Origin of the sequence: Shewanella colwelliana ATCC 39565 (assembly GCF_000518705.1) — a bacterium.
GTDB classification, from domain to species: Bacteria; Pseudomonadota; Gammaproteobacteria; order Enterobacterales; family Shewanellaceae; genus Shewanella; species Shewanella colwelliana.
The window spans coordinates 77,746-123,738 of record NZ_KI912482.1 but is presented as its reverse complement, the minus strand read 5'-3'; the positions used below and the strand labels follow the sequence as shown (position 1 = coordinate 123,738).

Sequence of the window (45,993 nt, the reverse complement as noted above, 5' to 3'; positions counted from 1 at the left end):
AGGCCGTTACGGTCGAGCTTAACCGTGCTCCATGAGTGGGACGCTATCAGTTGAGCAAAGTAGCGCTTCAAATCGTCGGTGCTCAGGTTATCAGGGCAACAGTCAAAGTAAGCAGCAATACGCCGAACTGCTCGGCTATAGGCATCGATGGTAGCGGGTCGCTTGCCTTGCAGTGTTAAGTTGGTAAGATGTTGTTCATAAAGAGAATCAAAGCGTTGCTGTTCAAATGTGTTCATGACAATACTCCTAGGGTTACGACCAAGGCTGGTCGCCTCTAGAAAGTATTTAGGATGAGTGAGCAAAGAGGCTTGTTATCTCTTCTGCCGCACAGTGGCTTCGTTCAACAAGGGTTTTCAAGTCGGACAAATTACAGTTGGTTAGGTTCCGCTTCGCTTCACATTTTAACCAACAATTAAAAGCCTCTTAATGGGGCGTTATGCGCTAGGAAAATAAGATGGAAAGTGAAGAGTATTTGAAGTTAGCTGCTCAGAGTGCATTATGCATGCATGTGGTGCCTTGCTTGCGTGCAGTAACAGCTTCTTTAAATGATCATCACATTACTTGGCGCTGTATATTTGATGAAAGTGCTACTGAAGATGATATCGATTTACTGAGCCAAGCAGCTACAGAGCTAATCGCTGATTACAATACGGCTCGTTTCACATTTGAAGAAAAATACGAGGTGATTGCTTTTCCAGAAGAGATGAACTTGGAAAGGCACATTGTATATTACCGACATGAGCACAATTATTTTGAGTAATCGCATAACAAGGCGCAGCAATCCGACCTCCGGCAACTGTCACCTTTTGTGCATAAAACCCGCACAAAAGGCGCCATTTACCTCCGGCGGTTGTGCGCGGCGTTATATGCCAAGGAAAGTATGAATATATCGAGGGAACAATTAGCTAAAGTTAGAACTCCATTCAGAGTGCTATCAGGCTTTATTTTTGTATTGTCACTTTTGCTTGTCCCAATGATCATCTTTATTGCTTTTACAGAGCCGTATGACCATTTTATTTGGGTTTTCACGGCAGTTATTTTTTCAATGGGCTATATCTCTGGTCATGTAACAATTACGGGATATGCCCCAAAGCTTTTACTGTTTACGCACGGTTCTAAAAATGGCTTATAACAAGTTTGTTAATAATCGCCCTTCGGGCTGGACCGCTAAATACGCTGCTTCGCAGCAACGCGGCCCATTACAAAAGCGTTATACCACTTTATGAATATGAGATTTACGTTACTTTTTGTGGCACTAATTATTAGCGCTTATGCGACTTCAGGAGAATGGACTTTTAGTGGTTCAAATGAGGCGTCTACTGCGCAAAGTGTTTCAGATTTTATTAAAGATGAAAATGGAGTTTCACATATTCCTAGTTACGTCATAGTAGCTAAAATTGACGCCTTCGAATGCGACAATCCATATTTGAAACTTTGTGTAAAACAGGAATTAGATATTCTTAATTATTCCTGTTTAGGTACAACTCTAGATGGTCTAAATAGAAAAGAAATTGAGTTAAAGGGTAGTAATATTCCTGAATTCAATTGTTCGGAGAAGGCGTGGTATAACAAATAAGGATAGGCCGCGCGTAGCCGCGTCCTTATTCCGAGTGTTGAACAAGCCCGGGTTTGTAGGAAGTGATACCTTTATATAGTAAATAGCGGCGTGAGAGCTCACGCTGGTTTAGGTCGGGGAGCTTAATTTACACTTTTGGCTAGCCATAGCTATCCCTTAGCACTGACAGCCAATAAGTAAGTCTATATTTTCAAAAGCTTAATCACCTCCTGCGTTTCACTTCTAGCGATCTAAAATTTCAAAATCCTGTTATCTTACCGCTTAAACAGTGGCGTTAGATTGCTAAGTGCTCTGGCTATGAAAGCTTGTCAGTCGCCCCTGCTTTTTTCCATGTACGCCCATAAATGTCATCGGCTGCTGGCAGCAAGGACAAGGCCGTATTGCCGCAATGCGTTTTGCCTCTTCGACTAGGGGACTTCCTACTACTTGAGGCCGTGAACTCGCTTCTTTATTCTTAATATACCAAATATCAGTCTCGGCCAATGAAGTTGCCCAAACGAGGCTTAAAACTTGTTGTCTGACAGGTCAATCAACCGTTTGCGTAGGCCTTGATAATCTCTTCAGCAATAATGGCGATGCCGTCACGCATTTGTGATTCATCTTGCACATAGTTCATTCGCAGGCATTGATGTGCATGTTGCCATGAGGCTTTTTGACCAAAAAAGAAGTATTCCCCAGGGACAATAAGTACCCCCCGAGCCTTTAGCCTGCTGTAAAGCGCCATGGTGCTAATTGGCAGTTGATCAAACCACAGCCAAAGAAACATAGCGCCCTCAGGCTTATGGATCCTAAATCGGCTATCAGTTATTGATTGCTGTAATAATGACACTGCAAATTGCGCTTTTTGCTGATAAAACGGTTTGATGACTGTTTCGCTTAGGCGTAATAAATCGCCTGTGCCTATCATATGGTTAGCAATTGCTGGGCCGACGCCACCAGGGGCGAGGCTGACAATGGCATTTAAGTTGGCCAGTGCTGTTGTGATGGTTTCATTGGCAATAACGATGCCGCAGCGCACGCCGGGTAAGCCAAGTTTTGACAAACTCATGCACAATACTGTGTTGGAGTTCCAAGAAGGCGTCACCTCTTCAAAGATGATATTGGGAAATGGTGTGCCATAGGCGTTGTCGATGATGAGCGGAATACCGTTTTCTTGGGCTAATTTGTCCAATTTAGCTATTTCATCGTCGGTCAGTACATTGCCAGTGGGATTGGTTGGGCGTGACACACAAATAGCCGCTATCGATTCATCGATATTTAGCTGGTCAAAGTCAACATGGTACTTAAACATGCGGTTATCTAGCATCTCGATATCAGGGCGATAGGAGACAAAAATATCATCATCGAGCCCTGCGTCACTGTAACCGATATATTCAGGCGCTAACGGTAGCAGAATTTTCTTATGGCTTCCGTCAGGTTGGGTGCCTGCCAGCAGATTAAAAAGGTAGAAAAACGCACTTTGGCTGCCATTGGTGAGGCTAATGTTTTTCTCGGTGATCTCCCAGCCGTAGGTATCGCGCAGCAAAGCTGCTAAGGATTTTAACAAGCCATCTTTACCTTGTGGGCCATCGTAATTACCCAAGGCGGCAATGAGCTCACCACTTTTCAACATTTCTGCGCTAACTTGGTGAAAGTAGTCCTGCATGGCTGGGATGGCCGCGGGATTCCCGCCGCCCAGCATAATGGCCCCTGGCGTTTGTAGGCCATCATTGAGATCATCCATTAAACGAGTAATGCCAGAGTACCGATTAAACTTCTCACCAAACTTTGAAAATTGCATTACGCCCAACACCTTGAAACTAAAATTTGCCATCAATGCTGTCTGTAGTAACAATATTTTGCTGCAAACGCACATGTTTTCTGATTTTTCGTTGGCCTATTTGGGCTACATCATGTTTTGCCGTTGCAATTGATTACTTTGGCGGCGTTCAGCTAGCGATTATTTGGCTGAGATCGAGATTAGCGTAGCGCGTTATTAGCCCGCGCTCATTCTTACTAGTCGTCAGTCATGAGTGTTCAAACTCAAACAAAAAGTTGCTTTATCCTGTTGGCGATCTGTTTTCTTATCACTTAAAAGCTCGCCATGTGCCAACTGCGGTGAATAACATTAACTGAGCGACTTAACGTCATTGCCTATTGAAGCGACATTTCTTACTATAACTGTCATTAGATACGCTCGTATCCTCCTCATTTTTAAACGAGAACTGATGAAATTTATCCATACCTCGGACTGGCATATCGGTCGTCAACTACACAATCAAAGTTTGCTTGACGATCAGCGTCATGTGCTATCTCAAATTGTCGCTTTAGCCAAGACCCATGAAGTGGACGCGTTAGTGGTGGCAGGCGATATCTACGACCGCTCTGTTCCGCCAGCTAACGCGGTTGCCTTGCTCGATGAGATACTCAATCAAGTGGTTAAGGAGCTAGGCATCAAAACTATTTTAATTGCAGGTAACCATGATGGTCATGAACGTTTAGGCTTTGCGTCGCGACAGATGCAAGAGAGTGGTTTACATATTACAGGCCCGCTGACGGCTAAGATCAGCCCGATTAAAATCAATAGTCCCAGTGGTGAAGCGCTGTTTTATCCCTTGCCTTATGCTGAGCCTGCGACGGTACGAACGGTTTTTGATTGTGATGCAGCTAGCCATGAAGCCGCGATGGCCACTCTATTAGCCCAAGTATCAGATGATGACAGCCAAGGTTTACCTAAAGTGGTGGTAAGTCACTGCTTTCTTGATGGTGGGAGCGAGTCGGACTCAGAGCGCCCTTTGAGCATTGGCGGCGCCGATAAGATATCCCCAAGCTTGTTCAACGACTTTAGCTATACCGCGCTGGGGCATCTTCATGGACCACAATATAAGGGAGCTGAACATATTCGCTACTCAGGCTCTATCTTAAAGTACTCCTTTAGCGAACAGCACCAAAACAAGTCGGTGACCTTAGTTGACATCGATGCGGCGGGAAAGGCAAGTATTGAGCTATTGCCGCTGACGCCACTGCGTGATGTGCGCATCATTGAGGGAGAGTTATCTAAGCTATTAGCCGATGGCATCAAAGACCCACAGCGAGAAGACTATTTGATGGTACGCCTGTCTGATAAGAACGCCATTCTAGATGCCATGGGCAAGTTACGCGCTGTGTACCCCAATGTGTTGCACCTGGAACGTACCGGATTAATGGCTCAAAGTGAACAATTGGCGATACGTGCCGACCATATTAAAAAGGGCGAGCTGGAGATGTTCAGTGACTTTTTTAGCCAAGTCGCCGGTGACGCCATGACGGATGAGCAACAGGCGTTGATGGTTGATATTCTCGACACCCTGCACAAGTCGGAGGATAACCAATGAGACCCTTAAGCCTAACCATGGTGGCATTTGGGCCATTTTCCACTAAGCAAGTCATCGACTTTAAAGCGCTGGGCACAAACCCTCTGTTTTTGATTAACGGCCCTACCGGAGCAGGCAAAACCACTATTCTTGATGCCATCTGTTTTGCGCTCTATGGCAAAACCACAGGAGATGAGCGAGAAGGCGCGCAGATGCGCTGTGATATGGCAAGCGATGAGCTGCTAACTGAGGTGAACTTTAGCTTTCAATTGGGTGAGCGTCACTATCATATCCGTCGCGTCCCCGAGCAGCCTCGAGCGAAAAAAAGTGGAGACGGTTACACCTTACAGAAACCCGAAGCGCAATTAACCTGTATCGAGGCCGATGGCAGCGAAAATTTATTGGTGGCGGCAAAAGTCTCTGAAGCCACTACGCAAATAGAGCAGCTAACGGGGTTAGATGTCGATCAGTTTCGACAGGTAATGGTTCTGCCGCAAGGTAAGTTTCGTGAACTCTTGATGGCGGATTCTAAAGCGCGAGAAAAGATTTTTAGTCAGCTATTTCAAACGCATATCTACCGTCAGATTGAAGACAAATTGAAACAGCAAGCCTTAGGTATTAAAAAAGATGTGGAGGCGATGCGTAACCGCCGCGATGGGGTTCTACAAGGGGCGGAACTTGAAAGTGATGAAGCGTTGGCCAATGAGCTTGAGACATTAGCACCTGAGCTTGACAGTGCCACGGCGAAAAAGGCTGAGATAGATAAACAAGTTCAACAGGTGAATCAACAGCTGGAGCAGGCAAAACAATTAAGCGATGAGTTTGCTTCGCTAGCGCAACTTAATGTATTGGCTCGGCAACTCGATGAGCAAAAAACACAAAACGATCAGCAAGAAGCGCAGTTACTCGCAGGGCGTAATGCCAAACTGCTGCAGCCTGTTTTTCAAGCTGTTGAGTCGCGAAAACTTGAGTTAACTCAGGCCTCTGAGCTGCAGCAAAAGTTGCAACGCCATCAACAGCATAGCCAAGACTCGCTGAATCAAAGTTTAGCTGCCATAGCAAAGCTCCCTGATTTAGAAGCTCAGCAGCAACAGATATTGAACACTGCCCAGCAGCGCCGAGCATTATTGCCACAATTGCAACAGCTTGAGCAACTGAACGTCCATGTGAGTGATTGTCAGCAACAGATGGCTAAGGCCGAGCTGCAAGGAAAACAGACAAAAACAACACTGGCAAAGTTAAATGATGACAAGCTCACCGCTCAAGCGCGCGTCCCACAACTAAAAGCCGATAGTCAGCAGTTACTGGTGTTGCAACAACAGATAAGCGATACCAAACATCATGCTCAGCTTTATGCTCAGTGGTTACGCGGTCGCACTGAGATTGAGCAAATTCATGCTCGCTTGCTAGCGGCAAAAGCGCGGGGCGCACAATTAAATACGCACCATGAACAATGCGAAATTTATAGCCAAACCTTGACGCTGCGCTGGCATCAGGGCCAAGCGGCTATCTTAGCCGCACAGTTATCAAAGGGAGAGGCTTGTCCTGTTTGCGGCAGTCTTGAGCACCCACAGTTGGCACAAAGTGAACAGGTGGTGCCGACCGATGAGGAGCGCGAAGCGGCGCAAGCCAATGAGCAGAGGGCATTGACTGAGCTGACCAATGCGCGATCCGATTATCGCCAGTTAAAAGAGAAACTTAAAGAAGTCGAGCAAAGAAATAGTGAGTTAGACGAGCAGTTACCCGGTATCGACAGGCTTACACAGGCTAGCTTAGAGTCTGCCTTAGCCCAGCTTGAGCAACAATTTGCGGAGGCGACAAAAGCGCAGCAACAACTGGCGGAGATAGAAAACAGTCTTTCGGCCATGCAACAGCAAGAGTTGCAACTTAATCAGCAACTTGATCAAGAGCGTGAACACTTTCGCCAACGAGAAAAACAGTTTAATGAAAGCGCAGGCCAGCTTAAACAGTTGCAGGCGGCAATACCGCCAGAGCTGGTAAATTTAGCCGCGCTAGAGCAAGAGATCACTAAGCTAGAGCAAACAGCTACGCAGTTAAAGGTACAAATCTCATCTTTGCGTGAACAACATACACAAGTTGAGCAGCAATCTGCCAGCGCTGCGGCGCAGCTGCAATCGGCCAATGAAACATTGGCCAGAGCCAATGAGCAATATCAGCTCGCGCTCAGTGAGTTTGAACGACAGTTGCAAACCTCAAAGTTTGACTCTTTATCGGCTTTCCAACTGGCCTTGGTAACTGACGATGAGATGGCGACCTTGGCGCAGCAGATTAAGCAATATGAGCAGCAATGTATCACCAATCAAGCCAATATTGCCCAGTTAACGGCTAAGCTCGCCGACTGTACCTTGCCCGATATCGCTGCCATCACTGAGTGTAAGACTCAACGAGAGACGCAGCAGCAAGGCGCCCTTGATGCGTGGCAGCAATTGAGTGGGCGTATGCGTCAGCTCGCGCAAACCGCGGAGCAGCTCAAGAACCTTGATAGGCAATCTGAAAAGCTTGAAGCCCAATATGCCGTTGTTGGTACACTGTCTGATGTCGCCAATGGTAATACTGGCAATAAGATCAGTTTACAGCGATTTGTACTCAGTGTGCTGTTAGATGACGTGTTGCTTGAGGCGAGTCAACGCTTGCAACTAATGAGCAAAGGGCGCTATCGCTTGTTACGTAAAGAGGACCGAGCGAAAGGCAATAAGGCGTCTGGTTTAGAGCTTGAGGTGGAAGATGCATACACTGCCAAGGTGCGCTCAGTCGCGACGCTCAGTGGTGGTGAGAGCTTTATGGCTGCGTTGTCGATGGCTCTTGGGTTATCTGACGTAGTGCAGGCTTATGCTGGCGGCATTAAACTCGACACCCTGTTCATCGATGAGGGATTTGGCAGTTTGGATCAAGATTCTCTGGAGTTAGCCATTCGTACCTTAATGGATCTGCAATCTGCCGGACGTATGGTTGGCGTGATCTCCCATGTGACCGAGATGAAAGAGCAGATTGCCAGCCGTATTGATATTGTTAAATCGGCCACAGGCAGTGAGGTTGAGCTGGTTCTGCCTTAAAGCTTATTTCAGACGATTGACCAGAGCTGATAAGTGAAACGTGCTGTAATGGCACGTTTTTTATGCCGTGTTATCGAGCATTTGTTGAGAGATTCAGTTGAGGCAGATTTTTATACTGACAATATGTGCGCTGGATCTGTTTGTAAAATGCATTATTTTTGATATAAATGGAGCTCAACCCTCTGGCCATAGGCTTTTTAGGGGCAAATGATAACCATAATAATGAAAGTTGAGGCATAGGTTGCGCGCAGGTAAATTTTCTATTTTTAAACTGTCTCCAGCTCGTTTAATGGCATTACCATCCCCCCATAAAAAGATATTAATGGGGGCGAGTTTAATCGTCGGTATCGCACTGCTTTGGCCATCGCAAAAGCAAGTCATACCGCAACGTATTCCCGTGGCGTTAGATATTGAGTCATTGGTAGCGGCTATAGCCCAGCCAGATGAGGCCACATTGGTTGAAAGTACTCCCGATTTTGTTAAGACGATTGTCTCAGGCGACACCTTAAGTGGCCTGTTTATGGAAGCGAATGTCGATCAGCAGACCATGTATAAAGTGCTTGAGGCCGATTTAAATGTACTGGCCTTAGACACGCTACTACCAGGTAACAGCATCCGTTTTTGGCTCGATGATAGCGGTCAGTTAGATAAGCTTGAGTTGTACTTCAATGCCGCGCGGCAAGTGGTGTTTAGCCGCTACGAAGAGGGTGGCTTTAAAGTTGATGAGATTAATATCGATGGAATTTGGCAAAATCGTGCGCTAAGCGGCGATATTCAAGGTTCCTTCTATCTTTCGGCGCAGCGCATTGGGTTAAATGCTGGTGAGATCCAACGTATCGAGTCGTTGCTTAAAGAGAAGCTTAATTTTGCCCGCGATCTCCGTGCTGGCGATGCTTTTTCAGTGTTGATGAGTGAGCAGTTCATTGATGGCGAAGCCACGGGGAACAGTGACATCTTAGGGGTACATATTCAGCGTGGGCGCAGTAGCATTGATGCCTACCAAAACAGTGATGGTAACTTTTATGATGCACAGGGACGTAGCTTAGCCAGAGCGTTTCAGCGTATTCCCTTACAGAGGAAGTATCGCATTAGTTCGCGCTACAATCCCCATCGCCATCATCCTGTGACAGGCCGCACAGCGCCCCATAACGGCACTGACTTTGCCACCCCTATTGGGACGAAAATTGTCGCGCCAGGGGATGGGATTGTCTCTTTGGTGACCGACCATCGTTTTGCGGGCAAATATGTGGTGATTGAACACGGCAATAAGTACCGCACTCGTTATTTGCATCTGTCAAAAGCACTCGTGCATAAGGGACAGCGTGTTTCTCGTGGTCAAGTTATCGCATTGTCAGGCAATACCGGCCGTATCACAGGCCCACATCTGCATTATGAGTTTCATGTCAATGGTCGCCCTGTAGACCCGATGAAAGCCAATATTCCTATGGCGAGCAAGTTATCTAAAAAGCAGATGAATGAGTTTGAACAGTTGGTAAGAGTTCGGCAGATGATCATGGGTCAAAGCTGAGGCCATTTTGCCCTGGTAAATGCCACATTATGTGGCATTTTTTATGCCTGAGCTTCAAGCTCCAACATGGTTAGCCATAAGCGAAGATCAAATTCTAACTGGTGATAATCACCTTCCATATGGCAGCAGAGCTGATAAAAGGCTTTGTTATGATCTTTCTCTTTTAGGTGAGCGAGTTCATGTACCACCACCATTCTTAACAGCGGCTCTGGCACATACCTAAGCTTCGACGAAATGCGTATTTCATTTTTTGATTTGGTCTTGCCACCATGGTTTTTAGCAATATAACTGTGTAGCCCCAACGCTTGCTTCTTCAAGGTGATCTTGTCGTCATAGAGCACTTTATTCAGTGGTTGAGATTTTTTTAAGTAACGATTTTTCAGTGCGATGGTGTAGTCGTACAGCGCTTTGTCGCTGCGTATATCGTGGATCTGTGGATAGCGTTTTTCAAGTGCCGCACGCAGCCTGTTTTCTGCAATAAGAGTGTCAATCTGTGCGAGCAGTTGTGGGCTGTAACCCTGAAGGTAGTTTAGAGTGGTCATAATTATTGAGATGATCCGGGCAGTGTCTTGCCCGGATCGACAGAGGGCTAGGCCTCTTTGGCGAAGATGCGTTGATTGTGGTAAGCGTACGCTACTTCGAAAGACACTTTTTGAAAGCGCTTAAGATCCAATCCATCAAAATCAACCATAGGCGGGTTACGCTTAAGCTGCTCTTTGATGGTCACGGGTGACATTAACGCTACAGGTAATCCACAAAGCTGGATGGCGGCTTCCATTTTAAAGCTGGTGGCACTACCTGCTAGCTTACCTTTTTGTTCGCGCTCGATAATCACCACTTCGTTGACTTTGTAGTCTTCCATTAGTTTAGAAAAGGCGAAGTGAAACTCTTTGATTGATTCGGTCGCGGCCGAATTTGATACCGTTAATGAACGAGAACGGCATTCTGGCACGTTAAAGGTTTCACCTTCATAACTTAATAAACTGATGATGGCTTCGCCACCTTTTAACTCAACGCCACAAACTCTCATGATAAACCTAATAAAAAAACCATAATGACGCTTATTGTAACCTTTATACCAGTCAGTATAAAGATCTGTTCGCTCAGGGAAGGGTAAGCGCTTTAGCACCAAGGTCTTTAATTGCTCCTGCTTTAAAGACGTTCACAACGTCCTTGTTGTTTGCTATGAGTGATGAAGATACTTGTTCTAGGTTTAAGCTTGTTAACACTGCATCGGATACCGCTGCCTACTCCTGCGTTGGCTGGCCTCACAATGGAGCAAGTCTCCTGTCATCCATTCGCCTTGATTTAGTTGTCAAAAAACAGGCAGAGTCGATGATATGCTTCTACTGGTATTATTCGCTAATACGGCTGTGGTTGCCGACTGAGGTTCAGCGAGAAAATGATCTTTTAAGATATTGACGAGGGAAGGATAGGGACAACCTAGTGGCTATGATGCAAACAGGTGGCTATTAACCACCTGCTCCGAGTGCGATATTTACTCTTCAGGAGTGTCTTGTAGTTTAGATTTAGGCTTGCGTAACATGGGCGCATCACCAACATCTATACCAGTAATAAAGCGTTTGTCGCGGTTGTCCTTCGCTTTGGCCTGAGGTTTAGACTTGTTTGATTTAGCGTTGGATTTGGCCACTTTTTTAGTTGCGGTTTTACTATTTTTAGCTTGTTCTTTTAAGCCACTGAATTTGGGTTTTAGTCCTTCTACTTCGCTAAGCTCAAACTTTTTGCGCAGGAACAGTTGCACTTGCTTAAAGTTGTCCCAATCTTTGGGGCCCACTAAGGATATCGCGTCGCCTTTGGCACCCGCGCGGCCAGTACGCCCGATTCGGTGAATATACTCTTCGGCAAACTTTGGCATATCAAAGTTGATCACTAAGGAGACATTAAGAAGATCAAGGCCGCGTGAAGCCACATCTGTGGTGACTAATATCTGTTGCTGACCACGGCTGAATTTATCCATGATCTGATTACGTGCCGTTTGTTTTAATTCGCCACTGAGTGAGGCGGTGGTAAAACCTTGCTCAGCCAGTTTGGTTGCGAGTCTATCCGTGTCGCCACGGGTTGCGGTGAAGATGATCACCTGTTTTTGTTGATCTTGCTTGAGCAGTGCAATCAGTAGCTGTTCTTTATGATCTAAGTGATCACATAGATAGATTTTTTGGCTGATATCTTGGTTTTCCACATGGGATGCACCAATAGAGACATGTTCAGGTTCTTTTAGTAGCTCACCAGCAATTTCGTTAATGTCACCATGATCTAAAGTGGCAGAGAACATCAACGTTTGGCGGCGCTTATGGTCCGCCGCTTTGTTGATGGCACGCAGTTGATCGGCAAAACCAAGGTCAAGCATTCTGTCTGCTTCGTCTAGAATCAATAGCTCTAGACCATTGAGATGCAAATGGTTTTGTTTGAGGTGATCGGCTAAACGACCAGGGGTGGCGACCACAAAGTGTGGATCGCGCGCCAAACCTTTGGCTTGATCATTGAAGTTTTCCCCGCCGAGGATCTTCATCGCTTTATATTGGGTGTTTGCGACAAGTAGACGCAGCTGACTATAGACTTGAGTGGCTAACTCTCGTGTCGGCAGCAAAATCAACACGCGCGGGTCGCGTTTACTCAAGGCCTTCTTTGAGATAACTCTTTGCATGGCTGGTAGCAAGAAGGCTAAGGTTTTCCCTGAGCCTGTTTTTGACGACGCCATTAGATCTCTTCCCGATAGGCCTACAGGTATCGATTGCACTTGGATCTCGGTCGGCTTTTCGATGCCCATATGTTCAAGGCTTGTTAGTAGGCGTTTATCGAGTGAAAAATCTGAAAATTGCAAAGGTGTGCTCCAAAATAACAGTAAGCGCGCATTATACATTGAGTTATCGGTTTGAGCCATTAGCTTAAGGGGGCGCAAAGAATTTAGTCTGTGATCTGACTGTCAGATTGAGTCGGCATTTATTTAGTCTGCCCCACACAATGGTGTTAAAAGGGGCTCAAGGTTAGTGTTATGCTAGCGTCAGGCACTGGGTGTTTTAGCCTTCTTTGGAGTAATCATGGCAAAAATTGGTATTGCGCTCGGTAGTGGCGCTGCAAAAGGGTGGGCGCACATAGGTGTGCTGAATGAGCTTGCTAAGTTAGGGATTAAACCGGATAAGGTGGCAGGTTGCTCTATTGGAGCGGTAGTCGGCGCAGCCTATGCGCAAAACGCGCTGCCCGAACTTGAGCATTGGGTGCGCAGCTTCTCAAGTTGGGATGTGCTGGGGCTGATGGATTTAAGCTGGCGTAAAGGCGGGTTAATCGGTGGCGAGCGCGTCTTTGATGTCATGCAGCAACACATTGGTGAAATCGATATTGAGCAGATGAACTTGCCTTATGCGGCGGTTGCCACTGACCTTTATAGTGGCCAAGAGGTATGGTTTCAACGAGGAAACCTTCGTCATGCGGTACGTGCCTCCTGTTCAATGCCGGGAATTTTATCGCCAGCAAAAATGGGTGACCGTTGGTTAATCGACGGCGCGGTGGTCAACCCTGTACCTGTGTCGGTGAGCCGAGCCATGGGCGTTGATTTTGTGATAGCCGTAGATCTTCATGGTCATCGAAAAGCTCGCTTGAAAGAGTTACCTGTGTCCATCTCCTCCACGATTGATGCGCAAACTGACACGGCATCTGAGCATCAAGGGCAAGAGGTTGGCTTTATGGATCTGCTGGCCAGAGGGCGCGATTATGTTTCTGGTTTGACCGATAAGTTCTCGTTAGGTAATCGCAGTGAACCGGGAATGCTCGCGGTGATGTCGCAATCTATGGATATTTTAGAGCAGCGCCATAAACGGGTGCGGTTAATGGGAGATCCGCCAGATATTCTTATCACGCCGAATGTGGTTGAGATTGGTACCATGGAGTTTCATCGCGCGGATGAAGCGATAGAGGCTGGTGCACAAGCAGTGAGACAGGTTGCGCACATTATTGAGGCGGCACTGGCGCAAGACTAATACCAATCAGGATAAAGATATCAGTGCTAAGCAAGATTGTAGCGAGGCGAGGCCCTTAATAACTCATCGGCGCGAGCATTCTGCTTAGCTTGAACTTTTATATCCATTTCGTTGTGCATTGAGGCCATTGATAACACCGGATCTGCACAGATGAAGAGATGCGTTAAGTATGAGGGGGAGCGTCAAGACCATCTTAATGGCTACGAGTGAGGCACATCGTCTACTTAGGTTTAAGCCCATTAATAAGGCATCGGGTGCACAAAAACTCACTGAGTAGATCAAATGTTTATATTGATGGGTATCTGGGCAAGGTATTGATGAGGAGTGGAGGTATGATTCATTTACTCCTTTGCCTACTCAAAGCTTAAGAAGATCTTACTTTTTAGGCTTCATTATTGGGGTTAATTACTTTTGGCGATGAAAACGGCGCACTTTTTGCTTTAATGCTTTCATTCATCAGCAGTCGTCGAATTTTTGACAATGAATCCAATTAGTCAGGTAGCAACACCACCAAGTAGTAATGTTTTGTTGACAGAGGCTTATGGCGCGTCAGTGCCGGCAGAGTCGAAAACGCAAACCAGCCAGAGCGCTGATAAAGTGAGCTTGTCTGGTCAAGCGGCTAAGGCGAAACCTGAAGATGCGTCGATAAAACAGGAAGAAGTGTCATTTTCACCTCGGGCGGTTAGGGCGCAAAAGATTGAGGCGATGGCGAAAGACTTTTTTGCTGATGGCCAGTTCAGTACTGCCGATATCCCAAAATTGATCCAACGCTTACATCAAGATGGCATTTTATCTGATGGGCAGTTAAATCGGTTAAGTGCAGCCGGTTTTGAGATCCCTCAAGGTAACCAAACGCCTGAAAGCTTGATGCAATTTATTGATAGACAGAAAGAGCAATTGGGCAAAGCTGAACCTGATAATGTGTTACTTAAGGTGCTTGACGATGCCAAGCATGTGCTTGAGCAGATGGACACCGCTGATGGCAAAGAAACTAGCCAATTAGCTGCGAGAGTTTCGGCGCAATTGTCGGTGTTTGTTAATGGCGATGTGGCGATGAGCGAGGCTGACAAACAGCAGTGGCAAGGATTGAAATCGACCATGCAATTGGCTGCTTCAATGGGAAATTCACAACAATCTAGTGGCCAATTAAGCAGCTATCTAGCCTTATCTAAACGAATTACGTAATTTATCCACAGCTTGTCCCGATTTTTTACATTATCTAGCTCTCTTTTCTCCTTCGGTCAAGGTCACTTTGATAGATAAGTGGCCTAGTTGGCAGTAATCTTTTGTCGCAAAATTCCATCGGTAAAATCATGATCTGGATCAAGGTACTCTAGGCCGCTTTGTAGCTTAATACGCTACATCTTGTGCCGTAATGGTTGGTTGGCACTATATATGGTGTTATTTTGGCCATTACTTGAGGAGATATTAAACAATGCCAGTAGTTATTAAGCGGGATGGTTACCGCACGCCTTTTGACGAAACAAGGATTAGAGATGCTGTGATTGCAGCGGCAAACTCGGCAGGTATTGATGATGTTATCTATGCGACGCAAGTCGCGACTCAAGTTGCCAGCGCCATGGCTGATGTCGAGGAAGTCGATATCCATGATCTGCAAGATGTGGTCGAAAATCATTTGATGGAAGGGCCGTATAAATCTTTGGCCCGTGTTTATATTGAATACCGCCACGATCGTGATGTTCACCGTGAAGTGAGCAGCCGTCTTAATCGCGAGATCCGTGGTCTTGTGGAACAGAGCAATGCGGCGCTGCTCAATGAAAATGCCAACAAAGATGCAAAAGTGATCCCGACCCAACGAGATCTGTTGGCAGGCATTGTGGCCAAACACTATGCTACACGTCATATTTTGCCTAAAGATATTGTGTCGGCCCATGAAGCCGGTGAGATCCACTATCACGATCTCGATTATGCGCCATTTTTCCCAATGTTTAACTGCATGCTTATCGATTTAGCCGGTATGTTGACCCATGGCTTTAAGATGGGGAATGCAGAAATTGAAACGCCTAAGTCAATCTCAACCGCGACAGCAGTGACGGCGCAGATTATTGCCCAAGTTGCGAGCCATATTTATGGCGGTACGACTATCAATCGTATCGATGAGGTGCTGGCACCGTTTGTCGCAAAAAGCTATGACAAGCATTATGAAGTCGCCCTCAAATGGGGGATCACCGATGCAAAAGCCTTTGCAACAGCCCAGACTGAAAAAGAGTGCCATGATGCGTTTCAATCGCTAGAGTATGAGGTCAATACACTGCATACCGCCAATGGTCAAACTCCCTTTGTGACCTTTGGTTTTGGTCTTGGTACTTCATGGGAGTCGCGCCTAATTCAAGCGTCTATGATGAAAGTGCGCATGACAGGTTTAGGTAAAAACCGTAAGACTGCGGTTTTCCCTAAGTTGGTCTTTGCGATTCGAGATGGCATTAACCATAAAACGGGTGATTGTAACTACGATATCAAACAGCTTGCGCTGAAGTGTGCCACGATGCGCATGTATCCCGACATCCTTAACTACGAACAGGTAGAAAAGGTAACAGGTTCATTTAAGACCCCAATGGGTTGTCGCAGTTTTTTAGGCACTTATGAGGAAGAGGGCGAGCTTGTCCACGAGGGGCGCAATAACTTAGGTGTCGTGAGCATTAACTTGCCGCGAGTAGCATTAGAAGCGGCAGGTGATGAGCTGCGTTTCTTCGATATTCTCGATGAGCGTTTAGCCATTGCTAGACGTGCACTCGATACCCGTATCGAACGCTTAGAAGGGGTGAAAGCCCGCGTAGCGCCAATCCTTTATATGGAAGGTGCTTGTGGCGTACGTTTGCGTGCCGATGATGAGATCTCCTCCATCTTTAAAAACGGCAGAGCATCTATCTCGTTGGGCTATATCGGCTTGCATGAAACGGTCAATGCACTCTATGGTAGCGATACCCACCTATTTGATAGCGAACAACTTCGCAGTAAAGCGATTGCGATTATTGAACGCATGAAAGCTGCAACTATTCGCTGGCGCGAAGAGTCTGGCTATGCATTTAGCCTCTACAGTACGCCAAGTGAAAACCTCTGTAGTCGATTCTGTAAACTCGATACTAAAGTGTTTGGGGTGGTTAACGGGGTAACGGATAGAGGCTATTACACTAACAGTTTCCATCTCGATGTTGAGAAAAAGGTTGACCCTTACGATAAGTTGGATTTTGAGCAGCCATACCCGGCACTCACCAATGGTGGATTTATCTGCTACGGCGAATACCCTAATATGCAACACAACATCGAAGCGCTTGAGGATGTATGGGATTATAGTTATAGCCGAGTGCCTTATTACGGTACTAACACGCCGATTGATGAGTGCTATGACTGTGGTTTTACTGGTGAGTTTAGCTGCACCAGTAAAGGGTTTACCTGCCCTAAGTGTGGTAACCATGAGCCAAGCCGTGTATCAGTCACTCGACGAGTGTGCGGTTACTTAGGCAGTCCAGATGCAAGACCGTTTAATTTCGGTAAGCAGGAAGAAGTTAAGAGACGAGTGAAGCACCTTTAAGCTTGTTATGTGACAACTCTGATAAAAAGACGCCACAGAGGCGTCTTTTTGGCTCTGCTAAACGTACGTTATTGATGCTGTTTAGCTAATCTGATTAGGTGGCATAATTTAGATGAATTACCAGCAATATTTTCCACTTGATGTGGTCAATGGCCCAGGCACTCGCTGTACTTTGTTTGTGTCAGGCTGTGAGCATCAATGCCGTGGCTGCTATAACCAGAGCACCTGGAACCCCTGTTCAGGCCATGAGTTTGACCGTGATATGGTTGCACAAATCATTAGCGATCTAAAAGATACTCGTGTTAAGCGCAGAGGATTATCGCTGTCTGGTGGCGATCCACTGTTTCCCGCTAATGTACCAGCTATATTGGCGCTGGTTCAGCTGGTCAAACGTGAATGTCCCGACAAAGATATTTGGCTGTGGAGCGGTTATCTGCTTGAGGAACTCAGCGCCGAGCAGAGCCAAGTACTCGACTATATCGACGTGTTAGTCGACGGCAAATTTGAGCAGCAACTTGCCGACCCTAGTCTGCAATTTCGTGGTAGTAGTAATCAGGTTATCCACCATCTCAAGCAATAGTGTATAATGTGCTCCGGAGCGTTAAACACCACCAGAAACGGGTTCTGATCGTGTTTACATTATAGCTATATTTTAAGGCAAGTTAATGAATTTAAAGCAAGAGTTACAGCAACTTAATGATCGTTTAGACAAGTATCGTCGTAAATTGGCCGCAGCCGAAAAGCGTGGTGATCAGGCGGTTATTTTACAGTTTAAACAAGAGATCAATGCGGTAACTAAGCAAATTGCCCATGTAAAAGGTCAGCATACACGCCAATTGAATAAGCAAGGCGGCGATGTAAAAGCACTGCCGTTTAGTCGTGTGCTCACTAAAGCCGAGCAGGCTGATATGGGGAAATTGAAAAAGTCGGTAAAAGGTTTAGTTGTGGTTCATCCTATGACAGCGTTGGGTCGTGAGATGGGACTGACTAAAGTGACTGGTTTTGCACCTAAAGAGTTTTAGTCGGCTGTTTTTTATTCTGCGATTGAGATGGCGTGAGCGGTGTCATATCCCTTTGATGCAGCAAGGCGTATCCTGACAGGCCACCACACACCTTAAAGGTGAAGCAATAGCCGATTAAACGACTCGGCTATTTCACTGATAGGTAAAAACACTTAGAATGCTCGGTCTGAATTTGAGTAACGTCAGTTGCTTATGGGTTAGTTGCTCAAGACGTATCGGAACGAGCGAGTTGTAAAGGTTATTTCATGTCGATTAAGTATGTCGCCACTTCAAAACTACCGACCCCTTGGGGTGTATTTGCTATGCATGGTTTTGAAGATACCGAAACAGGTAAGGAACATGTCGCACTGACATTCGGTGAACTTGATGCCAACGCCCCAATGCTTGGGCGTATTCATTCTGAATGTCTAACCGGTGATGCACTGTTTAGCTTGCGTTGCGATTGTGGCTTTCAGTTGCAGACGGCGATGCAAAATATAGCAGAAGCAGGTCAGGGCTTTATCTTGTATCTACGCCAAGAAGGTCGCGGCATAGGTTTGCTCAATAAGATCAGAGCGTATGAGCTGCAGGATCAAGGCGCTAACACAGTTGAAGCCAATGAGCGTTTAGGTTTTGCTGCCGATATGCGTAAATATGACATGATCAAACCTATGATGGAGATGATAGGTGTGCATCAGGTCAAATTGATGACTAACAATCCGCGAAAAGTAAAAGCGATGCAAGATCTCGGTATCCAAGTGATAGAGCGTGTGCCGTTGCAAGTGGGTAAAAATCGTTATAACGAAGGTTACTTGAAAACCAAGTCGACTGAACTTGGGCATATGATGTCTGAGCATCACTTTGTTGATGAAGACACCAACAAATAAACTTGGCGCTGTAGGCCAGGGGTCTTCGCTGTTAATTATTCTGTTATGGCGGCTAGCTTTTAATTAAGATAGCCGCTATATTTTTGTCTAATTTCTTATAGTTAGGCATGTTGCTTGATGAGTCCTTCAAGATTTTTTCGTTCATTATTGCTCTTTTGTTGTTGCGGGAGTTTAGCCTCTCTTTCTCAAGCTGATGAACGCGAAGACTTTACCCATTACGCATTTGCCAACTACCTAGGTAGTGGCTTGTACCGCACCGCAAATCAAAATACCACCGTCATAAATGTGCCGATAAGCTTTACCTTGTCTGAAGATGAACACTCTAGCTTGAGTCTACGCACACCGATATCACTGGGCTTCTTTAACTTTAAATGGCGCGATCTCCCTGAAGGTGATTTTCCGTCGAGTGTCGGTACCGCAACCTTTACTCCCGGTATTGAGTATCGTACTCGAACCGCAGCCAATCATGAGCTTCAGAGCTATGTCGACTTAGGTTATGGCAATAATTTTTCATCGGGTACCGATGTTGCAATTATGTCTGCCGGTGTTTCAAGTCTATTAGATGTGGACTATAAGCAGGTGCGACCCGTTTGGGTCAATCGTTTGTTTTTTGCCGGTTACAGTAGCTTTGACGGTGGGGTAAGTGAGACCTATTCTGCGATTCAATCTGGCATCGATATCGGCACCAATGTCTATTGGCGTTGGGATTGGCTTGGTGTTGAAGTGGAGCCACGTTTGTTTGCCGCTGGGTATTGGTACTTTGATAAACTTAGGTTTGTGATGCCGATCGGAGAAGATGTCTTGGTGTCACACAGTTTAGAAGTGGGCGCGACGTTGGCTTTTTCTAAGCCGATTTTATGGGAATGGATGGGAATAGATAGAATTGGCTTAAGCTATAGAGCAGGTGATGGGGTTCAGGCATGGCGATTGATATTTGAATTCCCAATATAGCCTTAAAAGTTTAAGGGGCGAACGTCGCCGCCCTAGATCGCTTTATTAGTAGCACCAACTACTCGCTCTTACCCCAAATATTTGCATTGACTGAACTGGCATCCTTGTCACCGCTGTTTACTGCAGAGGTTGCTGGATGTTCCGATTGCGGCTTAATTTTTGGCAGCGGCAACTTATTCATCTTCAAATACAGATATTCAACTTTTTCTCTTGCCCATGGCGTTTTACGTAAAAACTTGAGGCTAGATTTAATGCTGGGATCGTGATTGAAGCAGCGAATATCAATACGCTGGCCTAGCTCTTCCCAACCATAGTGGTCGACGAGATCATTGAGGAGTGTTTCGAGTTTTATACCGTGTAAAGGGTTATTCGCTTGGGTCATTGTACGTATTTTGCCACCAGATAAGTGATGCAATTATAACAGTATTTTATGAGTCGGTGGCAGATAAAAAAAGAGAGCCATATAGGCTCTCTTTTTCATGGTCGCTTGATTATTGGAAGCTTAGCTGCCAAGCATCAATAGTACCAGTATCACGACGTGCACTGTCTACCGCTTTCAGTTTCCATGTGCCTGATGATTCTACACCTGACATATCAACAGTGTAGCTCTTAACGATATCGTTAGCGCTACCGCCACTGTTGTCATGTAACACGGCAATTTGACCCGTCGGGCTGTGTAGCTCAACTTGAAGATCGCCAATGTAAGTGTGAGTGATATTCACCGTCACGCTGACTACGCCAGAGTCGCCTGTGCGTGTTGCTGTGATTGGGCTGGTAATACCCGTTGAGTTGTTATCTGGGATAGCATAACCAGTGCTGTTGGTATAGGTTGCTGCACCGCCAGTGTCACCACCTGTGCTAGGCTCTGTGAAGCTTGCTGTGAGGCTGACACCGCTAAATGCACTGTACCCTTGAAGCATCACATAGTAAGTACCTGCTTGTGCATCAGTCACAGGGCAAGACTCACTATTACCACCTTTCCATGGACGACAGTCGTAGCTGTTAAGTGTCGGCGCAGCGCCGTACTGTACATAAAGGTCCGCATCACCCGAACCACCATTCATGACGAAGCTCAGATCTTTAGCACCTGCTGGTACTTCAAAGCTGAAATGTAACTCATCACTCTTAGCACCCGCTAGGTCAGTTTTAGCTACACCGTTTGCTAATACGTTGTCACCAGTACCGCCACCATTACCTGGATCGGTAGGGCCGTCACATGAAGCATCTAAATACTCTTTTGCAGCAACTGCATCAACAAGGCCGTAACCTGTTTTGTTATCGCGACCTGCTGCATCTAAGTCTTCGGCTGTTGCCGTTAACGCTGCACGCACTTGTGCTGCGCTACATTCTGTGTGGTAACTCCATACCAATGTAGCTACGCCAGAAACATGTGGCGTGGCCATTGATGTACCGTTGTAGTATTCATAGTCTTCGTTGTTGGTATTGGCAACAGTCACATTAGTGCCGATATGAGCACGTAATGCTTGACCCGTTGTACGGTCAACAGATACCGATACAATAGGTGCTTCATTATTGGTATCGACTAGGAATGGATTTTGTAGACCCGGTAACGTGGTGTTACTGAATACAATGGCAGCTTCAGCGCCCGCATTGTCACAGGCTTTAACGGCATCAATCTCAGGATAACTTGCGCCTTGGTTGCCCACACGCTCAACAAGACAAACTTTACCTGTCATGTTGCCACAGTTAAATGTGCTACCTGAAACCGAACATTCAGCTAATTCTGCAGTGACGGATCCCAAGATAGGAGCGCCAACATGGCTAGTGCCTGATTTAACATAGCGATTATGTGGTACTACGCCATTGTTAAAGTAAGATTGGGCACCAGCGGTAATGTTTGCTAGGCGACCTTCACCACGGGTAACGGTAGATAGAATCGCTTCACCTGGCCCCGAGATTTCCACCTGATCGGTATACTGAGAAAAGGCAGCGTGATCTTTGTTGTTGTCGACTGCAGCAACTGACATGACAGAGTCATACGAGGCCGGATAGCTATGAGTGCTATTGCCATCGTTACCAGCGGCTGCGATGAGTAGTACACCATTGTTGGCATGTGTCGCTAAGGCATTGCGTTCGGTTGTGCTTGAACTTGCCCCACCTAAACTCATGGTTACAACGTTAGCTCCATTGCTGACACAGGTATCAACTGCTGAAACCAGCGACGATGAATAACCCCAACCATCAGCATTAAACACTTTAATGACATGGATGTTGGCATTTTGATTTGGCATGACACCAACAACACCATCATTGTTGGCGATGGCGGCGATGGTACCCGCTACGTGGGTACCGTGAGCGTTGCCGGCACCTGGATCAAACCAATTAGCGGTACCTGAATTATTGGTACCAGTAACATTGTTGCCGCTCAAGTCGCTGTGACTACGATCATATCCCGAGTCAATGATACAGATAGTACGGTTGCCCGCGAGGCTGTCACTGAGAGTGGTCGCACCAACATAAGTCTGGCCCCAAGGCGTGGTTTCGCTTAAAAGGCGGCGCGGTGCATCTTCTTCGACAAAGTCGACGTCACTGCGCAGTTTTAATGCCTTAATCGCTTTGGTATCAAGCTGAGCAGTGTAAGCGTTTGAACGACCGATACGCTTCATCTGCTTAGCTTTAACGCTGTTTAGTGCACGATGATGCGAAAACAGTTCATTTACGCGAGGTTCATAATTAGCATCACTTAATTCAACAGAGGCAAGCGCTGCAGCACTCTGTGGATTTTTGAATTTAACGATGTAACGTTTAGGTAGCGGTGATACGTGCGTAAGACGCGCATTGTCCGCTTTAAGTTGAAGTCCTTTTGAAGGTGCTGCGTTAACGTTAGCAGAAATAGCTAAAGCTAGTGCTGATAACGACAAAGCGACCGCAGTTGTTTTTCTAACTGTCATGATTGTCTTCCATTTAAGGTTAGTATTATTAGTTATTATTAGAGTGCTTTACAGCATTACTGCTATAAAACTTGTCACTCGATAGTGAATCTATCTGTTGGTGAAACATTTGTAAATTGTTTGTTAATTATCGAGTTGTTTGTCGTGGTTAGTGGGGCAGGGCAAGTTGAGTGGGTAAGTAAGCTGTAATTGTGACTAAAAAGTCTAAATGTGGTGTTTTGTGTGAATTTCTATTCTAAGTTGGACTCGTGCAGTGAATGTGTCTGATAAGATGGCGATTTTTAGTGTTTTCATCGGCTTATTGTAAGTTGTTGTTTTTTATTTATTTATTTTCACTCTATTTGTAATAAGTTATTCCCAAAGGTGATAAAGGGCCGGTTGTTACATTTAGTTGTAACAGTCGACGATGGCTCACTTACCATCAGTATTGGTCAAAAAAAATGGCATCGTCAACGATGCCATTTGGTATGGATAATGTATTTGTATGACTTTATTGCTTATTATGCGCCGCCAATGATTCCAAGCCGCCACCATTATAGGTACGGCCATAGCCTTGTTCGATAAGACTTTGCTGCGCAATACCACTGCGGCGACCGCTGCGACAATAGACGACAACAGCTTGATCTTTTGCAATACCACGTTGTTTGAACTCATTGCTGATGTTTTCAAATGGGATATTTATCGCATTATCTAGGTGGCCCTGCGCAAACTCTTCCGCGGTCCTGACATCGACAACAAGTGCACCATTGTTAATCATTTCCCAAGCAGTGTGAGCATCTTTTTCTGCTGCTTGTGCCGAGAGAGTGAAAGCCATTAAGGCGATGAGCAAGAGGCTCCATACCGATGCTATTCGATTAACGATTATTTGAGTCTGGTGTCGCACAATGTCTCCTTAGATTATGGTTTAGCGCGAGCTATCTCAGCTTCACTTTTAATGCCGAGCTTTTTCATTATCATCGCAGCAGGGCAGAAGCCAGTAAAGGCGCTTTGAAATAGATTAGCGCCTACGAAGACGGTTAGCCAGATAAAATTTGGGTGAACCCAGTTGGTAAGCGCTAAAGAAAGCAAAACCATGAATCCAGCAAAAGCGAAAATACTACGTTCAACGGACATAATGACTCCTTATAATGCGGTAGGTGCCGCAACTTGTTGGTGTTTGTCGCGCATCACCGCATAGTACAGCACGGGGATAACGACCAAAGTAAGTAGGGTGGAAACTAAGATGCCAAAGATAAGGCTAATGGCTAAACCGTTAAAGATGGGATCGTCTAAGATAAATAGGGCGCCAATCATCGCCGCTAAGCCTGTCAGCATAATGGGTTTCGCTCGCACGGCACCAGAATGAATAACGGCTTGCTCAAACGGCACGCCAGCCGCGGTTTCCTGATTGATAAAGTCCACTAACAAGATAGAGTTTCGAACGATAATCCCTGCCAACGCTATCATGCCTATCATAGACGTTGCAGTGAACTGTGCGCCCAGCAAAGCATGTCCTGGCATGACGCCAATAATGGTGAGCGGAATCGGGGCCATGATAATAAGTGGCACCACATAAGAGCGGAATTGACCAACCACCAAGAGGTAGATGGCAATCATGCCAACGGCATAGGCTATTCCCATATCTCTAAAGGTTTCATAGGTGATTTTCCACTCACCATCCCAAAGTACCGCAATCGTGTCGAGCCTAGAAGGTTGAGAGACAAAGTGCTGATCAAATCCGAGTCCGTTCTCATCGTTGATCGCACCAGCCATATCAAACATTCCATACAGCGGACTATCAAGTGGGCCTGCCATGTCGGCGACCACCATGATCATCGGGATCATATTTTTATGTATGATGGGTGAGTCAATTTGGCTGTGAACTATGGTCACTAGCTCCGAAACGGGCACAGATTGCCCCGTTGCGGTGGTCAATTTCAGATTGAGTACCTGCTCTAGGTCAACTTTTGCGCCTTCTTCTAGCTGTATACGGATTGGAACTGGGCGTTTTTGGTTGGGTTTGTGCAGGTAACTGACATCTTTGCCGCCAATCGAAGTGGCGACTAAATCGACTATGTTCGCATAGGGGACACCGAGCAAACTGGCTTTTGAACGGTCGATATTTACCTGCCATTTCTGCTGCTCTGCAGGCAGGTAGATATCGATGTCGACCACATCTTGAGTTTGATGGAATAGCGCCTGCAGATCTCGCGCTGCTTGCTCACGCAATGCTTCATTGGGGGCGTAAACTTCAGCTAAAATAGGTGACCATACTGGGGGGCCAGGTGGCACTTCAACCACTTTTACGTTTGCGCCATACTCCAGCGCGATAGGTTTTAGTGACTCTCTTACTGCAAGCGCAATTGAGTGGCTATCTCGGCTGCGATCGGACTTGTCTACCAGATTTACTTGAATATCACCAAGCTCCTGAGTCTGCCTTAAAAAGTAATGCCTCACCAACCCATTAAAGTTCATTGGCGCATTTGTGCCTGCATACAGTTGGTAGTTATCCACCTCCGGCACACTATTGAGTTCGGTCCCCAACGCCATGAGTACACGCTGCGTCTGCTCTACGGGAGTGCCTTCAGGCATATCGACCATGATCTGAAATTCAGATTTGTTGTCAAACGGCAGCATCTTTAATACCACCAATTGTGTGATGGGTAATGAGATGGCAATAGCAATGAGTAGTGCTACCGCTGCCGCTAAACCAAGGCGTGCTCGCCCGGCGCTTTTACCACTGACAAAAGGCGTTATTAGCTTAGTAAATAGCTGCATCATGCGCTCATTTCCACCGTGAGGCTTATGTTCTGTATTTGCGCCTTGATGGTTTTTCAGCAGCTTGGTGGCAAGCCATGGGGTGACAACAAAGGCGATAGCCAATGAGATCAGCATCCCCATGCTGGCATTAATTGGAATGGGGCTCATATAAGGTCCCATAAGTCCTGAAACAAATGCCATTGGCATGAGTGCGGCAATAACGGTAAATGTAGCTAAGATGGTGGGGCCGCCTACCTCATCCACCGCAATGGGTATGAGTTCAGTAAAGCTATGTTTACCTAAGGCCATATGCCGATGAATATTTTCGACCACCACAATGGCATCATCGACTAAGATACCAATGGAGAAAATTAGCGCAAATAGCGAGATGCGATTTAGGGTAAAGCCCCAAGCCCATGAGGCAAAAAGGGTGATCGCTAAGGTAATAATAATGGCAATACCGACAACGATCGCTTCTCGCAGTCCCATCGCTAAAAATACGAGTACCACTACCGCTGTGGTAGCAAAAACTAACTTCAAAATGAGGGTATTAGCTTTGTCACCAGCCGTTTTGCCGTAGTTGCGAGAAACCGTGACCTCAACATCATGGGGCAGCAACACGTTATCGACGCTATCGAGTCGTTGTAAAATATTGTTGGCAACATCGACGGCATTCTCACCCGGTTGTTTACCTATTGCGATGGTCACAGCAGGATAGCTCGCTTGCTTATCGCTGTGCCAAGCGCTTTGGTTTGGGATATCGGTATTGAGGCTGATATTGGCAATATCTGCCGGGTACACAGGCGCGCTCTGGCCATAGGCATCTTGGTAGAGGCCTACCACGAGCTGCTCAACTTCCTGTTGGGTTTTTAAGAACTGTCCGGTTTGTACCTTTATCTCCTGGTTATCTTGGGTCAAAGAGACTGGCATCGAAACATGATTATTACTGGATAGGTTTGAAATTATGGCATCATACGTGATGCCATAGAAGCTCATTTTTGCGGGATCAATACGGACATTAAGGCTGACGTCATGAGTGCCAATACTGGTGATCTCACGGGTACCTGGGATCCGTTTAAGTTCAGTTTCTAAGCCTTTGGCGACATGGGTTAACTGCTCTGCTGATTGTGTTTGGGACTTTGACCATAGCGTGAGACTCATGATCGGGACATCGTCGATGCCTCGAGGCTTAATTTGTGGTTCGCCGACGCCAGCAGCGGTCGCCACTTTATCCATGTTGGAATACACTTGATTGTAAAGTTTGACGATCGCTTCATTTCGAGGAATTCCCACCTCAAAGATAGCAATGAGTAGTGCACCATCGGGTTGAGAAAATGAGTAGAGGGTATCAATACCTTTTATCTGCGACAGTACTTGTTCCATCGGTAAAGTGACTATCTGCTCTACTTCGCTAGGAGTCGCACCAGGAAAGGGGATAAAGACATCGGCAAAGGTAACATCGATTTGTGGCTCTTCCTCTTTGGGCGTGACTAACACCGCAAAAAGCCCGAGTAGTAATCCCAAAAGTGCCAGCAGTGGCGTAATGGCGCTTAGTTGAAACATGGCGGCAACACGGCCAGAAAACCCGAGTGCTTTGTGCTTATCAAGATCGTTATTTGTTGGCTGGTTCATAACTGTAAGACTCCTATTAAACGGCCAAATCCATTATTTGTTTAAATTAAGTAGGACTTGATAGGCATCTATAGCGATATTGTCTCCGGGACTTAATCCTGCAAGCACTTCAATATATCCCTCTCGAATAGCACCGAGACGTACTTGATTGAGCACAGGTTCGCCCTGTTTAATCAGATAAACGGCACTGAGTTCATTTTGATTGAGTACCGCAGATTGCGGAATCATCATGGTACTGCGTTGACCCGCAATAAATTGTACTTTTAGCCACATGCCTGGCATAAGCCCCGCATCATTGCTAGGCAAGTTAATACGGGTTTTGTAGCTGTGGCTACTTGGGTCAGCAAAGGAGAAAATGGTGAGTTGATTGGCGTTCATCACGTCACCATTTGGCAAGAAAATTTGCACTTCCGGATGACTACGCAGTGCGTTAATGTAGCGAAATGGCACGTTTGTGACGGCTCGCAACTGATCGGTTGAAAAACCACTGAGTAAAGGCTGACCCGGAGCGACGGTTTCCCCTTCTTCAACATACCGCTGCGTCACGATGCCAGAGAAAGGGGCGCTGACGATGGTGTATTGCAGTGATTCGTTGGCCTGAATAATGCGTGCTTTTGCAGCACTAACCGCTTGGGATGAGGTGCGTGCATTGGCTATCGCCTGGTCCATGTCGCCTTGAGAGATAGCACCTTGAGGAAATAGCTCTTCGTAACGTTTACGTTGCTTCTGTGCTTCTTCATTTTGAGCTTGTGCCCTGGCGAGTTCGGCTTCAGCGGCAGCAAGCTCAGCCCCTTGTGCTTTGCTAGTGATCTCTAATAGTGCTGCGCCTTGTGGGACAATATCGTTGACGTCGTAGTTGACTTTAATGATGCGTCCAGATGTTTGTGCTGAGACGGTTGCTGATTTAACCGCTTCGAGTTGCGCATCTAACGACACCCACTGCGGGCGTTGTTGGGCGTCAACACTAAGGGTTTCTATATCAGCCGAGGCCGCAGTCGTCGAGAGAGTTGTCAGCAGCATGGCTAGTGCGAGTAGTTGTTTATTCATTATCAGACCACCTAAAAAACTTCATAAGAAAATTCTAATGGACTTTTATGAACGATGCAATCATTTATTAGAAAAATGCGATTGACCGTGTTGGTTGTAGTGCGTGTTTCCGCTATGATCGCTTAATCATTGAGGTAGTAGGTCAGTGTTGAAACGACCCGGACCTTCTTAATATTGGGCGTATTACTGTCTCTATCTGAAATGGTAAACTGCCCTTGAGAGGCGGTTTTAATTTTACCTAGTTGTGATGATGAATCCTTGGCAAATTTTTCAGCAGTCAACCGTGCATTTTCGGTCGCAGCTTGTACCATGCCAGGTTTAATACTGTTGAGATCGGTAAACAAGAATTCGGTACGGCTATTATAGTCTTGGCTAGAGATGGCAATGCCTTCTTTAGCGAGTTCTAGCAGATTCCCTTGCATCTCTAATAACAGCGGAACCCGTTTGGTGTAGAGGGAAATGGTAACTTTAGCTGCATAACGGTAACGCACGTTCGGATCGACATATCCTTGTGCTTGTCGATCTTCTATTGAGGGGAGGGAGCTGGATATCTCATCTTGGGTAAAGCCTTGTTTAACCAAGAAAGCGATTACCTTGTCACTCTTTGTTTGTACATTCTGGTACAAACTATTTAAGTCGTTATCTACTTCAGTAAAACGTATCGGCCAGATCGCGGTATCGGCAGTGACCTCTAATTCAGCTAATCCTTTTACTGTCACGGTACGCTCTAGCGCTCTCATCTGGATAAAACTGTTACCGACACTATTGCCAAGTAGGTAAAGCCCAATACAAATAAATGCGCCTAGGAGAGTGGCTGAAAGTGGTTTTTGCATGGGGGATTACCTTAGTCAACGTTAAGATGTGAATCAGCATATTCCTTTTAAATAGAATAATCTAGCTGATTATAGCCTTATACTGATGGGGATTAAGTGCTAGGCTGCCAGAGCTCCACTTTATTCCCATCAGGGTCGATAAACCAACCGAACCGACCAAACTCCGACTCTTCGGTTTCTGCGATGATCTGAGCACCACCATTTTTCACCTGTGCTAAGGCTTCATTGAGGTCGTCAACAATGAGGTTAAACATGAAAGGCTGAGTTGATGGATCAAGATAGTCTGTATCATCTGACATTGGCGTCCAAACACTATAGCTGCTACCAGCAATGGGCTCGAGATTGTTAAGATAGAATGCCGCGCCACCCCATGGTTCAACAGGGAGTTGCAGATGGTTTTTGTACCACTGCGCGAGAGCCTTAGGATCTTTACTTTTAAAGAATATTCCACCTAAACCTATTACTTTGGCCATGTGTATTTGTGTCTTTATGAGCGAGTAGTATTAACTGTAGGAAATATTTTGGATAAGTACAAAAAAGCCGTGCATTGAGCACGGCTTTTTGTTGTTCTAACTGTGAGTTACAAGCTTAGAACTTGTAGTTGTACTGTACTGAGTAATAGGTGGCATTTGAAAGCGTTGTCGCATGTACTGTGCCTAAATCATTACCTAATGCCGGCATTTGCTGCCCAATTAGTTCTAATACTGAGCTGTGCTCGGTTAGCTGCGTTTCTTCACCGCGAATAAATGCGATGCCGAAATCAAGACTGGTATGTTTAGATAGGTTGTACGTCGCACCCATGGTGTACCATTGACGGTCTGAATCTGGGATAGAGATAGAGCTCACTTCACCAACGACACCTTGATCGAACATATAACCTGCACGCAGTGTCCAGCTATCGTTAAGCGTATAAGTACCACCTACACTGAATAACCAAGAGTCATCCCACGCATACTTTTTAAGCTGTGCTTCAGCAGGATCATTGACTGTGATCTCATGGAAATCACCCCAGGTTGTCATTTGCGCCGTGTAATGTAGGGCAAATTTTTCAGTTAGTTGATGAAAACCAGCAACTTGAAAAATATCAGGGATTGGAATGTTGATCTCTTGGAAATCAACCCCACCATATTTTACTGTTCCGTCGGCTTTAAAATCTGGGCTGAAACGGTAGCTTACACCGATACGGTGATCGGCATTGATTTCATATACAGCACCAAGAATTCCACCGAAAGCCACGCCGTCAGCTTCGACATCGACAAGATCAACTGGTACATAAGCACCATCAGGCCCTAATGGCAGTTCACCTGAACGGGTTAGAGTTCCTTCACCATAGATAACATCGACACCAGCACCGATACTGAAGTGGTCGTTGATACGATATGAACCACTGAGGTTGAGGTTAATGGTTGTGACTTCTGTTTTACCTAGTAGATCAACTGGAGCGGGAATTTGCGCGGTACCACCAAGGATTGGTTTTGGCTGTGATAAAGCGCCTGTATCAGTACCTGTACCGAAATTACTGAACATCGCCACGCCGTAGGCAAACTTGTCATTTACTGGGCTAACATAATAAAAGTTAGGGATGATTTTGGCTTCAGCTGCATCATTAACGCTACCGTAATGGAGCTCACCTAAATTTGAGTTGACGTATACATCTTTAACCTGAACTGCAACATCCGCATAGGTTAGGCCCATTGAAAGTTGCTTGGTATCAAATAATGCCATCGCTGCTGGGTTACGAGACAACACAGAAGCGTTATCTGCAATCACGGCATCACCAGCAAAAGCTCGGCCAATCCCTGTTGCTGATTGGCTATTAAGTTGGAAACCAGCTGCCATGGTTTGTGAACTCGCAAGAGTGACGGCAACGGCTAATAGTGTCTTGTTGAAACGCTTCATTATTGTGTTCTCTATTATTATTGGCCCCAATTATGTCGCAAGGTGATTACCATGCAGTGGGGTCCATTTTATAAGTCATGTGCATAGTAGGGATGAGTTGGTGACTCAACAACTCCGACCAGATGTGAAGTTATGTTGGTTATTTGTTACTTTTAGTGGTTGTTATATAAAAGAAAAATGAGATGTGTTTGAATTAGGCTTGCTAAGCGCTACCTAGCGCCAAATCTAACATTTTGCAACATTTCGACTGACGTTAATCGAATGTGAATGTCACATTTTTCAGTAAAAAAAATAAAGTAAAAAAATAGCGTACACATGTACGCTATTTAGGTTTCCAATCAATTTGGAGTGTTAAAGCTTGGCGCTGAATTGGTCAAATTGCTGAGTAATTTCACCAGAGGGTTTAAATAATTTGCTAACGATAACCCCTGCAAGTGTTGCAAACACAAATCCAGGTAATATTTCATAAAGCTCAAATATGCCGCCTTCTGCTTGTTTCCACAGCACCACAGTGACAGCTCCAACGAGCACGGTTGCTACCGCGCCATTACGGCTATAGCTGCGCCAAAAGAGTGACAATAACACCACTGGTCCAAATGCCGCACCAAAACCTGCCCATGCGTAACTGACTAAGCCCAGTACGCTGCTTTCAGGGTTGAGGGCGATGATACCGGAAATGACAGCAATGATGAGTACACCTATACGGCCTACTAACATTAACTCTTTACTACTTGCTTCTGGCCGTAACCATTTTTTATAGAAGTCTTCAGTGATCACACTTGAACAGACCAGTAGTTGCGAATCGATGGTGCTCATGATGGCGGATAAAATAGCCGCGATAAGTAGACCCCTAATCCAAGGATTAAATGCAGCATGGGCGAGGTGGATAAACACAGTTTCAGGGTTAGCCAATGGGTCGTTAGCAAAATAGAGTGTGCCTGCCAGGCCAGTAGCTAGAGCGCCAATCAGGGCAACGACCATCCAACTCATGGCAATACGGCGTGAAACAGGGATATCATCGGCACTACCTATGGCCATAAAGCGTGACAAGATATGTGGTTGGCCAAAATAGCCTAGGCCCCATGCTAGCAGTGAAGCAAGACCGATAAACGTGGTATTGTCGCTGATCATCGATAGCATAGCCGGATCGAGATCGTGCAGGCCATTTTGCGTTGCAGGTTGGCTGAATATCGCCACAGGCACAATGAGTAGAGCAACCAGCATCAAGCAACCTTGAAAGAAATCTGTCCAGCTAACAGCAAAGAAGCCTCCCACAAAGGTATAGGCGACGATAATTGCAGAGCCGATGATGAGCGCGAGGGTGTAATCTAGGCCAAAGACTTTCTCAAACAATATTGCACCACCGACCATACCCGAAGAGGCATAGAAGGTGAAAAAGACTAAAATCATGATCGCAGAAACCAGCTTTAACAGACCATTTTTGTCAGCGAAGCGCTTTTCAAAGAAATCTGGCAGCGTGAGTGCGTTATCGGCAAATTGAGTGTAAATACGGAGTCGTCTCGCAACGAATAGCCAGTTTAGCCAAGCCCCGAATACCAGGCCAATACCAATCCATGCTTCACCTAAGCCGCCAAGGTATACGGCACCTGGCAAACCCAGCAGTAACCAGCCTGACATATCAGAAGCGCCGACACTCAATGCGGTGACGGCGGGGCCCATCGAACGACCGCCTAAGATATAGTCATCGACAGAGTCTGTGGCTTTATATGCCCAAAGGCCAATGCCCATCATAAGGATGAGGTAGCCAAAAAAGGTGATCAAAATAGGTAATTCAATAGTCATGCTTGCGCCGTTTATTGTTATGTTTGATTTGAACTCGCTATGCTAGCAGATGTTTGATGAGGAGCTCAATAAAGTATGGAAATGTGATGAAGATCTGACCTGTGGTGACGGGATGGTCACCACAGGCTGTTGAACATTTAGATGAAAGATTGCTTAATTTCTTCTTTAATGTTGTTGAGGTCGTCGTGGTGTTCACCAACTAACAACATATAGGCATTGTCTGCGGCAAAGCCCATGCCCTGGTAGCGATTGTCGGCAAAAGCTTCATCTAGAATCATTCTATCTTCGACTGGCACAATAAACAGAGTGACTTTACCTTGGGCACCTTGCATAACGAGATGAATACTTTTTACCCCTTGAAAGTCGCAGTAAGTGCTGTATAGCACTTGGCCTGGCTGCTCGGTAAATCTGGCGTTAGCCAACGTGCCCAATGAAGCCAGTTGGGTATTGATGGTATTAAAGCTGACATCGTCATGACTTATCAGCGCCATATCCTCATGATAGACATGTGCTAATGCGTGTTGACCTAGATCCACAGGTCCTAAACGTAACAGAGTAAAACTGATACCAGCCACAAAGGCAACTGACGCGACTAAAGCCATAGTGAAACCGGTTTTTCGTCGCTGAACTTGGTGTTGATGTAGCTGTTGATTGAGCAGCAGCTTGGCTTCAAGTCCTTCTGGCACATCGACTTTTAACGCTGACTCTATCTGGCTATCTAAGCGCTTGAGGTCTTTTACAAATGCTTGTCGCTCATCAGAGCTACGCATGGCTGACAAAAAATCGTCATCATGATTGTTTGGATTTTCATAAGCCTCGCGGCGAAATTTTAGCTCATCCATTAGAGCGCCCTCTTGTATGCTCTTGATCGAGAAGTTCTTTAAGTTGATTCCTAGCTCTAAATAAACGTGTCATCACCGTATTGCGATTGAGCTGCAATATGTCTGCAATCTCTTCACCACTGAACCCGCCGATGACCTGCAAAATAAGGGGTTCACGATACTCTATTTCGAGTCGGGCGATTTGGCGTCTGACTAGATATTGTTCCATATTATCTTCGGTTGATAATGAAACATTGTCGGCCAACTCTGACTGCTCTACATCGGAGTAGTCAAATTGCTTGCGCTCAAAACGGCGGGCATTTTCTCTACGCAAAATGGTAATTAACCAAGCCTTTGCCGCTTTATCGTCTTTTAGTGATTCAAGCGAGCGCCAGGCGCGAAGAAACGTCTCTTGGGTGATATCTTCAGCGATATGCTTATCACCGCATAACCAATAGGCATAGCGGAATAGATCGGCGTGAAGTGCCCTGACAAGGCTATCGTATCGTCGTTGTTTACTTAGCATGTCATTATTGACCGAGGAATCGGCCAAATTATTTCGTTTGAAGCCAAACATTTTTTACTCACTCTATTAATAACTAAGTGATGTGCGCTATCGGGGTAGGGCTCACCCTACCTCGATAGGCTAACATGTGGCAAGTTTGTTAGAGAGGATTTAACGGATTGAGTGCACTTTTTGCCGTCTTTCTGGCAACCATTGGGCAATTTTTAACGGCATCGAGGATCTGCTGACCATCGATATGTTGCGTGGCTGGACTATAAGCCGCTTGTTGTAGCTGTTTAATCGCTGAACCAAGGGCTGGTGTTAAGCCTGCTATTTCAGCAAGGGTCATTTTGTTAGCAAACTGAGCACTGAAATGCTGCTGTAACGCCAGGATGATTGCACCAGCTTGCCTGCTACGGCAGGCAGCTTCAATACCAAGCATTGACGGCGTTTCTGAGTGGCTATGCTTAGTCGTGGTAGGTGGGCTAACGTGATCAAGTTTCAGTTTACGGATGTGACGGCGCCACAGTAGTAGAGTGGAAAGCCATAACAGTGCAAAAATAGCGGTTAGTACTTGCCAATAGCCATGAGATTTCGCTGCCGTCGTATCCACCGTTGAGGGAATAACCTCAGGTGTTGATGATGAACTGCTGACGGTAATGGTGCGGGCTGGAAGCGTGGCGAACTCCTGCTTATTGGTTTGATTATTCCACCAAGGCACCTTAATTTCTGGCAAGGTATAGCTGCCAGCTTGTGTCGGTACGATAGCAGTGATTTGTTTCAGCTGCGCCACGACCTGCTTTTCTCTGACAAAGGTTTGACGTTGGGGTTTTTCAGGATATTGTTTAAAACCTTCAGGCAGATTAATGCTTAGTTCGGGCAGACTCGTTTCATCGGTATTTGACGCCAACAGCGTGATATTACGCGTGAGAGGTACACCGACTTCAAATGTTTGCGAGGCAGGCCAATCCTCTTTTAGCACAACAAGATCACTGACTAACCATTTACCATGATAATCACTGGGAATGGGGTAAATGGTCACTTCGCTTGGTGCTGCTTTGGCTTGCATGGGGCGGCTTTCATTAAAGGAGAACATGCCGCCTCGGCGTGCCGCCTCAACTAAGACATCGCCAGAAAAGCTGGCACCAGAAAGAGTAAGTTTGCCTGGCGTATCGGCAATAATACTGTAGGTACGTTCAATGACTCGGTAACGTCTGCCATCCAAAATCTCGGTGGTATCAATATCTTCACCTAGCTGTTTGAGTTGGGCGCCTTCAACGTTAGGCGCGCTCAGTACGCCACGCTGCAACTCCACTGCGAGATAGAGTTTAACTTTATAGGTAATGAGCTGACCGACATAAGCTTCTTCCGATGAGAGGCTGCTGCGGATGAATAGACTCTTCATCTGCTGCGGTTGGCTACCTGGCGCGCTAACGGTGAGTTTTATTGGCGCTGAGCTCACCCCTTTGATGGTGAGCGCTGGGATCTCTATGATTCCGGCACGCTTGGGGGCGAGCAACACTTGCCAGCGGGTTTCTTTACTGGCGTCAAAGTTCATGATTTGAGTACTTCTGCTCACACTGGTGCGCCCAACAATAAAGTCTTTTAGCAGAATAGAGGTATCTAAGCTGCCGTTATCGACGTCATCATCAGCCTTTATGCTAAGCACCAAATACTCACCTTCTATTGCTGGATTTCGGTCTACAGAGGTTTCCAGCGTAGTGAGCGCATAGGCGGAAGTTGAAAGTGATAGTGCCAAAAGGGCTAAAATAGAAAGCGTGCGTATTACCACTGTTCGGTATCCTTTGAAGTCTGGCCTTGACGGCGACGTTTTTGGTATTCCAATTGCATTTTGTTGCGCAGCAGCACCTGAGGATCATCAATAACCGATGAGAGTGCTCGCTGCATCTCTAGCGGTAAATCATCTGGTGCTGGCGCGTCAGCCGCTTGCAAGGCTTGGGATGCGTCTGATGGGGGCTGCTCTTGTGGAGCCGATTGAGGTTGGGCGTCTGCCATTTGCTGAGCCGATGAGGTATCGTCAGGCTCAGTTTCCTCATCTTGCGGCGAAGAAGCGGTCGTAGGCGTTTTAGTCTCTGGCTCAGCACTCATTGGGGCCTCATTATTGGCAGAGGAGGCCTCATTAGATTGCTGTGAGGAAGCGTCTTGTTGCTGGGCATTATCCTCCTGGCTTTGGCTTTGATCCGATGAGGATTGCTGCTGCTCTGACTGCTGTTGCTCGTCAGTGGGTTGATGGTCTTGCTGGCCCTGATTTTGCGACTCGCCTTGGGAATCATTTTGTTGATTACCTTGTTGATCATCCTGCTGCTGGTTTTGATCATCTTGCTGCTGATTCTGCTGATTCTGCTGATTCTGCTGATTCTGCTGATTCTGCTGTTTTTGCTGTGCGTCGAGTTGTTCCGCTAAGGCTAAATTCTCGCTGGCGGCCGTAAGATCACTCTGTTTCTTGAGTGCCTGTTGGTATTTTTCTATCGCTGCTTGGTAATTCTGCAATTGCATCAGACTGTTGCCTTGATTGTAAAGTCCTGTGGCGGAATTATCTTGTTCAAACTGCGCTAACGCTTCTTCATATTGTCCGTTTCTATACAAGGCTGCGCCTTGCCAGTTCGGGTCGCTAAATAGCGCAGCGGCTTGTTGATAATCTTGTTGCTCATAGGCTTGCATAGCGCGTTGATCATTAGTCTGCCAAGGCGATTGCCAACTATTGGCGTAAACAGGTGTTGGTGGCGTAAACAAGAGTAAACAGGCCAGAGCTGCGACAGCATGCCTAAAATTCATCAGTGCGGGTAACAGTAGTAGCAGGGCAATAAAAGGCCCAGCATCTTGCCAGATTTCGCCTTCTAGATCCGATTTTTTATTGGACGGACTTTGGGTTAACGACTGATAAAGCTGAACTAAGTCTTCACCATCGGCACGATAAGGGAATAGATTGCCACCATTATCAACCGCAATCTCTTTCAATAGCGAGTAGTCTGTTTTAGCGACCACGACTTGATCGACTTTATCTCGCATTAACTGACCATCGGGTGGGCGAATTGCTGCACCTTGGCTGCTACCAAGCGCAATAATTGACAAGCGGTATTGGCTGTTTTCAAATACTTTTTTAGCTTCATTAACCTGCGTTGTTGATACGCCATCGGTTAATAGTATGACGTCACCACGCAGATGCCCACCTTGGCTCAGCAGGGTTTTAGCCTGAGTGAGGGCTACGGGTAAGTTAGAGCCCAAAACCGGCATGATTTGCGGTGATAAGGTGGGTAATAAATTTAGTAGCGTGGCCTTATCTCGTGTCAGTGGGCTAATAGTGAATGCGTCGCCAGCGTACGCGATTAAACCTGTTTCGCCCTCTTTTAGCCCAGTAATCAGATCGGTGGCCTTAAATTTAGCTTGGGTAAGGCGATTAGGAACCAGATCTGTGGCATACATCGACAGCGACATATCCATGACGATCACTCGTCCTTGATTGGCTTCAAATACAGGTAAGCTCTGCTTGGTAAAAGCGGGGCCGGAGAGGGCGATAACTGCTACCAACCAGCAAAAAGCGATGACCTTTAGGTCGTTACGTTTGGCGTTGGATGAGTGCCCGACTAACCGTTTTGCAAGGTGCGGTGCAATGTATTTGTTCCAATTTGATTGTTGTCCTGTACTGCGTCGCGCAACAAAAAGAAGCAGCGCGAGCGGTAGGAGTGCCAATAGCCATTCAGGACGCAGTAGGTGGATCATTATGCCTCCCGTTTTGTTAAATAGGTGAGTGATTGAATCATAGGCAGTCGCCATAGCATCATCAGTGCACTAATTAGGAGTGCTGCGGCCAAGGGATAATAGAATAGCTCTGATTGAGGCCGATAACTTAACTGCTCACTATCGGTCGGTTCAAGGCTATCAATTGCTTGATAAATTTGTGCTAGTTCTTGGGCATTACGCGCACGAAAATAGCGACCGCCGGTGGTGTTGGCAATACTAGTCAATTGGGCTTCATCAAGATCCATCGAGGGATTAACCCGCTCTTTACCAAAAAGGGTACGGCGCTCCATGACTTCTGAACCCACACCTATGGTGTAAATAGTGATACCACGTTTTGCGGCGATCTCTGAGGCTTGTTCTGGGGTAATACTACCAGAGTTATTAGAACCATCAGTCAAGAGGATCAGCACCCGGTTGCTCTCTTGTGCCTTGTCAAAGCGCTTAACTCCAAGTGCAATCGCTTCGCCAATCGCAGTTTGTTTGCCCACTAGACCAATTTGTGCCTCCGATAAAAACTGGGCGACAGAGCGTCTATCTTGTGTCAGTGGCGCTTGTAAATAGGCGTGGTCGGCAAACAGTATCAGTCCAATCTTGTCACCTTGGCGGCGCTCAATAAAGTCACTCATGAGGTGCTGAACCAAGCTGAATCTGTCTACAGGTTTGCCATCTAGTACCATATCTTCAATCTGCATACTGCCAGAGAGATCGACAGCCAGCATAAGATCTCGGCCTTTGCTCGGTAGTTCAATTAGATCGCCAACCCAAAGGGGACGAGCAACGGCAGTGACTAAACATACCCAGATTAGCCAATATGGCAGCAGCGATTTTCGTTGTCGCTGTGCAGCGGTTTTCTGCAAGGTTTCACTGCTGCCCGGTAGCTGCAAGTGACCGCTGGTGGCGGTCTGAACATGAACACGTTTGGCAAATAAAAGTGGTAATGGTAGTAGCAGTAGCAGCCATGCCCAAGCTAAGGTCAACATGCTGTATCCCCCTTAAGCGCTTTAAGCGGTAGGGCTTGTTGCAGCCAGCGTTTAGCCGCATCGTGAAGTTGCTGGGCTTCATCTTGAGACAGCGGCATTGGTTGATAGCGTTTGGCCAGTAATGAGGTCAAGGTAGTGTCGGGTGCTGCAGTTTTGCTATTAAGCCAGGTAAACCATGGTTCGCCATCAAGATGTGCGAACTGTTCTCTGGTGCCATGGCTCATGGCACAGCGCTTGAGTAGTGCGTTAACATGTGACGCGAATTGACGGTCATCAAGCTTCAATTGTGCTAGTTCATTAATCGCTGCACGTTTTATGGCCCGTTGTTTATGGCGTTTAATTAACCCAAAGCAGACTAGAATGATAAGGGTTATTGCAATTAAAATAACTAGCCAGTAGCCATAAGCGAGTGGCCAATTACCTATATCGGGCGGTGTTTGGATATCTTGCATGCTAGCCAATGTGGGGGGAGTTGCCGTTTGCATCTATCTGAAAGTTCCTAGCTGTTGCTGCAGATTGATACCCGCATCAATAGTGCGTGGCTGCGCGTTTAGTTGGGTCATCATACTTATAAACTGTTGTTGATGTTGGCGTTGTACCTTGAGCCATGATTGATAACTGTGGGGCGTTAATACCAGCTCTCTGTCACCATCTTTCACTGGTAATTGAAACTGCTTAGGCAATGCTATCTTGCCCTGTTTAAGCGGGTCGGTAATTAAAAATGCTCCGATATCGCAATGACGCTTTAACTCAGCTAACGGTCCCAAACAGTCGGGTGTGAAGTGCGTTCCGTCGCTAATGATCCACACTAATGAGCCAGGCTTGGCGATACGTCTTAGGCGCAGGCAAGCTTTGTAGATATGGTTTGGCTCGGCTTGCACCTCATCTAATGCATCGAGTTGCTGCTGGTGGACAGCTTGCATAGCATTGATAAGCGCCAAAATACCTTGTTGGCGGCTACGGGGTTTGAGTTCAATATGTTGTTTCTCGCTGGCTATCAATGCCCCTAATCTGTCGCCATTGCCGATAGCGCTCCAGCCCAGGGTGGCGGAAAGGTGCGCAGCTTGAACTGATTGCAGCATTAGACTGGAACCGAAGTAAAGACTGTGGCTTAGGTCGAGTAATAGTAGTACAGGGCGTTCGCGCTCTTCGACAAATAACTTGGTGTGAGCTTTACCGGTTCTGGCAGTGACTCGCCAGTCGATAGTTCGTACGTCATCACCACTTTGATAATGACGCACTTCAGCAAACTCCATCCCGCGTCCCTTGATGCTGCTCGCACGATGACCCGCTAGGGACGCACGCGCTTTTGTTCGCTTCTCAGGTAGTGCTCTGGCGATATTTTGACACGCCAATAGCTCTTGCTGAGTCAGTGAAACACCATCGGCAAATAGAGGTAGTTGCACTGCTGACATTAAGGTACCGCGACTTGACTGAGAATATGGCTAATGACCTGATCGGCACTGATGCCTTCTGCCTGCGCTTGATAGCTGAGCAGCAGACGGTGACGTAGCACATTAGGAACGACTGCCTGAATATCTTCAGGCGAGACGTAATCTCGTCCCATTAACCATGCGCGAGCGCGAGCGCAACGCTCAATAGAGATAGTTGCACGGGGGCTGACGCCATATTCAAGCCAGTTGGCAAGGCTATCGCTATACTGTTGTGGTTGGCGAGTGGCCATGACAATGCTGACAATATACTGCTCTAGCGGCTCGGCTAGATAGATAGCTAGGGCGGCCGCTCTGGCTGCAAAAATCTCGTCTTGGACGATGGGTTTTACCGTAGGAATATCGTGAGATAGCGCTTCATTACGAGATAAGCGCATGATCTTAAATTCAGTTTCGGCGCTAGGGTAATCTAAGTTTAAGTGCATTAAAAAGCGATCTAATTGCGCTTCTGGCAGCGGGTAGGTGCCTTCGTTCTCAAGCGGGTTCTGTGTTGCCATCACTAAAAATAGCTTAGGCAGTTTGTAACTGTGTTTACCAACGGTTACTTGCCCCTCAGCCATCGCCTCTAATAGCGCCGATTGCACTTTAGCGGGCGCCCTGTTTATCTCATCGGCGAGGATCAGATTATGGAAGATAGGGCCAGCCTCAAACTCGAAGGTAGCCGTTTGCGCGCGATAGATATCAGTACCGGTTAAATCTGCTGGCAGTAAGTCAGGAGTAAACTGAATGCGATGAAAGTCGCCCTCAACACCATCACTCAAGGCTTTTACTGCACGGGTTTTTGCTAGGCCTGGCGGGCCCTCGACCAAAAGATGTCCGTCAGCGATTAATGCAATAAGTAAGTTTTCGGTAAGAACAGGTTGACCTAAGATAACTGTATCTAGGTATTCGCGTAATGAATGAAATCGACTCAAAGGCATGATGCTACTCGGTTTTATAAATTATGTGAGCTATAGACAGCTAATATGGTAAAAAATTCAGATAGGGTTTGGCTAGTCTTCGTTGTTGTCCAATTAGGCATTAACTATCGATAGAAATCAGATTCGTGGAAAATAAGTTAGCATGCTTACAAAGGGATTTAAACCGATCAAAGGGACTAATTTTATTTTATTAAACATTGTTAATACTGTTATTTTTTTAATTTCACCGACTAAAAACCAAACAGGTGTTTAAAACTTTTAAATAAGAAGTTAGAATCAGATCACACTTTGATGGTCTGACCTGTTTTGATGGCTTTATTAACATGAGCTAAATCATTGGGTAAGGGAACAATAATAATTGCGCCAAGAGAAACTGTTCGATTAGGCGTGTCATGAGGGCAAAAGATGAGTGATCTACAGCAAGTGAGAAATGCAAAGGGCGATCGTATTGCGATTGTGATGGGCCTGCGAACCCCCTTTGCTAAACAAGCAACCGCGTTTCACGGCGTTTCGGCATTGGACATGGGCAAAATGGTTGTCAATGAGCTAGTGTCACGGTCTGAGTTAGATCCAAAAGAGATTGAGCAACTTGTTTATGGGCAAGTGGTACAGATGCCTGCAGCGCCTAATATTGCACGTGAAATTGTTCTGGGTACTGGCATGAATGTCGCCACCGATGCATACAGTGTCACGCGTGCCTGTGCAACCAGTTTTCAATCAGCCGTTAATGTCGCAGAGTCTATCATGACGGGCAATATCGATATCGGTATTGCAGGTGGTGCTGATTCATCATCGGTGTTGCCAATTGGCGTGTCCAAAAAACTGGCTCACGCCTTGGTTGACTTGAATAAAGCCCGCAGTTTTGGGCAGAAACTTGCTATCTTTCGTCGCTTAGGTTTAAAAGATCTTTTGCCTGTGCCGCCAGCGGTTGCTGAATATTCTACTGGCTTGTCAATGGGACAAACCGCAGAGCAGATGGCGAAGACATACAATATTAGCCGCGCTGATCAAGATGCGCTGGCTTTTCGTTCACACAGTCTTGCTGCAGAAACATGGAATTCAGGTAATTTGCGTGATGAGGTGATGACCGCTCACGTACCGCCGTATAAGTCATTTATTGACCGTGACAACAATATTCGTGAAAACTCTTCGATTGAATCTTACGCCAAACTCAGACCAGCGTTTGACCGTAAACATGGTTCGGTTACTGCTGCAAACAGTACGCCGCTGACCGACGGTGCATCAGCTGTACTCTTGATGAGTGAAAGCCGCGCTAAAGCGTTAGGTTATCAACCTATTGGTTACATTAAGAGCTATGCGTTTACTGCCATTGATGTTTGGCAAGATATGTTAATGGGGCCTTCTTATGCGACACCTCTTGCGCTAAAGCGCGCTGGGATGGAGCTTGAAGATCTGACCCTGATCGAGATGCATGAGGCGTTTGCCGCGCAAACGCTTGCCAACATGCAGATGTTTGGCTCTAAAAAGTTTGCCGAAGAAAAGTTGGGTCGCAACCGTGCCATTGGTGAAATAGACATGAGCAAGTTTAACGTACTGGGCGGCTCTTTGGCTTATGGTCATCCGTTTGCTGCAACGGGAACACGTTTAATTACCCAAGTGTGTCGCGAATTAAAACGTCGTGGTGGTGGAACAGGCTTAGCAACCGCATGTGCTGCGGGTGGTCTTGGTGCAGCAATGATAGTAGAAGTGGAGTGATCTCATGGATAAGAGTTTTACATTAAGTCGTAACGAGAACGGTATTGCTGTATTAACGATGGATGTTCCTGGCGAAACCATGAATACGTTACGTGCAGAATTTGGCCCTGAGATCAGTGAAGTGCTGACTGAAATCCGTAGTGACCATCAGATTAAAGGTTTGGTGATTATCTCAGGCAAAAAAGATTCATTCGTTGCTGGCGCCGATATTTCCATGCTTGATGCCTGCACATCGGCTGATGATGCGAAACAGCTGTCACAACAGGGGCATGAAGTCTTTTTGGCCTTAGAAGCACTCACTATTCCCGTGGTTGCAGCGATTAACGGCCCTTGTTTAGGTGGTGGTTTAGAGCTTGCCTTAGCTTGCCATATGCGTGTGTGTACCGATAGCGCTAAGACCATGATGGGCTTGCCCGAAGTTCAGTTAGGCTTGTTACCGGGCGGGGGCGGCACCCAACGTTTGCCCCGGTTAGTCGGTATTACGACTGCACTGGATATGATGTTAACTGGTAAGCAGCTTCGCCCTAAACAAGCACTTAAAATGGGGTTAGTTAACGATGTCGTTTCTGAGTCGATTTTACTGCGTACCGCCATTGAGATGGCATTAAGCGGTAAAAAAATGCCCAAGAAAGCCAAAGCGTCTATGGTCAATCGCGTTTTAGAGGGCACGTCTGCTGGGCGCAATATTATTTTTGACCAAGCGCTAAAGCAAGTTAACAAGAAAACCCATGGTAATTATCCAGCGCCAGAGAAGATCATTGACTGTGTTCGTCAAGGTATGACGAAAGGGCTGATTAAAGGTCTAGAGGTGGAAGCTACGCATTTTGCTGATTTGGTTATGTCACCAGAATCTGAAGCGTTAAGAAGCATTTTCTTTGCAACCACAGAGATGAAAAAAGAGAGCGGTGCTGGTGACGTGCAAGCCAAACCCGTTAAGAAAGCCATGATTTTGGGTGGTGGTTTAATGGGGGGCGGTATTGCCTCGGTAACTACAACTAAAGCCAAAATTCCTGCTCGCGTAAAAGATATTAACGAAACAGGTTTAAGTAACGCACTGTCGTATGCCTATAAATTGTTAGATAAAGGCGTTAAACGTCGTCACATGACGTCTGCAGCTCGTGACAATCTCATGGCGTTAATGACGACAACCACTGAGTATAAAGGGATCAAAGACGCTGATATCGTTGTTGAGGCCGTATTTGAAGATTTAGGCTTAAAGCATCAGATGGTTAAGGATGTTGAACGTGAATGTGGTGAACATACCATCTTTGCATCAAATACCTCGTCGTTGCCAATTTCTCAGATCGCCGAAGCAGCGCAACGCCCAGAGAATGTGATTGGCTTGCACTATTTTTCGCCAGTAGAGAAAATGCCTCTGGTTGAAGTTATTGCTCATGAGAAAACCTCTGCTGAAACAATTGCGACCACCGTCGCATTTGCGCGCAAGCAGGGTAAGACACCTATTGTTGTTCAAGATGGTGCCGGTTTCTATGTTAACCGAATCTTAGCCTTATACATGAATGAGGCGGCAAACCTGTTGCTGCAGGGCGAGAGCGTCGAGCATCTTGATAAAGCCTTAGTGAAATTTGGATTCCCTGTTGGCCCAATGACGTTACTGGACGAAGTGGGCATTGACGTTGGTGCGAAGATCTCTCCAATTCTTGAAAAAGAGCTTGGTGCACGCTTTCAGGCGCCAACCGCTTTTGACAAGTTACTTGGTGATGATCGTAAAGGGCGTAAAAATGGTAAAGGTTTTTACCAATATGGCACTAAGTCGAAGAAGAAACTGGTTGATGAATCGGTATATGCTGTACTGGGGATCACGCCAACTGCTACTAGCGATGCAGCTGAAATTGTACAGCGCTGTGTGGTGCAGATGCTTAATGAAGCGGTGCGATGTTTAGAAGAGGGGATTATTGCGAGTGCCCGTGATGGTGATATCGGTGCTATTTTTGGTATTGGTTTCCCACCTTTCTTGGGGGGGCCTTTCCGCTACATTGATACAATGGGGGCGGCTAAGCTGGTTGAAAGCTTAAACCAGTATGCCCAGCATCATGGAGAGCGCTTTAAACCGTGTGCCACGTTAGTTGAAATGGCAGAAACGGGATCTCGTTTCCATTCATAATACTTTATACCACTTAACAATGCGGCAACATAATGCCGCATTTTTTATGTCTAGAGGAATATGTTTGCCTGTTTTTTGTTCATTTTTGGCAAGGTTTTGGGTATCATACGCGCTTGTTTGATGGCATCCTTCCTAGTCAGTTATCGTTGGGTAACATACTTGCTAAAGGAAGTAAGCGCTTTAGGCTAGTAATGATATATGCTGCCAAGTAAACGTTTAATTGGTGGCATCATTAACTTATTGAAGTAGAGGTGTAATAAGTGGTGGTATTAGTGGCTGGTATACTGGCCGTCAGTAGTGTGGTGATGGGCAACTTAGCATTTCGTGCTGGGCTGGGCGTTAAACGCTGGGCTGCTATCGGTTTAATGTTGGGGCCTATTGGGTACCCTTTGTTCAATACCCACAAACGTTTCGCTATTAAGCGTGCCCAAGGTAAAGGGTCGGTTCAGATAGCGCTTTAACCCTTGTCTACCCTGTTATCAATTTCCTATCTATTTGATCATTCCTATGAAAGGTAAATTGTCGACTTGAATAAAAATAAAAGGAGCACTAATGCTCCTTTTTATTTATTTGGAGTTGGTGATGATTGATGCTCCAACTAGTTCCACCAGCCTTTTGCTGGGATCACTTCTAGGTGATCTAACCCAGCTGGAAGTTGTACTTTTTTACGCTCTGGTTTGTGGTTAAGTCCAAGAGCTTTCTTTAGTGAATCTAACATAATCATTCTCCTTAAACTTAAGCAACAGCTGAGTTGATGAATTTGACATGCGGGTAACCAGCGACTTCTAGCGGCTTAAACTTCACATGCGGGTAACCAGCGACTTCTAGCGGCTTAAACTTTACATGCGGGTAGCCTGCAACTTCTAGCGGCTTGAACTTCACATGCGGGTAGCCTGCAACTTCAAGCGGCTTAAACTTTACATGCGGGTAGCCTGCAACTTCTAGCGGTTT

At 46.3% G+C, this 45,993-nt stretch carries 38 protein-coding genes and 2 pseudogenes; 15 read left to right on the top strand and 25 right to left on the bottom strand.

What is annotated here, in order from left to right; genetic code table 11:
- A partial coding sequence (locus tag L876_RS0120395) for a phage integrase N-terminal SAM-like domain-containing protein (protein WP_028765494.1) occupies window positions 1-236 on the bottom strand: 236 nt, incomplete at its 3' end.
- Between the two features lie 218 nt (window positions 237-454).
- Here L876_RS0120395 and L876_RS0120390 point away from each other — a divergent pair.
- Window positions 455-760, top strand: a complete 306-nt coding sequence (locus tag L876_RS0120390) for a MafI2 family immunity protein (protein ID WP_028765493.1) — start codon at window positions 455-457, stop codon at window positions 758-760.
- A gap of 462 nt (window positions 761-1,222) precedes the next feature.
- Window positions 1,223-1,576 carry a hypothetical protein gene (locus L876_RS0120375; protein WP_028765491.1) on the top strand — a complete coding sequence of 118 codons (354 nt, stop codon included), beginning with the start codon at window positions 1,223-1,225 and terminating at the stop codon, window positions 1,574-1,576.
- A 282-nt stretch (window positions 1,577-1,858) separates the two neighbouring features.
- Here the strand turns inward: L876_RS0120375 and L876_RS23115 are convergent.
- Window positions 1,859-1,990 (bottom strand): annotated as a pseudogene (locus L876_RS23115) (IS91 family transposase); the annotation flags it as partial.
- Window positions 1,991-2,105: 115 nt separating this feature from the next.
- A complete protein-coding gene (locus tag L876_RS0120370; protein WP_028765490.1) occupies window positions 2,106-3,356 on the bottom strand; it encodes a valine--pyruvate transaminase in 1,251 nt (416 codons plus the stop codon).
- A 427-nt stretch (window positions 3,357-3,783) separates the two neighbouring features.
- Between L876_RS0120370 and L876_RS0120365 the strand changes: the two genes are divergently transcribed.
- From L876_RS0120365 to L876_RS0120355, 3 genes are all read left to right on the top strand, one after another.
- Window positions 3,784-4,929: an exonuclease SbcCD subunit D gene (locus tag L876_RS0120365; protein ID WP_028765489.1), complete on the top strand. Its 1,146-nt coding sequence runs from the start codon at window positions 3,784-3,786 to the stop codon at window positions 4,927-4,929.
- Window positions 4,926-7,982 (top strand): SbcC/MukB-like Walker B domain-containing protein, encoded by a 3,057-nt coding sequence (locus L876_RS0120360; RefSeq protein ID WP_028765488.1) that lies wholly within the window; start codon window positions 4,926-4,928, stop codon window positions 7,980-7,982. Before L876_RS0120365 ends, L876_RS0120360 begins: the two co-directional genes overlap by 4 nt.
- Before the next feature lie 241 nt (window positions 7,983-8,223).
- Window positions 8,224-9,510 carry a peptidoglycan DD-metalloendopeptidase family protein gene (locus L876_RS0120355; RefSeq protein ID WP_028765487.1) on the top strand — a complete coding sequence of 429 codons (1,287 nt, stop codon included), beginning with the start codon at window positions 8,224-8,226 and terminating at the stop codon, window positions 9,508-9,510.
- 41 nt (window positions 9,511-9,551) lie between these two features.
- Here the strand turns inward: L876_RS0120355 and L876_RS0120350 are convergent, their stop codons facing one another.
- The 3 genes from L876_RS0120350 to L876_RS0120340 form a co-directional block, all read right to left on the bottom strand.
- On the bottom strand, window positions 9,552-10,052 hold the full coding sequence (locus tag L876_RS0120350) for a M48 metallopeptidase family protein (protein ID WP_028765486.1): 501 nt from the start codon (window positions 10,050-10,052) through the stop codon (window positions 9,552-9,554).
- Window positions 10,053-10,099: 47 nt separating this feature from the next.
- Window positions 10,100-10,540 carry a DUF3010 family protein gene (locus tag L876_RS0120345; RefSeq protein ID WP_028765485.1) on the bottom strand — a complete coding sequence of 147 codons (441 nt, stop codon included), beginning with the start codon at window positions 10,538-10,540 and terminating at the stop codon, window positions 10,100-10,102.
- A 468-nt stretch (window positions 10,541-11,008) separates the two neighbouring features.
- Complete coding sequence (locus tag L876_RS0120340; protein WP_028765484.1) at window positions 11,009-12,352, bottom strand: DEAD/DEAH box helicase; 1,344 nt, start codon at window positions 12,350-12,352, stop codon at window positions 11,009-11,011.
- Between the two features lie 217 nt (window positions 12,353-12,569).
- Between L876_RS0120340 and rssA the strand changes: the two genes are divergently transcribed.
- From rssA to L876_RS0120305, 7 genes are all read left to right on the top strand, one after another.
- Window positions 12,570-13,505 carry a patatin-like phospholipase RssA gene (gene rssA, locus L876_RS0120335; RefSeq protein WP_028765483.1) on the top strand — a complete coding sequence of 312 codons (936 nt, stop codon included), beginning with the start codon at window positions 12,570-12,572 and terminating at the stop codon, window positions 13,503-13,505.
- A gap of 480 nt (window positions 13,506-13,985) precedes the next feature.
- On the top strand, window positions 13,986-14,690 hold the full coding sequence (locus tag L876_RS0120330; protein WP_051413214.1) for a hypothetical protein: 705 nt from the start codon (window positions 13,986-13,988) through the stop codon (window positions 14,688-14,690).
- Between the two features lie 250 nt (window positions 14,691-14,940).
- Window positions 14,941-17,058 (top strand): anaerobic ribonucleoside-triphosphate reductase, encoded by a 2,118-nt coding sequence (gene nrdD / locus L876_RS0120325; RefSeq protein ID WP_028765481.1) that lies wholly within the window; start codon window positions 14,941-14,943, stop codon window positions 17,056-17,058.
- Between the two features lie 112 nt (window positions 17,059-17,170).
- Complete coding sequence (gene nrdG, locus L876_RS0120320) at window positions 17,171-17,638, top strand: anaerobic ribonucleoside-triphosphate reductase-activating protein (protein WP_028765480.1); 468 nt, start codon at window positions 17,171-17,173, stop codon at window positions 17,636-17,638.
- Window positions 17,639-17,723: 85 nt separating this feature from the next.
- Window positions 17,724-18,080, top strand: a complete 357-nt coding sequence (locus L876_RS0120315) for a YibL family ribosome-associated protein (RefSeq protein WP_028765479.1) — start codon at window positions 17,724-17,726, stop codon at window positions 18,078-18,080.
- A 245-nt stretch (window positions 18,081-18,325) separates the two neighbouring features.
- Window positions 18,326-18,946 (top strand): GTP cyclohydrolase II, encoded by a 621-nt coding sequence (gene ribA / locus L876_RS0120310; RefSeq protein WP_028765478.1) that lies wholly within the window; start codon window positions 18,326-18,328, stop codon window positions 18,944-18,946.
- A 117-nt stretch (window positions 18,947-19,063) separates the two neighbouring features.
- Window positions 19,064-19,897 carry a hypothetical protein gene (locus L876_RS0120305; protein ID WP_028765477.1) on the top strand — a complete coding sequence of 278 codons (834 nt, stop codon included), beginning with the start codon at window positions 19,064-19,066 and terminating at the stop codon, window positions 19,895-19,897.
- A 58-nt stretch (window positions 19,898-19,955) separates the two neighbouring features.
- On the opposite strand, the gene L876_RS22210 is transcribed toward L876_RS0120305, so the two are convergent.
- The 18 genes from L876_RS22210 to L876_RS0120215 all read right to left on the bottom strand — a co-directional run bounded on the left by L876_RS22210 (window position 19,956) and on the right by L876_RS0120215 (window position 41,201).
- Window positions 19,956-20,279 (bottom strand): VF530 family protein, encoded by a 324-nt coding sequence (locus L876_RS22210; RefSeq protein WP_037429442.1) that lies wholly within the window; start codon window positions 20,277-20,279, stop codon window positions 19,956-19,958.
- Window positions 20,280-20,388: 109 nt separating this feature from the next.
- Window positions 20,389-22,809: a S8 family serine peptidase gene (locus tag L876_RS0120295; RefSeq protein ID WP_028765476.1), complete on the bottom strand. Its 2,421-nt coding sequence runs from the start codon at window positions 22,807-22,809 to the stop codon at window positions 20,389-20,391.
- A gap of 490 nt (window positions 22,810-23,299) precedes the next feature.
- The gene (locus L876_RS0120290; RefSeq protein ID WP_051413213.1) at window positions 23,300-23,623 is read right to left on the bottom strand and encodes a rhodanese-like domain-containing protein; all 324 of its coding nucleotides are present in this window, start codon (window positions 23,621-23,623) and stop codon (window positions 23,300-23,302) included.
- 83 nt (window positions 23,624-23,706) lie between these two features.
- A complete protein-coding gene (locus L876_RS0120285; RefSeq protein WP_028765474.1) occupies window positions 23,707-23,922 on the bottom strand; it encodes a YgaP family membrane protein in 216 nt (71 codons plus the stop codon).
- Between the two features lie 9 nt (window positions 23,923-23,931).
- Window positions 23,932-27,180: an efflux RND transporter permease subunit gene (locus L876_RS0120280; RefSeq protein ID WP_028765473.1), complete on the bottom strand. Its 3,249-nt coding sequence runs from the start codon at window positions 27,178-27,180 to the stop codon at window positions 23,932-23,934.
- A gap of 33 nt (window positions 27,181-27,213) precedes the next feature.
- Window positions 27,214-28,227 (bottom strand): efflux RND transporter periplasmic adaptor subunit, encoded by a 1,014-nt coding sequence (locus L876_RS0120275; protein WP_028765472.1) that lies wholly within the window; start codon window positions 28,225-28,227, stop codon window positions 27,214-27,216.
- A gap of 122 nt (window positions 28,228-28,349) precedes the next feature.
- Entirely contained in the window at window positions 28,350-29,060 is a 711-nt protein-coding gene (locus L876_RS0120270) for an SIMPL domain-containing protein (RefSeq protein WP_028765471.1), read from the bottom strand.
- A 92-nt stretch (window positions 29,061-29,152) separates the two neighbouring features.
- Window positions 29,153-29,533: a VOC family protein gene (locus tag L876_RS0120265; RefSeq protein ID WP_028765470.1), complete on the bottom strand. Its 381-nt coding sequence runs from the start codon at window positions 29,531-29,533 to the stop codon at window positions 29,153-29,155.
- Between the two features lie 115 nt (window positions 29,534-29,648).
- Window positions 29,649-30,959, bottom strand: coding sequence for an OmpP1/FadL family transporter (locus tag L876_RS0120260; RefSeq protein ID WP_028765469.1), 1,311 nt, complete (start codon window positions 30,957-30,959; stop codon window positions 29,649-29,651).
- 351 nt (window positions 30,960-31,310) lie between these two features.
- Window positions 31,311-32,762, bottom strand: a complete 1,452-nt coding sequence (putP, locus tag L876_RS0120255) for a sodium/proline symporter PutP (protein WP_028765468.1) — start codon at window positions 32,760-32,762, stop codon at window positions 31,311-31,313.
- Window positions 32,763-32,899: 137 nt separating this feature from the next.
- Window positions 32,900-33,604, bottom strand: a complete 705-nt coding sequence (locus L876_RS0120250) for a DUF3379 domain-containing protein (RefSeq protein ID WP_028765467.1) — start codon at window positions 33,602-33,604, stop codon at window positions 32,900-32,902.
- The gene (locus tag L876_RS0120245; protein WP_028765466.1) at window positions 33,597-34,160 is read right to left on the bottom strand and encodes a sigma-70 family RNA polymerase sigma factor; all 564 of its coding nucleotides are present in this window, start codon (window positions 34,158-34,160) and stop codon (window positions 33,597-33,599) included. The genes L876_RS0120250 and L876_RS0120245 overlap by 8 nt, the downstream gene beginning before the upstream one ends.
- Before the next feature lie 88 nt (window positions 34,161-34,248).
- Window positions 34,249-35,880, bottom strand: coding sequence for a BatD family protein (locus L876_RS0120240; RefSeq protein ID WP_028765465.1), 1,632 nt, complete (start codon window positions 35,878-35,880; stop codon window positions 34,249-34,251).
- Entirely contained in the window at window positions 35,874-37,829 is a 1,956-nt protein-coding gene (locus tag L876_RS0120235; RefSeq protein WP_037429437.1) for a vWA domain-containing protein, read from the bottom strand. The genes L876_RS0120240 and L876_RS0120235 overlap by 7 nt, the downstream gene beginning before the upstream one ends.
- Window positions 37,829-38,830: a vWA domain-containing protein gene (locus L876_RS0120230; protein ID WP_028765463.1), complete on the bottom strand. Its 1,002-nt coding sequence runs from the start codon at window positions 38,828-38,830 to the stop codon at window positions 37,829-37,831. Before L876_RS0120230 ends, L876_RS0120235 begins: the two co-directional genes overlap by 1 nt.
- Entirely contained in the window at window positions 38,824-39,315 is a 492-nt protein-coding gene (locus L876_RS0120225) for a DUF4381 domain-containing protein (RefSeq protein WP_028765462.1), read from the bottom strand. The genes L876_RS0120230 and L876_RS0120225 overlap by 7 nt, the downstream gene beginning before the upstream one ends.
- Entirely contained in the window at window positions 39,316-40,245 is a 930-nt protein-coding gene (locus L876_RS0120220) for a DUF58 domain-containing protein (RefSeq protein WP_028765461.1), read from the bottom strand.
- Window positions 40,245-41,201 carry an AAA family ATPase gene (locus L876_RS0120215; protein ID WP_028765460.1) on the bottom strand — a complete coding sequence of 319 codons (957 nt, stop codon included), beginning with the start codon at window positions 41,199-41,201 and terminating at the stop codon, window positions 40,245-40,247. Before L876_RS0120215 ends, L876_RS0120220 begins: the two co-directional genes overlap by 1 nt.
- A gap of 405 nt (window positions 41,202-41,606) precedes the next feature.
- Between L876_RS0120215 and fadI the strand changes: the two genes are divergently transcribed.
- From fadI to L876_RS0120200, 3 genes are all read left to right on the top strand, one after another.
- On the top strand, window positions 41,607-42,917 hold the full coding sequence (gene fadI, locus L876_RS0120210) for an acetyl-CoA C-acyltransferase FadI (RefSeq protein WP_028765459.1): 1,311 nt from the start codon (window positions 41,607-41,609) through the stop codon (window positions 42,915-42,917).
- A gap of 4 nt (window positions 42,918-42,921) precedes the next feature.
- Complete coding sequence (gene fadJ, locus L876_RS0120205; RefSeq protein ID WP_028765458.1) at window positions 42,922-45,042, top strand: fatty acid oxidation complex subunit alpha FadJ; 2,121 nt, start codon at window positions 42,922-42,924, stop codon at window positions 45,040-45,042.
- Window positions 45,043-45,314: 272 nt separating this feature from the next.
- Window positions 45,315-45,503 (top strand): hypothetical protein, encoded by a 189-nt coding sequence (locus L876_RS0120200; protein WP_156029457.1) that lies wholly within the window; start codon window positions 45,315-45,317, stop codon window positions 45,501-45,503.
- Window positions 45,504-45,777: 274 nt separating this feature from the next.
- Here L876_RS0120200 and L876_RS22860 read toward each other — a convergent pair.
- A pseudogene (locus L876_RS22860) lies at window positions 45,778-45,993 on the bottom strand (hypothetical protein); the annotation flags it as partial.

What these genes read in the sequence shown, in the direction of transcription:
- L876_RS0120370 (WP_028765490.1), bottom strand. Translation starts at nt 3,356, where the DNA reads ATGCAATTTTCAAAGTTTGGTGAGAAGTTTAATCGGTACTCTGGCATT.
- L876_RS0120260 (WP_028765469.1), bottom strand. Translation starts at nt 30,959, where the DNA reads ATGAAGCGTTTCAACAAGACACTATTAGCCGTTGCCGTCACTCTTGCG.
- L876_RS0120275 (WP_028765472.1), bottom strand. Translation starts at nt 28,227, where the DNA reads ATGAATAAACAACTACTCGCACTAGCCATGCTGCTGACAACTCTCTCG.
- L876_RS0120285 (WP_028765474.1), bottom strand. Translation starts at nt 23,922, where the DNA reads ATGTCCGTTGAACGTAGTATTTTCGCTTTTGCTGGATTCATGGTTTTG.
- L876_RS0120360 (WP_028765488.1), top strand. Translation starts at nt 4,926, where the DNA reads ATGAGACCCTTAAGCCTAACCATGGTGGCATTTGGGCCATTTTCCACT.
- fadJ (WP_028765458.1), top strand. Translation starts at nt 42,922, where the DNA reads ATGGATAAGAGTTTTACATTAAGTCGTAACGAGAACGGTATTGCTGTA.
- L876_RS0120265 (WP_028765470.1), bottom strand. Translation starts at nt 29,533, where the DNA reads ATGGCCAAAGTAATAGGTTTAGGTGGAATATTCTTTAAAAGTAAAGAT.
- L876_RS0120365 (WP_028765489.1), top strand. Translation starts at nt 3,784, where the DNA reads ATGAAATTTATCCATACCTCGGACTGGCATATCGGTCGTCAACTACAC.
- L876_RS0120315 (WP_028765479.1), top strand. Translation starts at nt 17,724, where the DNA reads ATGAATTTAAAGCAAGAGTTACAGCAACTTAATGATCGTTTAGACAAG.
- L876_RS0120295 (WP_028765476.1), bottom strand. Translation starts at nt 22,809, where the DNA reads ATGACAGTTAGAAAAACAACTGCGGTCGCTTTGTCGTTATCAGCACTA.
- L876_RS0120345 (WP_028765485.1), bottom strand. Translation starts at nt 10,540, where the DNA reads ATGAGAGTTTGTGGCGTTGAGTTAAAAGGTGGCGAAGCCATCATCAGT.
- L876_RS0120305 (WP_028765477.1), top strand. Translation starts at nt 19,064, where the DNA reads ATGAGTCCTTCAAGATTTTTTCGTTCATTATTGCTCTTTTGTTGTTGC.
- L876_RS0120280 (WP_028765473.1), bottom strand. Translation starts at nt 27,180, where the DNA reads ATGAACCAGCCAACAAATAACGATCTTGATAAGCACAAAGCACTCGGG.
- L876_RS0120230 (WP_028765463.1), bottom strand. Translation starts at nt 38,830, where the DNA reads ATGTTGACCTTAGCTTGGGCATGGCTGCTACTGCTACTACCATTACCA.
- L876_RS0120235 (WP_037429437.1), bottom strand. Translation starts at nt 37,829, where the DNA reads ATGATCCACCTACTGCGTCCTGAATGGCTATTGGCACTCCTACCGCTC.
- rssA (WP_028765483.1), top strand. Translation starts at nt 12,570, where the DNA reads ATGGCAAAAATTGGTATTGCGCTCGGTAGTGGCGCTGCAAAAGGGTGG.
- fadI (WP_028765459.1), top strand. Translation starts at nt 41,607, where the DNA reads ATGAGTGATCTACAGCAAGTGAGAAATGCAAAGGGCGATCGTATTGCG.
- L876_RS0120250 (WP_028765467.1), bottom strand. Translation starts at nt 33,604, where the DNA reads ATGGATGAGCTAAAATTTCGCCGCGAGGCTTATGAAAATCCAAACAAT.
- L876_RS22210 (WP_037429442.1), bottom strand. Translation starts at nt 20,279, where the DNA reads ATGACCCAAGCGAATAACCCTTTACACGGTATAAAACTCGAAACACTC.
- putP (WP_028765468.1), bottom strand. Translation starts at nt 32,762, where the DNA reads ATGACTATTGAATTACCTATTTTGATCACCTTTTTTGGCTACCTCATC.
- nrdG (WP_028765480.1), top strand. Translation starts at nt 17,171, where the DNA reads ATGAATTACCAGCAATATTTTCCACTTGATGTGGTCAATGGCCCAGGC.
- L876_RS0120270 (WP_028765471.1), bottom strand. Translation starts at nt 29,060, where the DNA reads ATGCAAAAACCACTTTCAGCCACTCTCCTAGGCGCATTTATTTGTATT.
- L876_RS0120350 (WP_028765486.1), bottom strand. Translation starts at nt 10,052, where the DNA reads ATGACCACTCTAAACTACCTTCAGGGTTACAGCCCACAACTGCTCGCA.
- ribA (WP_028765478.1), top strand. Translation starts at nt 18,326, where the DNA reads ATGTCGATTAAGTATGTCGCCACTTCAAAACTACCGACCCCTTGGGGT.
- L876_RS0120245 (WP_028765466.1), bottom strand. Translation starts at nt 34,160, where the DNA reads ATGTTTGGCTTCAAACGAAATAATTTGGCCGATTCCTCGGTCAATAAT.
- L876_RS0120225 (WP_028765462.1), bottom strand. Translation starts at nt 39,315, where the DNA reads ATGCAAACGGCAACTCCCCCCACATTGGCTAGCATGCAAGATATCCAA.
- nrdD (WP_028765481.1), top strand. Translation starts at nt 14,941, where the DNA reads ATGCCAGTAGTTATTAAGCGGGATGGTTACCGCACGCCTTTTGACGAA.
- L876_RS0120330 (WP_051413214.1), top strand. Translation starts at nt 13,986, where the DNA reads ATGAATCCAATTAGTCAGGTAGCAACACCACCAAGTAGTAATGTTTTG.
- L876_RS0120220 (WP_028765461.1), bottom strand. Translation starts at nt 40,245, where the DNA reads ATGTCAGCAGTGCAACTACCTCTATTTGCCGATGGTGTTTCACTGACT.
- L876_RS0120375 (WP_028765491.1), top strand. Translation starts at nt 1,223, where the DNA reads ATGAATATGAGATTTACGTTACTTTTTGTGGCACTAATTATTAGCGCT.
- L876_RS0120390 (WP_028765493.1), top strand. Translation starts at nt 455, where the DNA reads ATGGAAAGTGAAGAGTATTTGAAGTTAGCTGCTCAGAGTGCATTATGC.
- L876_RS0120290 (WP_051413213.1), bottom strand. Translation starts at nt 23,623, where the DNA reads ATGGCTTTCACTCTCTCGGCACAAGCAGCAGAAAAAGATGCTCACACT.
- L876_RS0120215 (WP_028765460.1), bottom strand. Translation starts at nt 41,201, where the DNA reads ATGCCTTTGAGTCGATTTCATTCATTACGCGAATACCTAGATACAGTT.